This window comes from uncultured Bradyrhizobium sp. (genome assembly GCF_936928535.1).
Taxonomy (GTDB): Bacteria; Pseudomonadota; Alphaproteobacteria; order Rhizobiales; family Xanthobacteraceae; genus Bradyrhizobium.
In genome coordinates this window covers 1-57671 of sequence record NZ_CAKZHY010000061.1, presented here as the reverse complement: position 1 = coordinate 57671, position 57671 = coordinate 1, and the positions used below count along the sequence as shown (strand labels likewise).

49 protein-coding genes are annotated in these 57671 nt (G+C 62.5%); 24 read left to right on the top strand and 25 right to left on the bottom strand.

What is annotated here, in order from left to right; all coding sequences use genetic code 11:
- Nucleotides 1–20: 20 nt before the first annotated feature.
- The 4 genes from Q0687_RS09995 to Q0687_RS09980 all read right to left on the bottom strand — a co-directional run bounded on the left by Q0687_RS09995 (nt 21) and on the right by Q0687_RS09980 (nt 4806).
- On the bottom strand, nt 21–1172 hold the full coding sequence (locus Q0687_RS09995) for a DegT/DnrJ/EryC1/StrS family aminotransferase (protein ID WP_298875422.1): 1152 nt from the start codon (nt 1170–1172) through the stop codon (nt 21–23).
- Between the two features lie 39 nt (nt 1173–1211).
- A complete protein-coding gene (locus Q0687_RS09990; protein WP_298875365.1) occupies nt 1212–2216 on the bottom strand; it encodes a Gfo/Idh/MocA family oxidoreductase in 1005 nt (334 codons plus the stop codon).
- Between the two features lie 180 nt (nt 2217–2396).
- Nucleotides 2397–3809, bottom strand: a complete 1413-nt coding sequence (locus tag Q0687_RS09985) for a mannose-1-phosphate guanylyltransferase/mannose-6-phosphate isomerase (protein ID WP_298875363.1) — start codon at nt 3807–3809, stop codon at nt 2397–2399.
- A gap of 7 nt (nt 3810–3816) precedes the next feature.
- Nucleotides 3817–4806 (bottom strand): SDR family NAD(P)-dependent oxidoreductase, encoded by a 990-nt coding sequence (locus tag Q0687_RS09980; protein WP_298875361.1) that lies wholly within the window; start codon nt 4804–4806, stop codon nt 3817–3819.
- Nucleotides 4807–5081: 275 nt separating this feature from the next.
- On the opposite strand from Q0687_RS09980, the gene Q0687_RS09975 reads away from it, so the two are divergent.
- Nucleotides 5082–6041 (top strand): lysylphosphatidylglycerol synthase transmembrane domain-containing protein, encoded by a 960-nt coding sequence (locus Q0687_RS09975; RefSeq protein WP_298875359.1) that lies wholly within the window; start codon nt 5082–5084, stop codon nt 6039–6041.
- Nucleotides 6038–7045 (top strand): glycosyltransferase family 4 protein, encoded by a 1008-nt coding sequence (locus tag Q0687_RS09970; protein WP_298875356.1) that lies wholly within the window; start codon nt 6038–6040, stop codon nt 7043–7045. Before Q0687_RS09975 ends, Q0687_RS09970 begins: the two co-directional genes overlap by 4 nt.
- A gap of 527 nt (nt 7046–7572) precedes the next feature.
- Here Q0687_RS09970 and Q0687_RS09965 read toward each other — a convergent pair.
- From Q0687_RS09965 to rfaD, 3 genes are all read right to left on the bottom strand, one after another.
- Nucleotides 7573–9486: an SDR family NAD(P)-dependent oxidoreductase gene (locus tag Q0687_RS09965; RefSeq protein WP_298875354.1), complete on the bottom strand. Its 1914-nt coding sequence runs from the start codon at nt 9484–9486 to the stop codon at nt 7573–7575.
- 296 nt (nt 9487–9782) lie between these two features.
- On the bottom strand, nt 9783–11264 hold the full coding sequence (gene rfaE1, locus Q0687_RS09960; RefSeq protein ID WP_298875351.1) for a D-glycero-beta-D-manno-heptose-7-phosphate kinase: 1482 nt from the start codon (nt 11262–11264) through the stop codon (nt 9783–9785).
- Nucleotides 11265–11276: 12 nt separating this feature from the next.
- Entirely contained in the window at nt 11277–12257 is a 981-nt protein-coding gene (gene rfaD / locus Q0687_RS09955; RefSeq protein ID WP_298875348.1) for an ADP-glyceromanno-heptose 6-epimerase, read from the bottom strand.
- A gap of 171 nt (nt 12258–12428) precedes the next feature.
- Here rfaD and waaF point away from each other — a divergent pair, with 171 nt between their 5' ends.
- The 4 genes from waaF to Q0687_RS09935 all read left to right on the top strand — a co-directional run bounded on the left by waaF (nt 12429) and on the right by Q0687_RS09935 (nt 14620).
- Nucleotides 12429–13499, top strand: a complete 1071-nt coding sequence (gene waaF, locus Q0687_RS09950) for a lipopolysaccharide heptosyltransferase II (protein WP_298875345.1) — start codon at nt 12429–12431, stop codon at nt 13497–13499.
- The gene (locus tag Q0687_RS09945) at nt 13492–14037 is read left to right on the top strand and encodes an HAD family hydrolase (RefSeq protein WP_298875342.1); all 546 of its coding nucleotides are present in this window, start codon (nt 13492–13494) and stop codon (nt 14035–14037) included. The genes waaF and Q0687_RS09945 overlap by 8 nt, the downstream gene beginning before the upstream one ends.
- Before the next feature lie 89 nt (nt 14038–14126).
- The gene (locus tag Q0687_RS09940) at nt 14127–14309 is read left to right on the top strand and encodes a hypothetical protein (RefSeq protein WP_298875338.1); all 183 of its coding nucleotides are present in this window, start codon (nt 14127–14129) and stop codon (nt 14307–14309) included.
- A 2-nt stretch (nt 14310–14311) separates the two neighbouring features.
- On the top strand, nt 14312–14620 hold the full coding sequence (locus tag Q0687_RS09935; RefSeq protein ID WP_298875335.1) for a PilZ domain-containing protein: 309 nt from the start codon (nt 14312–14314) through the stop codon (nt 14618–14620).
- A 204-nt stretch (nt 14621–14824) separates the two neighbouring features.
- Here the strand turns inward: Q0687_RS09935 and Q0687_RS09930 are convergent, their stop codons facing one another.
- A complete protein-coding gene (locus Q0687_RS09930) occupies nt 14825–15862 on the bottom strand; it encodes a glycosyltransferase family 4 protein (RefSeq protein ID WP_298875333.1) in 1038 nt (345 codons plus the stop codon).
- 126 nt (nt 15863–15988) lie between these two features.
- On the opposite strand from Q0687_RS09930, the gene galE reads away from it, so the two are divergent.
- The 3 genes from galE to Q0687_RS09915 all read left to right on the top strand — a co-directional run bounded on the left by galE (nt 15989) and on the right by Q0687_RS09915 (nt 19660).
- Nucleotides 15989–17002: a UDP-glucose 4-epimerase GalE gene (galE, locus tag Q0687_RS09925; RefSeq protein ID WP_298875331.1), complete on the top strand. Its 1014-nt coding sequence runs from the start codon at nt 15989–15991 to the stop codon at nt 17000–17002.
- 118 nt (nt 17003–17120) lie between these two features.
- Nucleotides 17121–18923, top strand: coding sequence for an ABC transporter ATP-binding protein (locus tag Q0687_RS09920; RefSeq protein ID WP_298875328.1), 1803 nt, complete (start codon nt 17121–17123; stop codon nt 18921–18923).
- 35 nt (nt 18924–18958) lie between these two features.
- Entirely contained in the window at nt 18959–19660 is a 702-nt protein-coding gene (locus Q0687_RS09915) for a fumarylacetoacetate hydrolase family protein (protein WP_298875325.1), read from the top strand.
- Nucleotides 19661–19726: 66 nt separating this feature from the next.
- On the opposite strand, the gene Q0687_RS09910 is transcribed toward Q0687_RS09915, so the two are convergent.
- The 4 genes from Q0687_RS09910 to Q0687_RS09895 form a co-directional block, all read right to left on the bottom strand.
- Nucleotides 19727–20185: a nuclear transport factor 2 family protein gene (locus Q0687_RS09910; RefSeq protein ID WP_298875323.1), complete on the bottom strand. Its 459-nt coding sequence runs from the start codon at nt 20183–20185 to the stop codon at nt 19727–19729.
- 41 nt (nt 20186–20226) lie between these two features.
- Entirely contained in the window at nt 20227–21156 is a 930-nt protein-coding gene (locus tag Q0687_RS09905; protein WP_298875320.1) for an aspartyl/asparaginyl beta-hydroxylase domain-containing protein, read from the bottom strand.
- 143 nt (nt 21157–21299) lie between these two features.
- Nucleotides 21300–21455, bottom strand: a complete 156-nt coding sequence (locus tag Q0687_RS09900) for a hypothetical protein (RefSeq protein ID WP_014493894.1) — start codon at nt 21453–21455, stop codon at nt 21300–21302.
- 152 nt (nt 21456–21607) lie between these two features.
- Nucleotides 21608–22531, bottom strand: a complete 924-nt coding sequence (locus Q0687_RS09895; RefSeq protein WP_298875285.1) for a LysR family transcriptional regulator — start codon at nt 22529–22531, stop codon at nt 21608–21610.
- Between the two features lie 204 nt (nt 22532–22735).
- Here Q0687_RS09895 and Q0687_RS09890 point away from each other — a divergent pair, with 204 nt between their 5' ends.
- Both Q0687_RS09890 and Q0687_RS09885 read left to right on the top strand, forming a co-directional pair.
- Complete coding sequence (locus tag Q0687_RS09890; protein WP_298875282.1) at nt 22736–23446, top strand: SDR family oxidoreductase; 711 nt, start codon at nt 22736–22738, stop codon at nt 23444–23446.
- Between the two features lie 34 nt (nt 23447–23480).
- Nucleotides 23481–24710 carry an MFS transporter gene (locus tag Q0687_RS09885; RefSeq protein ID WP_298875277.1) on the top strand — a complete coding sequence of 410 codons (1230 nt, stop codon included), beginning with the start codon at nt 23481–23483 and terminating at the stop codon, nt 24708–24710.
- A 20-nt stretch (nt 24711–24730) separates the two neighbouring features.
- Here the strand turns inward: Q0687_RS09885 and Q0687_RS09880 are convergent, their stop codons facing one another.
- The 4 genes from Q0687_RS09880 to Q0687_RS09865 form a co-directional block, all read right to left on the bottom strand.
- On the bottom strand, nt 24731–26191 hold the full coding sequence (locus Q0687_RS09880; RefSeq protein ID WP_298875275.1) for an NAD(P)/FAD-dependent oxidoreductase: 1461 nt from the start codon (nt 26189–26191) through the stop codon (nt 24731–24733).
- A 160-nt stretch (nt 26192–26351) separates the two neighbouring features.
- A complete protein-coding gene (gene ahcY, locus Q0687_RS09875; RefSeq protein ID WP_298875272.1) occupies nt 26352–27773 on the bottom strand; it encodes an adenosylhomocysteinase in 1422 nt (473 codons plus the stop codon).
- A gap of 122 nt (nt 27774–27895) precedes the next feature.
- The gene (gene metK / locus Q0687_RS09870; RefSeq protein ID WP_298875269.1) at nt 27896–29092 is read right to left on the bottom strand and encodes a methionine adenosyltransferase; all 1197 of its coding nucleotides are present in this window, start codon (nt 29090–29092) and stop codon (nt 27896–27898) included.
- A gap of 61 nt (nt 29093–29153) precedes the next feature.
- Complete coding sequence (locus Q0687_RS09865; RefSeq protein ID WP_298875266.1) at nt 29154–30509, bottom strand: hypothetical protein; 1356 nt, start codon at nt 30507–30509, stop codon at nt 29154–29156.
- Nucleotides 30510–30673: 164 nt separating this feature from the next.
- Between Q0687_RS09865 and Q0687_RS09860 the strand changes: the two genes are divergently transcribed.
- The gene (locus tag Q0687_RS09860; protein WP_298875263.1) at nt 30674–32392 is read left to right on the top strand and encodes a caspase family protein; all 1719 of its coding nucleotides are present in this window, start codon (nt 30674–30676) and stop codon (nt 32390–32392) included.
- 104 nt (nt 32393–32496) lie between these two features.
- Here Q0687_RS09860 and Q0687_RS09855 read toward each other — a convergent pair whose 3' ends face one another.
- From Q0687_RS09855 to Q0687_RS09830, 6 genes are all read right to left on the bottom strand, one after another.
- On the bottom strand, nt 32497–33615 hold the full coding sequence (locus tag Q0687_RS09855) for a cobalamin-independent methionine synthase II family protein (protein ID WP_298875260.1): 1119 nt from the start codon (nt 33613–33615) through the stop codon (nt 32497–32499).
- Between the two features lie 22 nt (nt 33616–33637).
- Nucleotides 33638–34354 (bottom strand): ABC transporter ATP-binding protein, encoded by a 717-nt coding sequence (locus tag Q0687_RS09850; RefSeq protein WP_298875258.1) that lies wholly within the window; start codon nt 34352–34354, stop codon nt 33638–33640.
- Nucleotides 34347–35102, bottom strand: coding sequence for an ABC transporter ATP-binding protein (locus tag Q0687_RS09845; RefSeq protein WP_298875255.1), 756 nt, complete (start codon nt 35100–35102; stop codon nt 34347–34349). Before Q0687_RS09845 ends, Q0687_RS09850 begins: the two co-directional genes overlap by 8 nt.
- A complete protein-coding gene (locus Q0687_RS09840) occupies nt 35099–36127 on the bottom strand; it encodes a branched-chain amino acid ABC transporter permease (protein WP_298875252.1) in 1029 nt (342 codons plus the stop codon). The genes Q0687_RS09845 and Q0687_RS09840 overlap by 4 nt, the downstream gene beginning before the upstream one ends.
- 8 nt (nt 36128–36135) lie before the next feature.
- On the bottom strand, nt 36136–37005 hold the full coding sequence (locus Q0687_RS09835; protein WP_298875249.1) for a branched-chain amino acid ABC transporter permease: 870 nt from the start codon (nt 37003–37005) through the stop codon (nt 36136–36138).
- Between the two features lie 171 nt (nt 37006–37176).
- On the bottom strand, nt 37177–38361 hold the full coding sequence (locus Q0687_RS09830; protein ID WP_298875246.1) for an ABC transporter substrate-binding protein: 1185 nt from the start codon (nt 38359–38361) through the stop codon (nt 37177–37179).
- A 512-nt stretch (nt 38362–38873) separates the two neighbouring features.
- Between Q0687_RS09830 and Q0687_RS09825 the strand changes: the two genes are divergently transcribed.
- Complete coding sequence (locus Q0687_RS09825) at nt 38874–39146, top strand: hypothetical protein (RefSeq protein WP_298875419.1); 273 nt, start codon at nt 38874–38876, stop codon at nt 39144–39146.
- A 72-nt stretch (nt 39147–39218) separates the two neighbouring features.
- On the opposite strand, the gene purU is transcribed toward Q0687_RS09825, so the two are convergent.
- A complete protein-coding gene (gene purU / locus Q0687_RS09820; protein WP_298875243.1) occupies nt 39219–40082 on the bottom strand; it encodes a formyltetrahydrofolate deformylase in 864 nt (287 codons plus the stop codon).
- A gap of 160 nt (nt 40083–40242) precedes the next feature.
- Here purU and Q0687_RS09815 point away from each other — a divergent pair, with 160 nt between their 5' ends.
- Nucleotides 40243–41085: a uroporphyrinogen-III synthase gene (locus Q0687_RS09815; RefSeq protein WP_298875240.1), complete on the top strand. Its 843-nt coding sequence runs from the start codon at nt 40243–40245 to the stop codon at nt 41083–41085.
- Between the two features lie 123 nt (nt 41086–41208).
- The gene (locus Q0687_RS09810) at nt 41209–42465 is read left to right on the top strand and encodes an MFS transporter (protein WP_298875237.1); all 1257 of its coding nucleotides are present in this window, start codon (nt 41209–41211) and stop codon (nt 42463–42465) included.
- A gap of 42 nt (nt 42466–42507) precedes the next feature.
- On the opposite strand, the gene Q0687_RS09805 is transcribed toward Q0687_RS09810, so the two are convergent.
- Nucleotides 42508–43182, bottom strand: coding sequence for a Crp/Fnr family transcriptional regulator (locus Q0687_RS09805; protein WP_298875234.1), 675 nt, complete (start codon nt 43180–43182; stop codon nt 42508–42510).
- A gap of 326 nt (nt 43183–43508) precedes the next feature.
- Between Q0687_RS09805 and Q0687_RS09800 the strand changes: the two genes are divergently transcribed.
- From Q0687_RS09800 to Q0687_RS09775, 6 genes are all read left to right on the top strand, one after another.
- Complete coding sequence (locus tag Q0687_RS09800; RefSeq protein ID WP_298875231.1) at nt 43509–44330, top strand: ABC transporter ATP-binding protein; 822 nt, start codon at nt 43509–43511, stop codon at nt 44328–44330.
- Nucleotides 44327–46258, top strand: coding sequence for a long-chain fatty acid--CoA ligase (locus tag Q0687_RS09795; RefSeq protein ID WP_298875229.1), 1932 nt, complete (start codon nt 44327–44329; stop codon nt 46256–46258). Before Q0687_RS09800 ends, Q0687_RS09795 begins: the two co-directional genes overlap by 4 nt.
- 179 nt (nt 46259–46437) lie before the next feature.
- A complete protein-coding gene (locus Q0687_RS09790) occupies nt 46438–47331 on the top strand; it encodes a branched-chain amino acid ABC transporter permease (protein WP_298875226.1) in 894 nt (297 codons plus the stop codon).
- 3 nt (nt 47332–47334) lie between these two features.
- Nucleotides 47335–48408 carry a branched-chain amino acid ABC transporter permease gene (locus Q0687_RS09785; RefSeq protein ID WP_298875224.1) on the top strand — a complete coding sequence of 358 codons (1074 nt, stop codon included), beginning with the start codon at nt 47335–47337 and terminating at the stop codon, nt 48406–48408.
- A gap of 42 nt (nt 48409–48450) precedes the next feature.
- Complete coding sequence (locus Q0687_RS09780; protein ID WP_298875221.1) at nt 48451–49734, top strand: ABC transporter substrate-binding protein; 1284 nt, start codon at nt 48451–48453, stop codon at nt 49732–49734.
- A gap of 142 nt (nt 49735–49876) precedes the next feature.
- Complete coding sequence (locus tag Q0687_RS09775) at nt 49877–50716, top strand: ABC transporter ATP-binding protein (RefSeq protein WP_298875218.1); 840 nt, start codon at nt 49877–49879, stop codon at nt 50714–50716.
- A gap of 61 nt (nt 50717–50777) precedes the next feature.
- Here the strand turns inward: Q0687_RS09775 and Q0687_RS09770 are convergent, their stop codons facing one another.
- Nucleotides 50778–51929 (bottom strand): AGE family epimerase/isomerase, encoded by a 1152-nt coding sequence (locus Q0687_RS09770; RefSeq protein ID WP_298875215.1) that lies wholly within the window; start codon nt 51927–51929, stop codon nt 50778–50780.
- An 86-nt stretch (nt 51930–52015) separates the two neighbouring features.
- Between Q0687_RS09770 and Q0687_RS09765 the strand changes: the two genes are divergently transcribed.
- The 3 genes from Q0687_RS09765 (at nt 52016) to Q0687_RS09755 (ending at nt 56904) form a co-directional block, all read left to right on the top strand.
- Nucleotides 52016–53239 (top strand): AMP-binding protein, encoded by a 1224-nt coding sequence (locus Q0687_RS09765; RefSeq protein ID WP_298875212.1) that lies wholly within the window; start codon nt 52016–52018, stop codon nt 53237–53239.
- Between the two features lie 236 nt (nt 53240–53475).
- On the top strand, nt 53476–54642 hold the full coding sequence (locus Q0687_RS09760; protein WP_298875209.1) for a glycosyltransferase family 1 protein: 1167 nt from the start codon (nt 53476–53478) through the stop codon (nt 54640–54642).
- Nucleotides 54643–54921: 279 nt separating this feature from the next.
- The gene (locus Q0687_RS09755) at nt 54922–56904 is read left to right on the top strand and encodes a DUF4214 domain-containing protein (RefSeq protein WP_298875206.1); all 1983 of its coding nucleotides are present in this window, start codon (nt 54922–54924) and stop codon (nt 56902–56904) included.
- The last annotated feature ends 767 nt before the right edge of the window (nt 56905–57671 follow it).

Here is a 57671-nt window from a genome sequence, read left to right as displayed (position 1 = left end):
CGGGGATGCAAACGGCGGAATCAGGCCGAAAGCGCCCCATGCACGGCGGCGATAACCCGCTCCTGATCGGCTTCGGTCAAATAGGCGTGCATCGGCAGGCTGATGACGACCTGCGACAGGCTCTCACATCCGGGCAAGCCGCCCTCGGCGACAGGATATTGCCGGTAGGCCGACTGCTGATGCATCGACTTGCCGTAATAGACCGCGGTCGGCACGCCCTGTGCCTTCAGCGCGGCAGCGAAGCCGTCGCGGTCGGTACCTTTGGGCAGGCGAACCGTGTACTGCGCCCAGACCGAGGTATTGCCGGGCGCGAGGCGCGGCACGGTCACGACGTTGGACAGGCCCCGCGCGTAGCGCTCGGCGACCTTGTTGCGCGCGGCGATCTCGTCGTCGAAGATTTTCAGCTTCTCGATCAGGATCGCGGCCTGCATGGTGTCGAGCCGGCCGGTCAGGCCGAGGCGGACGTTGTCGTATTTGTCGGTGCCCTGCCCGTGCACGCGGATGCTGCGCAGGGTCGCGGCAAGCTCGTCGTCGTCGGTGAGGATGGCACCGCCGTCGCCGAAGCAGCCGAGCGGCTTGGCCGGGAAAAAGCTGGTCGTGGTGGCGAGCCCGAAGGTGCCGAGCTTGCGGCCCTTGTAGCTGGCGCCAAAACCTTGCGCGGCGTCATCGATGATGAACAGGCCTTCGGCCGCGGCGATCTCGGCAATGGCATCGTGGTCGGCGGGCTGGCCGAACAGATCGACCGGAATGACGGCGACCGGCCTCAAGCCGGCCTTGCGCGCGGCCGCAACGCCGCGCTTGAGCGATTCCGGGCTCATGTTGAAGGTCGTCTCGTCGACGTCGACATAGACCGGCGTCGCGCCAGTCCGTGCCGCCGGCGACGCGGTCGCGATGAAGGTGAAGGACGGACACAGCACGGCATCACCGGGCCCGACATTCTTCGCCATCAGCACCATCAGCAGCGCATCGGTGCCGTTGGAGCAGCCGATGACATGCTTGGCGCCGCAATAGAACGCAAGTTGCTTCTCGAACTCGAAGACCTCGGGGCCGTTGACGAACTGGCAATGGTCCATCACGCGCTTGACGGCGGCATCGAGCGACGCACCGAGCCGGACGCGCTGAGAGGCGACATCGATGAAGGGAATGGGTTCGGAACGCAGATGCTGGTTCATGGCGCCTTGCGGGTTTTGAGCGTTCGACATGGAAAGGGTTTAGCCGGCGACGCGGCGCGGGCCCTTGAGGGCGGGCGACGTCGCTGCAGGCCGTGACGGCGTCTCCAGGCACTGCGTCGCGATCTCGAGGCTGGCGACGCCTTCGTCACCGGTGACCGCAGGGGTCTCGCCGTTGCGCACTGCCTTGAGGAAGGCGATCAGTTCGGCGCGGAGCGGCTCGTCATGGCCGACGGGCAGATGCCGCATCGAATAGCTGCCGTCGGGCCTGAAGCCGAAGCATTCGGTGACCTGGCGCGTCAAGAGATCGCCCATCACGTATTTGCCGCGGGTCGCCACCGTGACGCTGCGCGCCTTGAACGGCGTCAGCCAATTGGTGTTGATATGCGCGAGCACGCCATTGGCGGTGCGGAACTGCAAGAGCGCGATGTCCTCGCGCTCGGCGACCGCGCTCGACAGCTGCGGCTGGACCTCGACGATGTCTGACTCGGTGAACCAGCGGATCAGGTCGATGTCGTGCACGGCAAGATCAATGACGACGCCGACATTGGACATGCGCGGCGGGAACGGGCCGACGCGCGTGATCGCGATGGAGAGAATATCCTCGCCCGCGATCGCCTGCTTGACCGCGGCCACGGCCGGATTGAAGCGCTCGACATGGCCGATCATCAGCGTGACGCTGGCCTTTTGCGCAGCAGTGACGATCTCGCGGCCCTCTTTCACCGTCGAGGCGATCGGCTTCTCGACCAGCACGTGGATGTTTTTGGCAATGCAGGCGAGCGCGACCTCGTGGTGCAGATGGGTTGGCGCCGCGATGGTGACGGCGTCGACGCCCTCGGCGAGCAGTTGGTCGAGCGTCTCGAAGCTGTTGCATCCGGCAAGCTCGGTCGCGCGCGTCCGATGCGCCGGCGAAGGATCAACCACGCCGACCAGGCTGACGCCGGGCAGACCGGCGAGCACGCGCGCGTGGTTGCTGCCCATCACGCCCGCGCCGACGACGCCGACGCGCAGGCCGGCCTTTGCCGGTTGTGACCCCATGGAACTCATCTGAGCAAACCCCGATTCAACGCAAATCCCCGGGCCGCTTCTAGCACGGGTGCCATAGACGTGGCGAATGCCCGCCAAATTGGCCGGACACGATTTGATTCAAAAAGTTACACGTTCTCCGGGCCTTAGCTGCAGAAAGCGGGCATTTCGGCCCGGAGCGCGTGATTCGGAGTTCGCTGGTTACGACCTTTGATAATCGTCTTCAATCCGGATGATGTCGTCTTCCCCGAGATAGGAGCCGGTCTGGACCTCGATCAGTTCCAGCATGATCTTGCCGGGGTTCTCCATCCGGTGCACCGCGCCCATCGGGATGTAGATGGATTCGTTCTCGTGCACCGTCTTCACCGTCTCGTTGACGGTGACGCGGGCCGCACCGCGGACGACAATCCAGTGCTCGGCGCGATGATGATGCTTCTGCAATGACAGCCGCCCGCCCGGCTTCACCACGATGCGCTTGACCTGGTGGCGCTCGCCATTGTCGACCGACTGATAGCTGCCCCAGGGGCGGTGCACCTTGAGATGCTCCTCGGTGACCTTGGGCGCGACCGCCTTCAGCTTGGTGACGAGGCGCTTCAGCCCGTTGGCATCCTTCTGCCGCGAGACCAGCACCGCATCGGCAGTTGCGACCACGACGAGATCGTCGACGCCTTCGAGCGCGACCAGCGCATGATCGGTCGTGACGTTGCAGTTGTGCGACTCCTCAAACACGACGGTGCCGTGCGCCGCATTGCCTTGCGCATCCTTGTCGGACAATTCCCACACCGCACGCCAGGAGCCGACGTCGGACCAGCCGCACGATACCGGCACCACAGCTGCACGCGCGGTCTTTTCCATCACCGCATAGTCGATCGAGATCGCTTTCGCCGCGCCAAAGGCCTGCGGCTCCAGCGTCACGAAGCCGAGATCGCGACCGGCATTGGCGACCGCATTGGACACTGCATCGACGCTTGCCGCATCGACCTTTCGGTATTCGTCGAGCAGCAGGCTTGCGGGAAACATGAAGTTGCCGCTGTTCCAGAGATAGCCCGAATTGACATAGTCGGCGGCCTTCACCGCATCCGGCTTCTCGACGAAGCGCGCGACCGCATGCACCTCGCCTGAAATCACCTCACCCGGGCTGATATAGCCGTATTCGGTCGCCGGCCGCTCCGGCTTGACGCCGAAGGTGACGATGCGTCCCGTGCTCGCGGCGGCAAGGCCCTCGCGGCACGCCGCAACGAAGGCGGCATTGTCCTGCACGACGTGATCGGCGGCGAGCGCCAGCACGATCGCTTCATTGGTGCGTGCTTGCGCGAACGCAGCGCCCGCGGCGATCGCGGGACCGGAGTCGCGGCGCATCGGTTCGAGGATCACGTCGGCCTCGATGCCGATCTCGGCGAGCTGCTCCAGCACCATGAAGCGGTAGGCCGCATTGGTGATGACGACAGGGCGATCGAACAGCGACGGATCGGAGACGCGCAACAACGTGTCCTGGAAGGTCGAGCGCGCGCCAAACAGCGGCAGGAACTGCTTTGGCCGCACCTCGCGCGAAGCCGGCCACAGCCGCGTGCCGGCACCACCGCACATGATCAGGGGGATAATGCGTTTGTCCATCGTCGTTTCAAACCTTGTAGTGGTCGCGATACCAGGTGACAAAATTGTGGACCCCGCGCTCGATCGGCGTTGACGGTGCAAAGCCGGTGTCGCGCATCAGATCCTCGACATCCGCGAACGTTTCCACCACATCTCCCGGCTGCATCGGCAGCAATTCTTTGATCGCCGTCCGACCCAGCTCCCGCTCTAGAAGTTCGACGACATGCATCAGCTCTTCGGGGCGGTGATTTCCGACATTGTAGACTTTAGACGGCGCATTTGCGGCAGCCGGATTGTCCGCAGGCACAAGATCGATCAGTTTGGATACGACACGGGTCACATCGTCAATATAGGTGAAGTCGCGGCGCATCCTACCATGGTTGAAGAGCCGGATCGGCTTGTCAGCCAGGATGGCGTTTACGAACATAAACATGGCCATATCAGGCCGGCCCCACGGGCCGTAGATGGTGAAAAACCGCAAGGCCGTGACCGGCAGCCTGTACAGATGGCTGTAGGATTGCGCCATCACCTCGTTCGCCTTCTTGGTCGCAGCGTAGAAGCTCACCGGATGATCGGTCCGGTCCTGCACGGAAAACGGCAGTTTCGTGTTCGCGCCGTAAACGGACGATGACGAGGCGTAGGCAAGATGACGACATCCGTTGTTCCGGCAGCCCTCCAGTACGTTGAGAAAGCCCTGGAGATTGGAATCGACATATCTGTGGGGCTGGTCGATCGAGTGGCGGACGCCGGCCTGGGCCGCCAGATGCACGACTTTGGCAAATCGATGTCGCGCAAACAGTGCCGCCATCGCCTCGCGATCGGCAAGGTCGACCTGCACGAAGGAGAAACCGGATTCACAGCGCAGCAGCGCTAGTCGCGCCTGCTTTAGCGCCGGATCATAATAGGTGTTGAGATTGTCCAGCCCGACGACAGGCCGGCCCTCGGCCAGCAATTGCCCGGATACGTGAAAGCCGATGAAACCAGCAGCCCCCGTGACCAAAATCGCCTGATCTGTCATCCTGTTCCCAAGCAATTCGCAAGGCGCATCCCAAGGCAAATCCCGGAACATGCGTCGCCACATCGGCAATATCAGCCTTTTTAGACGTCGCCCCGAGGGGACCGCAATAGCTAGCAACTTTGACTGTAAAGAGCCCCCACAAGGGTCTGGAGACAGAGAGAGCTCTCGCAACAGGGCTATTGCAAGATCGGCGCCAAAACCATACCAAAGCGGCCGAATTCGGCGCCTGGCGTCGGGTAACCTCAACCTACGCCAACCCTGTTCATGCGGGCAAGATGCGCCGAATCCTGCTGTCTACAGCCAAAATCCTGATCTCCGCGGCGCTGCTTTATCTGGCATTGCGCAAGGTCGATCTGACCGAGCTATTCTCGCGCTTCACGGTGTCCAGCCTGCTCTGGATCGGCATTGCAATCGCGGTGACGTTCCTGCAGATCTTCATCGGCATGCTACGCTGGTGCGACGTCAGCGCTGCGTGCGGTGCGCCGCTCGAGTTCGCCCGTGCCATGCGCTACAACGTGATCGGCTCCTTCTTCAACCAGACCCTGCCGTCCGCAATCGGCGGCGACGCGGTGCGGCTGTGGCTGGTCGCGCGCGCCGGCGCCGGTTGGCGCGCAGCGACCTATTCGATTTTCGTTGATCGTGCCATTGGCCTGATCGCGCTGGCGATTCTCATCGTCGCGAGCCTGCCGTGGAGCTATCAGTTGATTACCGACCCGCATGGTCGCTCGGCTCTATTGCTGGTCGACCTTGCGGCGCTCGCGGGCGGCCTCGGCTTTCTGGTTTTCGGCGCGCTGCAATGGTCGTGGCTGAAGACCTGGTGGGCGACGCATCACCTCCACGCTTGTGCCGTGATCGCCAATCGCGTCATCTTCAATGCGGTGCGCGGGCCGAGGGTGGCGATCCTGTCCCTGCTCGTTCACGTGCTAACCGCCGTCATCGCCTGGTGCGTGGTGCAGTCGATCGCAGCCCCCGTTAGCTTCGCTCAGGTTTTCCTGCTCGTGCCGCCGGTTATTTTGATCACCCTGATGCCGATCTCGATCGCCGGCTGGGGTGTGCGCGAGGCCACCATGGGGCTGGCCTTCGGTTTCGCCGGACTTGCCGCGAATGAAGGCGTCAACGTCTCGCTGCTGTTCGGCGCGGTGTTCTTCATCGTCGGCGCCGTCGGCGGCTTGGTCTGGATTCTCAGCGCGGAGAAAGCCGCGCAGGGCTCGGCGCAGCTCGGGGTTCCCGAGTGAACGCGCTCACCATCGTGCCGTTGCTGCTCGCCATTGCGATCGCCGCGCTGATCTCGGCACTCATCACCTGGACCAGCCGTCCCCTACTGCAGCGCTACGCGCTGGCGCGGCCCAACGCGCGCTCCTCGCACCGCATTCCGACCCCGCAGGGCGCCGGCATCGCGGTGATCGCAGCGACCTTGCTCGTCGCATCCGCGTGGGCTGCGTGGGCGGGCGTGGCGATCCCTCAGGCGCTGGTGATTGCAACCATCGTGATCGCGCTGGTCGGCTTCGCTGATGACATCGTATCGCTGCCGGTGCTGGTGCGGCTCGTGCTGCAAGCCGCCTGTGTCGGAGCCGTGGTGTTCAACGCACCCGAGGCCGCGCGCATCGCGCCGGCGCTGCCACTCGCTTTGGAGCGCGGGCTCATCCTGCTCGCGGGCGTCTGGTTCGTGAACCTCGTCAACTTCATGGACGGGCTTGATTTGATGACGGTGGCGGAAGTGGTGCCGGTCAGCGCTGCGCTGCTGCTGCTCGGCCTGCTCGGCGACTTATCCTGGCCGGCGGTGTCGATTGCCACCGCGCTGTGCGGTGCCATGCTCGGCTTTGCGCCATTCAACAAGCCGGCTGCGAAGGTGTTCCTGGGCGATGTCGGCAGTCTTCCGATCGGCCTTCTGCTCGGCTGGTGCCTGCTTGAGCTCGCCTGGCGCGGGCAGGCATCCGCAGCGCTGCTGCTGCCATCCTATTACCTTACCGATTCCACCATCACACTCTTCCGCCGGATCGCAAGACGCGAGCAGTTTTGGTCGGCGCATCGCTCGCATTTCTACCAACGTGCCACCGACAACGGCTTCACCGTTTCCCAAATCATCGGCGAAGTGTTCGTACTCAACCTCGTCCTAGCGGCGCTGGCCATCCTTACCATTTACGCCGATTCAGAGACGGTCACGCTGCTCGCCATGCTGGGAGGCGCGATCGCCCTCGCAGTCGTACTGCGGCGGTTCACACGCACTCACGCAGCCTGAGCACGACGCTGGCCGCAAGCCTTGAAAGCGCCTCCCGGCGTGACATTCGGCCGCTGCCGCCTGGGGCACCAAAATCGGTGCCAGCGCGTCAGATTTTTCACGCGTACCGGCTGAGTACAATAAGCGGAGATTCCAACACTTTCTACGAAATCCCGAATAGAGTTGGGCTCTTGCGGGGCGCGTTAGCTAGACGAGAATAAACGTGAGCATCGCGACCCGCTCTCTCGAACCACGTAGTATCAATCACGCGTAAGGCACATAACAAATGCTGGGCTGCTAATTTAGTACGAAGTTGCCGACGCAGTTGCAGGAGCGGCGCATTAAAAGCGTAGCGCAACAGCAACACGGACACGCTCCCATCCGAGTCTTGAAGCGATAACGCGCGCGACCGGGCCGGCGACGGGCGCCCCAGGCAAGCGGGCAGCAAAAGATCGCTCCAAGTGAGCAGGCAGTCTCGGCCAAGACCGCCGGGAATTCGGCGGATCGCTAACTAGCTCGCAACCGTAGCCCTGCTTTGACGCTGTTTTTCACGCTGCAGTCGACCCAAATTCAGGTACCGCGTCCTTGAGAATAGTCCTGATCGTCGACCGGTCATCCCGAGCGATCGCCTGGTCGAGCGCCGTGATCCATTTGCGCAGTGTCTGCAAGGGCGTCTCAATCGGCTGCGCGGCCATAATTCCGACGATGCCGATCTCACGGGTTGGCTCTTCCGAAGCAAACAGGATTTCATTCAGGCGCTCGCCCGGCCGCATGCCTGTGAATACAATCTCGATGTCGTAGCCCGGCTGCAGTCCTGACAGACGGATCATGCGCTCGGCGAGGTCGACGATTCTCACTGGCTGCCCCATGTTGAGGACATAAACCGAGACATCGGAGCGTTGGGTACCGAGCGCATGTGTCGCTGCCGTTATGACTAGATCGCAGGCTTCGCGTATCGTCATGAAGTAGCGGATCATTTCGGGATGCGTCACCGTCACCGGGCCGCCTGCCTCGATCTGCGCTTTGAATTTCGGCACCACTGAGCCGTTCGAGGCCAGTACATTGCCGAACCGAACCGAGATCAGCCGGGTCAACGGCTTGGCGCCAGCGGCGGCTGCAGCAATATCATGGTCGAGCGCCTGGCAATACATTTCAGCGAATCGTTTGGTGAGACCCAGCATCGACACCGGCTCAATAGCCTTGTCGGTCGATATCATCACCATGGCTTCGGCTCCGGCGGCAAGCGCCGCGTCGGCTACGTTGATCGAGCCGAAGATATTAGTCTTGACACCCTCGCTCCAATCGCGCTCGAGAATAGGCACGTGCTTGAGGGCCGCTGCATGGAACACAATATCAGGCTTGAACTCAGCCATCAGGCGCATGACTCGCTCGCGGTCGCGGATATCTGCGATCCGCCCATCGATGACGACATCCGCGCCGTGCGCGGCAAGCGACTCGGTAACCGCGTAAAGTGCGGGCTCGGAATTCTCTAGGATTAGGATGCGCGCGGCGCCGAAAGCGACGACGCGCTCGCAGATCTCCGAACCTATCGAACCGCCACCACCGGTGACGATCACCGCCTTGCCCCTAATCAGGGCTTCAAGGCGAGCATAGTCGATTTTCTCGCTCGGCCGCAGCAGAAGATCTTCGACTGCGACAGTTGTCAACCGCGGCGTGTCGCCGCTCTCTAGCGAGGGCATGCGGTTGACTATTATTCCCAGCTTTCGCGCTCGCATCAGGACTGATTCCGGATGGGCCTCTGGCTCGAATGCAGATGGGGTCATCACCATGCGCGTGATCGGCTTATTGCGCTTAGCGAAGTCGGCGACGACGTCCCCAATGTCGTCGATACCACCCAGAACCGGCACATTGCGGATTAGCTGTCCCCAATCCGAGTTCGACGGCGACAAGACACCGACCGGCCAGATCCGCTTTATCGCCCCGCTCTCGATACCCCGCAAAAGCACTTCTGCATCTGCCGCGCGACCGATCAGCAGCGTCGGCGCGGCATCCTCAGTGCGTGCGTGGCGCCGTACCCGCGTGTAGCGAAAATAGCGATAAGCCATGCGCAGCGCGCTAAGAAAACTGATCTCGAGGAACCAGTAGAGTACGATCGTCACCTTGCCGAGGAAGAAGGCGCCGCGAACGTTCGGAGAAACGAAGATGTAGTCAAGCGCCAGCAGTGCAACCGTTAGCACGGTCGCGACGCGGATGATGTTCATTGCATCCGGGAGTGAAATGAAGCGCCATTTTGTTGTGGTCAAGTTGAATATGAAGAACACGACCACGCTAAAGGCGAGGAAATACGGCAGGATCCGCAGCAAAAGCGGCAGCCGGTCGTAGAAGTCGTTGCCACCTTCGAAACGCAAATAGAATGCCGCGAACAACGCCGCTGTCGTCGCCAGCAGGTCGTGGAGGGCGATCATAAAATTGCGCAAGGTTAGGTGAGAAAGTCGCGTCATCCGCCGACCTGATGAATTTCCTACTAGGTACAACTTGACCGCGCTGATAGCCTATCTCAATAGGACTTACCAGCAACGCGGCCGTTCAAAACCGCTTCCCCACCTTCGCTTCGGCTTGTCGGACCCGAGCCAACATGCCGCCGGTAAATATCTAAGCCGAGAGATCGCCGTGAGCGATGTCAACCACGGCAGCGAGACCACAGTAGGAATCGCGAACAGATCGGCCTTCTCGCGCCAAACCACCGGAGAGCGAAAACGCCGCAGAATCTGAAGAGTCGCCTCGCACGCAAGTCCGGTCACGTCGCCCCCCCGCGCGCGCGATGGACGAGCGCCGTCGTGCTGAAGCCCTGGAGGATGTCAACCAGCACGACCGTTCCACCGGCGGCCTCGACCACCTCGTGGCCAACCACCTGTTCGCGTGTATAATCGCCACCTTTGACCAGAACACTCGGCGCGATCCGGGTGATCAGATCGATTGGCGTGTCTTCCTCGAAAATAACGACGAGGTCGACGGCCTCGAGCGCAGCAAGCACTTCAGCACGAGCCCGCTGGTCTTGAACCGGGCGGTCAGCGCCCTTAAGCCGCCGCACTGACGCGTCGCTATTGAGACCGACGACCAGGCGATCGCAGGCGGCACGCGCCGCAGTCAATACCTTGACGTGGCCGGGATGTAGGATGTCGAAGCAGCCATTGGTGAAGCCGACGCGCAGCTTTTGCCTTTTCCATTCAGCCAGCTGGTAATCGAATGCAGCAGCGCTTACGACCTTCTCCTCGGCCGCGAGTGTCGCATGCGGCAGAATCTTTCGGCGCACCTCGTCGACGCTGACGCTGGCAGTGCCCTGCTTGCCGACTGCCACCGCGGCAGCGGCACTTGCCATGCGCAGCGCCGTGTCCCAATCAGCTCCTGCCGCGATCGAGACCGCAAGCGTGGCAGCGACGGTGTCGCCCGCGCCGGAGACGTCGCGCACCTCCGCCGGGAAAGCTGGAACATGGACGACTTCGCCATGACGCGGCACCAACGTCATGCCGTGCTCGCCTTGGGTAATTAGGATCGCCTCACAATCGGCAAGCCGCATCACGTCCTCGCTGGCATCGACGACGCTCTGCGGCGTGTCGGCGCGGCTACGGGTCGCTTCGGCAAATTCTTTGCGGTTGGGCGTCAGCAACGTGGCGCCGCGATAGATCGCCCAGTTCAGGCTCTTGGGATCGACGATCACGGGCTTGCCGAGTTGTCGCGCGGCATCGATGGTGTGACGGATCACGCGCGCAGTCAGCAGGCCCTTCGCATAGTCGGACAGCAGCACAATATCGGCGCGCGCGATTTGCGGTAGGATCGCCTTGATCAATTCCGTCTCGACCTCGTCGGAGGCGGGCAGCGCTTGCTCCCAATCCGCGCGCAGCATATGTGTCGAAAAATGTTCGGAGACAAAGCGGACTTTTCGAGTTGTCGGCCGTGATGGGTCGCACACCAGCGCGCTTTCAATGCCGGCGTATCCTGCTAGCGCGGAGCCGAGGCGCGCGCCCGCATCGTCCTCGCCGACGAGACCGACGAAGACACAGTGCGCACCGAGGGACACTACATTGCGCGCAACATTGCCGGCGCCTCCGACATGGATCTCGCTGCGCTGGGCGGCGAGAACTGGTGTCGGCGCTTCCGGTGATATTCGCGACACCTCGCCATAAACGAACTCGTCCAGCATAATGTCGCCGATGCAGAGCACCGTGCGCTGAGAGATCGCTTGTGCCAGAGCATCGAAATCGAGAATGGGCGTCGGCATGATGAATAGGCCTCAACGGAAGCGATCTGGCCGGTCGAGAAAGTTCCCGACATAGGCCTTCACCGCGTCATCGAGCGTCGTAAAGCCACCGTTATATCCGGCACGGTATAGACGATCGACCTTGCTCTCCGTGTAATATTGGTAGCTGCCGCGGATCTGCTCGGGCATGTCGACGTAATCGATATTGGGTTTGGTGCCGAGCGCTGCATACGCAGCCAGCATCAATTCCCGGAAACTGCGCGCCTTGCCGGTGCCGACATTGAACAGCCCCGACACCGAGGGCGTCGCCAGCAGCCATAGAATGACGCGCACGACGTCGTCGACATAGATAAAATCGCGGCGCTGGTCGCCATCGGCGATGCCATCTCGGTAAGACTTGAATAGTTGAACAACACGGCCTGCCTTGACGTCGTCGAAGCGGCGCGCCAGCACGCTCATCATCGTACCCTTGTGGTATTCGTTCGGGCCGAACACGTTGAAAAATTTCAGCCCTGCCCATTGAGGTGGCAGCGGATCGCCCTTCATGACGCGCCCGGCGACCGCAAGATCGAAGAGATGCTTACTCCAACCGTAAAGATTCATCGGCCGCAGCTTTTTCAGCTCCGGCAGCGAGGCATCGTCGTCAAAACCCTCCGCGCCGTCTCCGTACGTCGCGGCGGAAGAGGCGTAGATCAGCGGCACCGTGTTCACCGTGCACCAGTCGAGCAGGCGCGTCGAGAACCGGAAATTGGTTTCGATTACGAGATCGCCGTCGGTCGCGGTGGTCTCGGAAATTGCCCCAAGATGGATTACGGCGTCCAACTTGCGGCCCTTCAGCCATCCATGGAGCTCGGCGGGGGGGACGATATCCACAAGTTGGCGCTTTGCCAGATTGCGCCATTTGCCCTCGCTGCCCAGCAGATCGCAGATCACGACACCAGGATGCCCGGCCTCGTTGAGCGCAGCAACGACATTCGATCCGATAAAACCGGCTCCGCCAGTCACCAGCAACATTCCAAATACCTGCCTGAACATTTTTTGCGGTCCAAGCCCTGCCGTAGCGCATCATCCACAAAAGTGTAAGCGGTTTGGGTTGACGCTCTTGGACTTGCTTCTGCCGTCTTTACCTGCCGGTCTGAAGCGGATAACCGAAGCGGGCATCAGGGCGTCTTGGTCAATCAAAGAATGAATATTGATTCGCATTTTGACCGGAGTGGGGAACGTAGCGACACGCGACCGATCCTGATCATCCCCTATATGTGGATCGGCGATTTCGTTCGGAATCATACGGTTGTTCGGGTCCTAAAGGAACGCTGGCCGAATCGGCCGGTCGATCTCTTGACGACCACTCTCTGCGCTCCCCTGGTCGACTATATGCCGGGTGTGCGCAGCGGGATCGTATGGGATTTACCGCGCAGCCGCCTAGCGGTTCGCCGCCAGTTCGGCTTGGCAGAGCTCCTGCGCGAGCGGAACTACGGCACGGCCCTCGTGCTGCCCCGTACCTGGAAGGCCGCCATCGCGCCGACGCTGGCCGGTATCCCCGAACGGGTCGGCTGGATTGGCGAATTCCGGTTTGGACTCATCAACCGATGGCGCTGGGGCGAGAGCAAGCTGCCCCGCTTCATCGACGAGAATGCCGCTCTGGCCCAGCCGGATGGCGCGCCGCTTCCCCCCGAATGGCCGGTGCCCCAATTGCGCGTCCCGGCCGACGAGATCGCCCGTTGGCGCCAAGCCAACGGCCTCTCCAGCGGCGCCGCCGTGGCGCTCGCCCCCGGCTCGGTCGGCCCCTCCAAGCGTTGGACCTATTATCCCGAGGCCGCCCGCCTGCTGATCGAGCGCGGGCTGGAGGTCTGGGTGGTGGGCGGCCCTGCCGAAAAGGGCCTCGCCCAGGAGATCGTCGCAGCCGGCAGTCCCGGCGTGCGCGATCTCACCGGCAACGATTTGCGCAATGGCGTACTCGCCATGGCGGCGGCCGGCGTCGCGATTTCCAATGATTCAGGCCTGATGCACATCGCGGCCGCGCTGGGCACGCCCACCATGGGCATCTTTGGCCCGACCAGCCCCTATCTTTGGGCGCCCCTCAATGGCCTCGCCGCAACCGTGGTTCAGCATAAGAGCGTGCTTTCATGCCAACCGTGCCAACTCACGGTTTGCAGGAAGAATGACCATCGCTGCATGCGGGATATCGCGGCGAGTGAGGTGGTAGGGATTGCGAGAGACGTTCTTGCCGGGAGAGAGCGATTCGTAGATGTCTGAGTGCCAAAGGTCTGACAGGCGCGCGGCGAAGCCGGCCGCCTTCCTCGATCGCGATGGCGTCATCAACCACGACGACGCCTATATCGCCACGCGTGACCGCATCCGCTGGATGCCCAATGTCAGCAGGGCCATACGGCGCCTCAACGAAGCCGGCTATTGGGTCTTCGTGTTCACCAACCAGTCCGGCGTCGCGCGAGGTCTTTTCACCGAAGCTGACGTAAAGAAGCTGCACGACTGGATGCGCGACGAGCTTGCCCGCGAAGGTGCGCGGATCGACGACATCCGTTTTTGTCCCTATCATCCGGAAGGAACGGTCGCCGGCTACAACCAAGAGCACGACTGGCGTAAGCCCGCGCCCGGAATGCTGCGCGATCTGATTCAGCACTGGCCGGTGCTGTTCAACGGCAGCTTTGTGATTGGAGATCAGTTGAGAGATCTCGAGGCCGGTAAAGCGCTTGGACTGCCAAGCTTTCTCTTTCCCGGCGGCGACCTCGATGCGTTTGTGACCAACGTGATTGCCCAGTCCAAGCGGGGGTAGAGCGATCCGTCGGATCGCTTCAGCCTAACATATGTTGCTTACACCTTTGGGAAGACTTGGCATCCTTGGCTTTCCGGAGGATACAGTCGATGGACGAAAACTTCATCAAAGTGCGCGCTCAAGAGATCCGCGAGCTCGCGACCAAAGCGGACTCGTTCACCAAAAAGCGTCTGCTCGATCTTGCTGACACTTACGAGCGCAGGCTGCGCCCGGCGCCGCACACAACAACAAGAGTCGCAGGCGCCTATTCGCAGCCGCAGACGAAACGCTAGACATGTCCACAGACAAGGAACGCAAGAGCCATCGCGTCGTCTTCGAGCGGCCGCTGACGGCACAGATGATGGCGGTAGATGGCACCTGGCGCCGCCCCTGCCAGGTTAAGCACGTGTCCGAGACCTCCGCCACGCTCCAGGTCGAGACCTCCATTGAGGGGCTTGTATTGAACGAGTTCTTCCTCGTGCTTTCTTCAACCGGACTTGCCTATCGCAGATGCCAGCTCGATCGCGTCAATGGCGACGCGCTCGAAGTCAGCTTCCTGCGTCAGAAGACCAGGAAGAAGTCGAGCCGCGAGACGTCGGCCTGATCAAGACGTACATGAGGGTCGCCGAATTGCGCGCCCGGCGGCGAAATGCCGTCTGCAGTTTTTGGGATGATGCCGACTACAACTGTTTTGTCCGACGAGGCAAACAAACTTCGGAAATCAGCATTCCGATCGTCCGCGCTGGCGAGCAATTGGCTTGGTTCGCACCGCCACTGTGCATGGGCTTTTTCGCATTGCAAAAGCACTTCAGAGTAGCTGCCGATAGATCTCGCCGATCCGAGCCGCTTCCGCGTTCAGGCTAAACTTGGCGAGTACTCGCTCGCGTGCGCACTTACCCATCACAGTCGCCTTAGCGACATCGCGCATCAGCGGCTCCAGCGCTGCCGCCAGGACCTCAGCATCACCTGGCGCAATCAGCACGCCACTCACGCCATCCTCCACCACAAGTTCGGCCGCACCGGCGCGCGCGGCGACAAGGGCACTGCCCGCCGCCATCGCCTCGATCAGCGTCAAGCCGAAACCTTCATTGCGCGAGGTGAAGGCGTAGATCGTCAATCGTTGATACCAACGCTGCACTTGCTCGATCGGCAGCTCGCCCGTGATGACAATGCGCGATTGCAGGCCGGCAGCCTCGATGCGACTCTTCAGATCATTCGCAAACGGTATCTGCTCGGCTGTGACCTGACCGACGATGACGGCAGTGAAGTCAGGATAGAGCGGCAACAGCCGGCACATCGCATCGACGAAGACATCCGTGCCCTTTTGCGCGCGGACGCGACCGAAGCAGCCGATGGCGTAGCGACCCGGCAAACCGCTTTCTGCGAACGCGGCGGCGCGATCCTTCGGCGGTGCATAGGTGTCGGTGTCGACGCCGTGGGGTACCACCGTCGATTGCACTTTCAGGAACGAGGCGGAGATGCCGGATGTCGCAATGATCGCATCCATCTGACGGATTAGCCAACGCGTGATCCAGCTGTGATGGCGCTGCCCCGCCGAGGTGAACACCAGCTTGAGCGGCCAGCCGAGTGCGCGGAGTAGCACGCCTGCGATCATCTCGTTATTGCGCCGCGCATGCCAGATCACGGGCGACTTGCGGCGCCATAGTTTCAGGACAACACTGAAGCCGAGCCGCGCAATCCCCTCCGGCGCGTCCGAGCCGAACCAGCCCGCGTGAAAGAGCTTTGCCAGCCGCGGCGCCACCATCCGGTTGGTCGCGGTGACCCCTGAATAGCGCCTGTGCAAATTTGGCACGATCACTTCGAGATCGCTGGGGGAATTCGCCACGTCATGCTCCGTTTGGTGCGTCTCCTATACGCAACATTAAGCATAGTGACCAGTTCAAGACCGCCGATACCCCCTCTTCACCACGCAGACGTTAACTTGGCGCGTTGATCGAGGACGGGTGAGATCATGACTGTGCTAGTCACCGGCGGCGCCGGCTATATCGGAAGTCACACGGTCCTGGCGCTGGCGGAAGCCGGCGAGGATGTCGTCGTGATCGACGATCTCTCCACCGGGTTCTCCGCCTATCTGCCCGAGCGCGTGCCGCTGTTCATCGGCGATGCCGGCGACGAGAACCTGCTCGAGGGCGTGATTGCCCAGCATAATGTCGAAAGCATCATCCATTTCGCGGGCTCCGTGGTCGTGCCGGACTCGATGCGCGATCCGCTCGGCTATTATCGCAACAACTTCACCACCGCGCGCAATCTGCTCAACGTCGCAGTCAAGCGCGGCATTGGCCGCTTCATCTTCTCCTCGACCGCCGCCGTCTACGGCAATCCGGACCAGGTGCCCGTGCCCGAGCACGCGCCGACCCGGCCGCTGTCGCCTTACGGCTCGTCGAAGCTGATGACCGAAATCATGCTGCACGACGTCGCCGCCGCCTACGGCATGCAGTACGTCACCTTGCGCTATTTCAACGTCGCCGGCGCCGATCCGCAGGCGCGCATCGGGCTTGCTACCGTCGGCGCCACACATCTGCTCAAGATCGCGGTCGAGGCGGCGACCGGGCAGCGCGCCAAGATCGACGTGTTCGGCACCGACTATCCGACCCCGGACGGCAGCTGCATCCGCGACTTCATCCACGTCACAGACCTGTCGCAGGCGCACCGCTCGGCGCTGGCCTATTTGCGCAATGGCGGCGCCTCGACCACGCTGAATTGCGGCTATGGCCGCGGCTATTCAGTGCTGGAAACCATCGACGCGGTGCGCCGTGTCTCGGGCCGCAGCTTCGCCGTACAATACGCCCCGCGTCGGCCCGGCGACATCATGACCATGGTCGCCGACACCAGCCGCATCCGCGGCCTGCTCGACTGGAAGCCGCAATACGAGGACCTCGAGATCATCGCGGCCCACGCGCTGGCCTGGGAGGACAAGCTGTTCCGGGAGCGCCACGGCGAGCTTCGCCAAGCCGTCTCGGCCTAGAATCGCATCCTGCGCAAGCCTTTAATTGGGCTTGAAAAGCGCAGCTTTAGCGGGCACAGAGGCCATTCGATCCCTGACGCGCGGGCAGGCTTTTCCCAGCGCCGTCAATGGACTACGGATGGCCCAGTTTCCAAAGAAAATCACCGACGATCCCTATGCGGCGATGATCCTCATCCGCCGCCTGGTCATGGAACAGGGGGTCGTCTTCTGGCGGCGCTACCTCGTGGCCTTCACGCTGATGGCGGCTGCCGCGGGTGCGACCGCAGGCGCGACCTACGTGCTCGGCCAAGTCATCAACCAGGCCTATGTCGACAAGAACATCCCGGGCATCGCGATGTTCTCGGGCATCACGGTGATTCTGTTGTTCATCAAGGGCGTGGCGACCTACGGCCACATGGTGATCCTGACCAAGATCAGCAACGCCATCCTCGCCACCAACCAGCGCCAGCTGTTCGCAAAACTGATGCGCGAGAGCGTCGGCTTTTTCTCCGAACGGCATTCGTCCGAATTCCTGGCGCGGCTCACGGCCGGCGCCAAGTCGATCACGGACGTGCTCAACATGCTGGTCAACGCCGTCGGTCGCGACCTCTTGATGCTGGTCGCCATGATCGGCGTGATGGTGTGGCAGGATCCGCTGATGTCGCTCATCGGCCTTGTCGCGGTGCCGCCGGCGATGCTGGTGCTGCGCAAGCTGGTCAAGCGCATCAAGGGCCTCGCCTACAACCAGTTCACCGGCACCGCCGACATCATGGAGACGATGCAGGAATCGTTGCAAGGCATCCGCACGGTGAAGGCGTTCACGCTCGAAGACACCATGCAGAAGCGCATCGAAGAGAACATCGCGATCGTCGAGCGCAACGCCAACAAGATGGCCCGCGTTGCCAACCGCTCCAACCCGCTGATGGAAATGCTCGGCGGCTTCGCAGTCGCCGGCTGCCTGCTCTATGGCGGCTACAGCGTGGTCGCGCTCAACGCCACGCCGGGCGCCTTCTTCTCATTCATGACCGCATTCCTGATGGCGACCGAGCCGGCCAAGCGGCTGGCGCGGCTCAATATCGATTTGAACAGTCAGCTCGTCGGCGCACGGATGCTGCTTGAGATCATCGACAGCCCGGCGAGCGAGCATTCCGACGACGACAAGCCGGCGCTGAAGCTCACCGACGCCCGCATCGACCTGCGCGATGTCAGCTTCTCCTACCGCTCAGGCGAGACCGTCCTCAACCGCATGAGCTTCGTTGCCGAGCCCGGCAAGGTCACGGCGCTGGTCGGCCCGTCCGGCGGCGGCAAGTCGACCGTGCTGGCGCTGCTGCTGCGCTTCTACGAGGTGACGCAAGGCGACATCGTCATCGACGGCCAGTCGATCGGCGCGATCTCGCGAAAATCGCTGCGGGCCCAGACCGCCTATGTCGGCCAGGACGTCTATCTGTTTCGCGACACCATCCGCAACAACATCGCCTTCGGCAAATCGGGCGCGGGTGAGGACGAGATCATCGAGGCCGCGAAGGCCGCTTGCGCGCATGATTTCATCATGAGCTTCCCGCTCGGCTATGACACGCCGGTCGGCGAGCATGGCACGCAGCTCTCCGGCGGCCAGCGCCAGCGCATCGCGGTGGCGCGCGCGCTGATCAAGAACGCGCCGATCATCCTGCTCGATGAAGCAACCGCCGCGCTCGATTCCGAGTCCGAGCGGCAGGTGCAGGAGGCGATCGAGCACCTCTGCCAGAACCGCACCACCATCGTGATCGCGCATCGCCTGCACACCATCATGCACGCGGACAGCATCCTCGTGGTCGAGGGCGGCGAGATCGTCGAGCAGGGCCGTCACGACGAACTGCTGCGCCGCTCGGGCCGCTACGCCTCGTTCTTCCGCCTGCAACATCACGACGCCGGCGCTCTGGCGCCGATCAGCGCCACCGCATAGAGTTCTCCCCACCTCAAGAGCAGCGAGACCGCCTCATGAACGCCGCCTCCTACGTGATCCCGCCTCCGCCCCAGGCTTCGCTCCCCGTCGTCGGCGAGGCCGGCCGCTATCCGGTGCGTCGCATCTGGTGCGTCGGCCGCAACTATCTCGAGCACATTCGCGAGATGGGCAATGACGAGCGCGCGCCGCCGTTCTTCTTCGCCAAGCACGCCGACATGCTCGTGCCGGATGGCGCCACCATTCCCTATCCGCCGCTGACCAAGGACCTGCATCACGAGGTCGAGCTGATCGTCGCGCTGAAGAGCGGCGGGCTGAACATCCCCGCCGACAAGGCGCTCGACCATGTCTACGGCTATGCCGTCGGCATCGACCTCACGCGCCGCGACCTTCAGATCGCCTCGCGCAAGAAGGAGCGCCCCTGGGAGATCGGCAAGTCGTTCGACGGCTCGGCGCCCGCCTCCGCCATTCAGCCAGCCTCCAAGATCGGCCATCCCATCAAGGGCAAGATCTGGCTCACGGTCAACGGCAAGGAAGCCCAGACAGGCGATCTCGAACAGATGATCTGGAACGTGCCGGAGACGATCTGGCAGCTCTCGCAGCAGGTGAGGCTCGCCGCCGGTGACATCATCATGACGGGCACGCCGGCCGGCGTGTCGCAGCTCCAGCCTGGCGACAAGCTCGAATGCGGCGTCGACGGCGTCGGCACACTGAAGGTGAGCATCGGCCAGCCGGAATAAGCTGCACGGCACCTAGAAATCAAAAGGCCCCAAACATCGTTCGGGGCCTTTTCATTTCCGCTGGCTCTACCAGGCCTTCACCGGCCGGTCGGCGTGGCTTGTCTGGGGCACACCGCGATTGAGGGACATGTGCGAATGCACGCACAGCCAGCGATCACCATTCCTCGAAAAGATCATGGTGGCGCGGCCAGGGCGCGGAAACGCGCGACCGTCAGGATGGTAGCCCGTGCTCGTCCACGGCGCGATCACCGTCACCATGGAGCTATCGGAAGACGCCAGGATCGAGATCTGGTCGAGCACAAATCGGAAGTCGCTCGTCTTCGGCCAGACGTTGTCCCACTGCGTGGTGACCCACTGATCGAGGCCGGGGATGACATCGTTGTGTGTGCCAAACGCCAGGACTTCAGGATGAAACAGTGGCCGCGCCGAGGCGTAGTCGACCTCGCGGACATACCCTGAGAACGTTTCCAGCCACTCGCGGAAGAACTGCACGGTCGCGGTGTTTGCAAGTGGCAACGAGCCCATTGCCTGCTCCGTTTTGATTCAGGCAACGTGGTGTCCGCCGATCACCTCAGCGCCGAGAATACGATGAGGCCGAGAACCAGCGCCGTCAGCGAATATTTCAGCGAGTAGTAAACGTTGCGGTTCCACTCCTTGACCTTTCGGCTGCCGAGATGGATCTCGTAGAGCTTGCCGAACACCTTGTTAAGCGCGCCGACATGCTCGCCATCGACGTTCTGGGTCGCCGACGCCTTGACGATGTGATGGCTGACCCAGCGATTGATCGCGGTCATGAAGCCGTACTTCATCGGACGCTCGACGTCGCAGAACAGGATGATGCGATTGACGTCGGTCGCATTCTCGGCCCTGTGGATGAAAGTCTCATCGAACATGAAGGCTTCCCCATCGCGCCAGACGCATTCGACGCCATCGACGAGGATTCGGCACTTGTTCGAGTTCGGCGTCACGAGACCGAGATGGTAGCGGAGCGAGCCGGCGAAGGGATCGCGGTGGGCGCCGAGCTTGCCGCCCGGCGGCAGCATCGCGAACATTGCGCCGTGGACGCTCGGAATCGACTTGAGCAGCTCCACCGTCTTCGGACACAGCGTGTTCGCCGAGGGCAGGAAGTCGTCGTACCATTTCAGGTAAAACCGCTTCCAGCCACTCTTGAAGAACGAGTAGAAGCCCCAGTCGTTGTTCTTGGCGGCGGCGCGGATGAAGCCCTCGTCGAACAGGCGTACAGCCTCGTCGCGGATGGTTTCCCAGTTTTCGCTGAGCGGCTTCAACTCGGGAAACTGCTCGACCGAGATCACCGGCTTGTTCGGCACCGCCGAGCCCGCATACATCAGCACATTGTAGGGCGCGAGATAGGTCGAGTGATCGCCGAGCTGGCGCGCGAAGCGCAGCCGCTGCTTGCCGCGGAAGTGAACGTAAATCGTCGATGCCACAAGCACATACAAAATGACAAGTTGCGGCGCAAAAAGCTGTTTCAGCATTTCCCCAATCCCGAGTGACCCAGCCGGATTGTCGTGTAACCCGACCCCGCCCAAGCGGCAAGATATTCACCAAGGGGTTGCAATCACAGTCAGGAGCGCCCGGGGAGCGGAATCTGGAGTCAAAATCGGCCGAAGCGGCCGGATTACGCCCTGGACAGCGCCTGGAGACCCTTGAAGGTCAGGCGCTTCGGGTCGGTGACCCCGGCGAGATAAAGCCGGCGGATGAATGCAATGACGGCGTCGCGGTCACAATCGGTCAGCGCGACGACGGCATCGACCGCGATCTTCTGGGCTTCCATTGGGCTCACCTCGGCCTCGCGAGTAACCCCGGCCGAGACAGGCTAGGACTCATCCGTTAAATCGGCGTTAACCGTTTGGAACCTTCACCGATTCAGGCTGGCGGTCGTATACGCAAAACAACGCATTGGCAGTCGCGGAGCGGCCGCAATGTTTAGCGCGCACCAATGCTCTTTTTAAGTAGCGCGAACTGCTTCTTGAGGCGGGGGACTGCGAAGTCGGTGAAAGCGCGCACCTTCGGCACCGAGAGCCGACCCTGCGGGCAGATCAGGTGAACCGGCATCTCCGGGTCCTCGTCACCGGCAAGCACGATCTCGAGTTCGCCGCGCGCGACCTGCTCGGCGACCTGATACGAGTACATTCGCGCAACGCCGCGCCCGGCGACGGCGGAAGCCACGGCGGCATAGGTGCTGCTGACGGTGAGACGCGGGGTGAACTGGACGGTGCGGGGCGCTGACGAGTTTTTCGGCGGTTTGAACGTCCATGAATTGGGAAGATGGGCCATCGCGACGACCTGATGCTTGGCGAGATCGCTTGGCTCCGCGATCTGCGGGTGTTGCTTGAGATAGCGAGGAGCGGCCACGACGACACGGCGGACCTCACCGATCCGCGTCGCCACCATCGCAGAGTCCGCGAGCGGACCGATGCGAAGCGCGATATCCACGCCTTCATCGATGAGATTGACCGCGCGGTCGAACAGGAGGAGCTTCGCCGATACCGTCGGATAGGCGTCGAGAAACGCATCCAGGATCGGCCGCAGCACCATCTCGCCCGACACCACCGGAGCCGTGATCGTGAGCAGGCCGCGCGGCGCGGTGCGCGGGCCAGCGGCAATATCGTCGGCTTCCTCCAGCTCGATCAGCACGCGGCGGCAGACCGCCACGTAGCGCTCGCCCTCTTCGCTCAGCTTGATTGACCGCGTGGTCCGATGCAGCAGCTCGGCGCCGACCCGCTCTTCCAGGAAGGCGATGGCGCGGCTGACCGCCGCCGGCGAACGACCAAGCTTTCGTCCCGCGGCGGCAAGGCTGCCTTCATCTACCGCAAGGACGAACACCTTCATTGCATCGAGACGATCCATGCCTTCCCGCGGCCCTGTGAGCTTCCACCGCCAAGCTAGGCGTTCGCCCCCACCGCGACAACTCCCGCCTGGCGCCGGTCCGGCATTCGTGCGCGCCGCGAAAGAGTGTCTGCCGGACGGCGCGTCTTCGCAGCCGGGCCGCCGCGGCCTACGTCAGACCCCAGGCCGGCGAGCGCTGGCACGGATCAACATCAGGAGCCCGTCATGGGTATCGAGCAGAAGGTTGCCATCATCACCGGTGCATCGCAGGGCATCGGCGCCGCCCTCGTTCAGGGTTTTCGCGATCGCAATTATCGCGTGGCCGCCACGGCAAGGTCGATCAAGCCGTCGGGCGATGACGACGTTCTCGCCGTTGCCGGCGACATCGCCGACCGAAAAACGGCCGAGCGCGTAGTCGCACAGGCGATCGCCCGCTTCGGCCGCGTCGACACGCTGGTCAACAACGCCGGCATCTTCGTCGCAAAGCCGTTCACGCAATATACCGCAGAGGACTATGCGGCTGTGATGGGCACCAACGTCGCAGGCTTCTTCAACATCACTCAGCTCGCCATCGCCGAGATGGAGAAGCAGGGATCTGGCCACGTCGTCCAGATCACCACGACACTGGTCGATCAGGCCAACTCTAAGGTGCCCTCGGTGCTGGCCTCGCTGAGCAAGGGCGGGCTGAACGCGGCAACCAGGTCGCTCGCGATCGAATATGCCAAGCGCGGCATCCGCGTGAATGCGGTTGCGCCCGGGGTCATCAAGTCGCCGATGCACCCGGCCTCGACGCACGCCCAGCTCGGCGCGATGCACCCGGTCGGCCGCATGGGCGAGATGTCCGACATCGTCGATGCCGTGCTCTACCTGGAGAGCGCGTCTTTCGTCACTGGCGAGATCCTGCATGTCGACGGCGGCCAGAGCGCCGGCCATTAGGCGCATCCGCGCGCCCTCGCGCGAGGACAATGACATGACCAACGTAGACACGAAGCAATATGTCGAGGCTTGGTCGCATAGGCGGCCGGGTACGACCTTACGACAAACGTGGCGCTATGCAGTGGCGGGACTGTCCGCCTCGCTGGTCGGGCTTGGCCTCGCCCGCTTTTCTTACACGCCGCTGATACCGGCGCTGATTGCGGCAAAATGGTTCAACGCCTCCGATGTTGTCTATCTCGGCGCAGCAAATCTCGCCGGCTATCTTGCCGGCGCGCTCGCGGCGCGGGCTGTCGCTGCACGCATCGGCGCCGTGCGCGCGCTGCGCGCAATGATGCTGCTGGCGACCCTCTCCTTCTTTGCCAGCTCGGCCCCTCTATCGTTCACCTGGTTCTTCGCCTGGCGCTTTCTCTCCGGCCTCACCGGCGGAATCATCATGGTGCTGGCAGCGTCCGTCATTCTGCCGCACACCTCGCCGGCGCGCCGCGGCATCGTCGGTGGCGTGATCTTTGCGGGCGTTGGCCTCGGCGTTGCGGCATCGGGCACGCTGGTGCCATTGTTGCTGCAGCAGGGCTTGCGGCAGAGCTGGGTTGGCCTCGGCGTGCTCTCGGCCGTGCTGACATTCGCGAGCTGGTGGAACTGGCCTGCGGAAACCAAGGCTGATGCGGCGTCCCCGCATCATGCCAAGCAACGACATGCCTCTCCTGCCATCCGCGCACTACTGATCCAGTACGGACTCAACGCGGTGGCGCTTGTGCCGTACATGGTCTTCATCGTCGATTTCGTGGCACGAGGCCTTGGCCAGGGCATTGCCGCCGGATCGCGCTATTGGGTGCTGTACGGCCTAGGCGCGATCGTCGGCCCGCTGGTCACCGGCCATCTCGGCGACCGCTCCGGATTCGGCCCGGCCTTGCGCGCAGCCTTTCTGATCGAAGCAGCCGCCGTGCTGCTGCCCACCGTCAGCACCGCACCTCTTTCGTTGATCGTGTCGAGCGTCGTGGTTGGCGGCTTCACGCCGGGCATCGTCCCCCTGGTACTCGGACGCATCCATGAACTTGTTCCGCACTCCAGCGAGCAGCAGCGTGCGACATGGAGCCAGGCCACGACCAGCTTTGCGCTGTTCCAGGCGGCCGCCGCTTACGGCTTCTCGTGGATCTATGCGAACACCGGCGGCGACTATCTCGTCCTGTTCGCCCTCGGCGGCGGCGCCGTCGTGCTGGCGCTCGCGATCGACCTCGGCCTCGCGCTCACCACGCGCAAGACCTAGACGCGACGGTGGCGGCGTGATCAGGAATATCGCATCACGCCGTCATCGATCTTGCCAAAGCGCAAGGAGACGATGTCGAGAGCGTAGTTCTGGTACAGCCGCCATGGCCGCTTCGAGCCCTGCTTTGGCATCTTTGCGACGGAGCGCTGCACATAGCCCGAGGTGAAATCCAGCGACGGTTGCGCGGTGATCTCAGGGTCCTCGTTGTGCGGCATGGCTTGCCGGAAATTATGCCGGTCCATGTAGTTGATAAGCCGGCAGACGTATTCACAGGTAAGATCGCATTTCAGCGTCCAGGACGCATTGGTGTAGCCGAAGGCCGACGCCATGTTGGGCACGTCGGCATACATCATGCCCTTGTAGGTGAGCGTCTTGGCGAAATCGACGGTACGGCCGTCGACGCTGACCTCGAGGCCGCCGACGACCTGGAGCACCAGGCCCGTCGCAGTCACGATGATGTCGGCGGGAAGCTCGCTGCCGTCCTTGAGGCGGATGCCGTCGTGGGTGAAACTGTCGATCTCGTTGGTAACCACGGCGGCGCGCTTTTCGCGGATTGCCTTGAAAAGATCGCCGTCCGGCACGAGGCAGAGCCGCTGGTCCCAGGGGTTGTAGCGCGGCGTGAAATGGGTCGCGATGTCGTAGTCCGGCCCGAGCGCCATACGGACGCCACCGAGGATCAGGTTCTTCACCTTGTCCGGCCGCCGCCGGCTGAGCTGGAAAAAGAACATGCCCCACATCACGTTGCGCCAGCGGATCAGATGATAGGCCAACCGCGCCGGCAGGTTGCGTCGCAGTTTGTTGGCGACAGGGTCCTGCGCCGGACGCGACACCACATAGGTCGGCGAGCGCTGCAGCATGGTGACCTGCGCCGCTGTCTTGGCGAGCTCCGGCACCAGCGTCACCGCCGTTGCGCCCGAACCGATCACGACGACGCGCTTGCCGGCGTAGTCGATATCCTCGGTCCACTTCTGCGGATGCACGATGCGGCCGGCAAAATCAGAGACGCCATTGAATTCCGGCGTATAGCCCGCCTCGTATTTGTAGTAGCCCGCGCACATGAACAGGAAATTGCAGGTGAAGCGCACGAGCTCGGTGGCGCCCTCACCTGCCGTGCGCTCGACCTCGACGGTCCAGCGCGCCTCCGGCGTCGACCACGCCGCGCGCTTGATGCGATGGCGGAAGCGAATGTGCTTGTCGATACCGTTCTCGGCTGCGGTCTCGCGCACGTAGTTCAGGATCTGTGGCCCGTCGGCGATCGCCTTCGGATCGGTCCACGGCTTGAAGGAATAGCCGAGCGTGAACATATCGCTGTCCGAGCGGATGCCGGGATAGCGAAACAGGTCCCAGGTGCCGCCCATGCAGTCGCGTCCCTCGAGAATGACGTAGTTCTTGCCCGGGCACTTGGTCTGCAGATGGTAGCCCGCGCCGACGCCCGATAGCCCGGCACCGACGATCAGCACGTCGAAATGTTCTTGCTGCATGGTTTCCTCCGCCGGGGAGGATTGTCAGCCCGTCTCTCCTGGCGGTCAATCGGCAATCGACCGTCAGACAGCCGCAAAGCGAGGTGAATTCCACGCCCCGAAACAACAAAGCCCCGGATCGCTCCGGGGCTTCGCGTCGATGGTCGATGTGATCAGCCGGTCAGTAGCGGTAATGGTCCGACTTGTACGGGCCTTCCTGCTTGACGCCGATATAGTCGGCTTGGTCCTTGCGCAGCTCGGTGAGCTTGACGCCGATCTTCGCGAGGTGGAGGCGCGCGACCTTCTCATCGAGCGTCTTCGGCAGCACGTAGACTTCCTTCTTGTACTTGCCGTCCTTGTTGTTGGCGAACAGCTCGATCTGCGCCAGCGTCTGGTTGGTGAAAGACGCCGACATCACGAAGGACGGATGGCCCATCGCGTTGCCGAGGTTCACGAGGCGGCCTTCCGACAGCATGATGATGCGGTGCTTGTCGGGGAATTCGATCTCGTCAACCTGCGGCTTGATGTTGGTCCACTTCAGATTGCGCAGACCCGCGATCTGGATCTCGTTGTCGAAGTGGCCGATGTTGCAGACGATGGCGCGATCCTTCATCGCGCGCATGTGCTCGATCGTGATAATGTCCTTGTTGCCGGTCGCGGTGACGAAGATGTCGGCGCGCGGGGCGGCGTCTTCCATCGTCGTGACCTCGTAGCCTTCCATCGCCGCCTGCAGCGCGCAGATCGGATCGACTTCCGACACCATCACGCGGCAGCCAGCCTGGCGCAGCGAGGCGGCCGAGCCCTTGCCGACGTCGCCGAAGCCCGCGACCATCGCGACCTTGCCCGACATCATCACGTCGGTGCCCCGGCGGATGCCGTCGACCAGCGATTCACGGCAGCCGTAGAGGTTATCGAACTTCGACTTGGTGACGCTGTCGTTGACGTTGATGGCAGGCCACAGCAACGTGCCGGCCTTCTGCATGTCATAGAGACGGTGCACGCCCGTGGTGGTCTCTTCGGAGACGCCCTTGATGCTTTTGGCGATCTCGTCGAAGTAGCCCTTCGGCTTCTCCTTGAGCTGCTTCTTCAGAAGCGCGAAGAACACTTCCTCTTCTTCCGAGCCCGGCTTGTCCAGGAATGCAGTATCGCCGTTCTCGGCGCGCAGTCCGAGATGGACGTACATGGTGGCGTCGCCGCCGTCATCGAGGATCATGTTCGGATGACCACCGCCGTGCCAGTCGAACAGCTTTGCGGTGTAGTCCCAGTAGTCCTTGAGCGTCTCACCCTTGACGGCGAAGACGGGAATGCCGGCGGCGGCGATCGCCGCGGCGGCGTGGTCCTGCGTCGAATAGATGTTGCAGGAGACCCAGCGGATGTCGGCGCCGAGCGCTGCCAGCGTCTCGATCAGCACGCCGGTCTGGATCGTCATGTGCAGGGAGCCGGCGATGCGCGCGCCCTTCAGCGGCTGCTTCGGGCCGAACTCCTCGCGGGTGGCCATAAGGCCGGGCATCTCGGTCTCGGCCAGCGAGAGTTCCTTGCGGCCGAAATCGGCGAGCGAAATGTCCTTGACGATGTAATCGGTGAAGCCGGGCTTCGCGTTCATGGGGGTTCCTGTTTGTTTGGCCGGTCATTCCGGGGCGCTCGTGAAACGAGCGAACCCGGAATCCGGAGGATCGAGATTCCGGGTCCGCCGCTATCGGGGCGTCCCGGAATGACGCAAGTGACTCAAACCGCGCGCTTGAGCGCTTCGACGAGATCGGTCTTCTCCCAGGAGAAGCCGCCCTCGTTGTCAGGCGTCCGGCCGAAATGGCCGTAGGCCGAGGTGCGCGCGTAGATCGGACGGTTGAGATCGAGATGGGTGCGGATGCCGCGCGGGGTCAGGTCCATCGCCTTGGCGGCGGCCTTCTCGAGCTGATCCTCCGGCACCTTACCGGTGCCGTGGGTGTCGATGTAGATCGACAGCGGGCGCGCCACGCCGATGGCGTAGGCGAGCTGCAGCGTGCAGCGGTCGGCAAGACCGGCAGCCACGATGTTCTTGGCGACGTAGCGGGCGGCATAAGCGGCCGAACGGTCAACCTTGGTCGGATCCTTCCCCGAGAACGCGCCGCCGCCGTGCGGGGCCGCGCCGCCGTAAGTGTCGACGATGATCTTGCGGCCGGTCAGGCCGGCGTCACCATCGGGGCCACCGATGAAGAACTTGCCGGTCGGATTGATGTGCCAGATGGTCTTTGGCGTGATCCAGTCCTTCGGCAGCGCCTCGCGCACATAGGGCTCGACGATGTCGCGAATCTGCTTGGAGGTGAGGTCCTCGACCAGATGCTGGTGCGACACCACGATCTCGCGCACGCCGACCGGCTTGCCGTTCTCGTACTGCACGGTGACCTGGCTCTTGGAATCGGGACCGAGCACCTTCTCCTTGCCGGAGTGGCGGGCTTCCGAGATCATGCGGAGGATCTTGTGGGCATAGAAGATCGGCGCGGGCATCAGGTCGGGCGTCTCGTTGGTGGCGTAACCGAACATGATGCCCTGGTCGCCCGCGCCTTCTTCCTTGACCTCGCCCGGCTGCAGCGCGTCAACGCCCTGGGCGATGTCGGCCGACTGCGGATGCAGCAGGATCTCGATGTCGGCCCTCTGCCAGTGGAAGCCTTCCTGCTCGTAGCCGATGTCCTTGATCGCCTCGCGCACGACGCTCTCAATCTGCTCGTTGGTGACCGACTTCGGACCGCGGGTCTCACCGGCAATCACCACCTTGTTGGTGGTCGCCAGCGTCTCGCAGGCGGCACGGATCTGCCACGGATCGATGCCGGCTTTCGGCCCTTCGCGGTAGAACAGGTCGACGATTTCATCGGAGATCCGGTCACAGACCTTGTCCGGATGGCCTTCGGACACCGACTCGCTGGTGAAGAGATAGGACGCGCGCATCAAGAAACCCCTTGTTCCACCGCGACCGGCGGACGTTTGCGATATTTACAGTTGGATGATGTCAATCACGCCGGCGCGAGATGACGTAGGATTCGTCGAGAAACCAGAGCCCGTTGTACTTCCGCAGCACATCCCTGGCGGCATCCAGAGTGCGGCCGTTTTGAGTCATATCTGTCAACCGGTCGTCCTCAATCTGAGCGACATACACCGCCGCATTCCACGCTGCAAAGGCTGTCGAGGTTCCGATCGTACCCGTCACCTCGTTGGGCAGCGCTTCCATATCATACCTGAAGATCGAACGGTTATCCGCATAAGCATTAAAATTCAGGTCGCGGCCCAACGATCCGAGCTCGTACTTAACGGCGCGCAATAGCTCATGACGGCTCACCGAGAAAGGGTTTTCTCCGGGCCAGATCGCCTGGATCATTTCCATGCCGGGATCGTGCCCATGGGAGTGGATTCCGATCAGGCGGCCGCCCGGCCGCAACGCCCGCGCCAGCGGTGCAATGATCCGCTTGGCCCGGAAATTGACCGACGACAGGGCCCGGTATGGCTGGGATGCGATCACGAGATCAAAATTGGCCTCGGTCTGCCCGGGCCGCGGAATGGTCGAATCGAGCAGGAATCGATGGTCGTCGCGGTAGAGCACGAGCACGACCGGCCGCTCGTAGAGCGGCATCGCCGTCCGCGGGCTGATCGCGGCACGCCAATTCTGCTCCAGGAACGGCCGTAACTCGGCGATTTGCTGCTCGAACTCGCCCGATGAGGCGCCCCGCAGCGGGACCTCGTGCCACACGGTGGCGGCAGCTGCGGCGGGCGAGGCCGGGGTCAGCCAGGGCGCCTCGGAATAGAACATGTTGGTGAAGACGAAAACCGACGCTGGGTGCTCGAAAATGCGATCCGGCACCTTCTCCAGCGTCAGGCGCAGATCCTCGAGGCTGAGCTCCTTGCCAGCCACGTAGAACGGCATGTGCGGGTAGCGCTGATGCGTGGCGCGCAGCACCCGCGCCAGCACCGTGCCGTCGCCGACACCGGCATCGAAAATGCGCAGCGCCGGCGGCCGCGGATGGATGGTGGAAAGCTCCAGCGCCACCCGGTCGGCGATCACCCGCTTTTCGCTGCAGGTGTGGACGAACAGCAGATATTTCTGCCGGTTCTCGAAAAAGCGGAAATTGCCGCGCGGATCGCGTTTTTCCGGCGGCACCTGAAGCCCCCGAGGCTGCGGCAGGCCGCCGGTCGTGGATGCCGCGATATAGGCCTGGATCCGCTCCAGCGTGTCGATGGTGATGCGCTTGCCCTCGCGCAGGCGCTGCACGAGCTTCCCATCGTTCACCGCACGCCGGCCAAACGTCGATTCCGCCATGTCCGCCTTGCGGCAGAACTCCGTGATTTGGCTCAGGATTTCGTCGTTCTTCATGGATGGGAGGGTGGTGGGCAGAAAAGTTGGGATCTGCGTCGTACCAAATTCTGCCCACTGATGGAATAGCGTCGATTGATTTACCCAACGTCCAATGACGCGTGCGCGAACCCCGAGGGGCCGCCGGGCAACAAACAGGCACTTCTCCTGATGGGATCAACATCATGCGCCGCCTGTTCGTTGCGCTCTGCCTGCTCATCCCGGCGCTGTGGTCGGCGCCCTGCTCCGCCCAATCGCGCAGCCAGCTGGGGCCGCTTTGCACGACCGAGACTACGCCGGCGGACCAGATGGTCGACGCCTGCACCAAGATCATTGCCCTGAAGGTTTTCAAGGGCGAGCAGCTCGCGACCGTCTATTTCTGGCGCGCGGTCGGCTGGAACAAGAAGGGCGACTACGCAAAGGTCATCGCCGACACGACTGAAGCGATCCGGCTGCAGCCAAGCCAGCCGGTCTACAATCTCAGGGGATCGGCCTATTACGACAAGGGCGACTACGACATCGCCATCGCCGATTTCGACGATGCGCTCAAGCTCGGGCCGCCCAGCGCCAGCATCTTCCATAATCGCGGCAATGCCTGGCGCGGCAAGCGCGACTACGCCAAGGCGATTGCCGATTACGACGCCGCCATCAAGGCCGATCCGAAATCGGCGTTCTCGTTGCTGAACCGCGGCATCTCGAAAGAGGCGCTCGGCGATCTCGACGCCGCGCTCGCCGACATCAACCAGGCGATCCGGCTCGACCCGACGCTGCCGCAGCCGCTGATCAGCCGCACCGCGATCTGGCGCGCCAGGGGCGATTTCGATCGCGCCATTGCCGATGGCAGCGAGGCAATCCGGCTCGCCAAGGAGAAATCGCCCGCCAACATCATGACGCCGCCGAACAGCGTGCTGATCTCCGGCTACACTCATCGCGCGCTGGCCTATGAGGCGAAAGGCGACTACGCGCACGCCCGCGAGGACTACAACGCGACACTGGCGATCATGGCTTCCGATGCGGTCAGCAAGGCCAATCAGGCCACCGCAAAGGTGCGGCTGTCGCTGGTGACGGTCGCAGCCGTGCCGATCCCGCGCGATGCACCATCGCCAACGCAGCAGCCGGCACCGGCGCCAGCCCCGCAGCACGCGGGCGCAGCACCGCAGCTCTCCCCTGCACCATCTGTTCGCGGCGCTCGCATGGCATTGGTCATCGGCAACGGCGCCTATGCGCATGTGAAGGCGCTGCCCAATCCGCCGAACGACGCACGTGCCGTTGCGAAGAGCCTGCGCGACATCGGCTTCATCGTGTCGGAGGGCGTCGACCTCGACCGCGCCACGATGCAGAAGATGACGCGCGACTTCTTGCGCGAGGCGGCGCGGGCGCAGGTGGCCCTGGTCTATTACGCCGGCCATGGCGTGCAGATCGACGGCCGCAACTATCTCATTCCCGTCGATGTCGAGCTCAAGCCGGGCACTGGCATGACCGAGGCGATGATCGACATGGACACGATCATGGCCGGCCTTGACGACCAGGTTCGCACCAACATCTTGATCTTCGATGCCTGCCGCAACAATCCGATGGCGCAGCAGGTCGCCAACGCCGGCAGCAGCCGCGGCATCGAGGGCGCCTCGGGCCTCGCCGCACCGTCGAGCCTCGGTTCCGGTGCGACGCTGGGGGCCGGCACGCTGATCGCATTCGCGACCGCGCCGGGCCAGGTCGCGCTCGACGGCGAAGGCGCCAATTCGCCCTTCTCCGCCGCGCTGTCCCGCCATCTCGGCACACCGGGTCTCGAAGTGCAGCAGATGCTGACGCGGGTGCGGGCCGAGGTGGTCTCGACCACGAAGAACAAGCAGGTGCCGTGGTCGAATTCCTCGCTGCTGGGCGAGGTCTATCTGGCGGAGAAGTGACGACGCGCTTGCGCGTCGTCATCCCGGGATGGTGCGCAAGCACCAGACCCGGGATCTCGAGATTCCGGGTTCACGCGAAGCGCGCCCCGGAATGACGCCATGCGTTAATTGCCCCACACTTCCTTCGCGATTTCCACCGCAAGGCTCAGCTTCGCCCACTGCTCTTCCTCGGAGAGGATGTTGCCCTCTTCCGTCGAGGCAAAGCCGCACTGCGGCGACAGGGCGAGCTGCTCCAGGGGGACAAACTTGGCGGCCTCTTCGAGACGACGCTTGATGTCGTCCTTTTTCTCGAGCTCGCCAAACTTCGAGGTGATGACGCCGACCACGACGACCTTGTTGCCCTTGGGCAGGAAACGCAGCGGCTCGAAGCCGCCGGCGCGGTCGCTGTCATATTCGAGGAAATAGCCGTCGTAATTGGTGCCGGCGAGCATGGTCTCGGCCACCGGCTCGTAGCCACCCGAAGAAATCCAGGTCGAGCGGAAATTGCCGCGGCAGACATGCGTCGTCACCACCATGTCGGCAGGCTTCTCCGCCAGCGCATAGTTGATGATGCGGGCGTAGATCTGCTGGAGCCCGTCTGGATGGTCGCCGCGCTCACGCGCCTTCTGCAGTTCATCGGGCGAGCAGAGATAGGCCCACACGGTGTCGTCGAACTGCAGATAGCGGCAGCCGGCGTCGTAGAACGCCTTCACGGCCTTGCGGTAGGTTTTGCCGAGATCCTCGTAGAAGGCGTCGAGATCGGGATAGACATCCTTGGAGATCGACTTGCGGCCGCCGCGGAAGTGCAGCACGGCTGGCGAGGGGATCGTCATCTTGGCGGTGACGTGAGCCTGGTCGGCGATCTTCTTCAGGAAGCGGAAGTGGTCGAGCATAGGGTGATCGTCGGAGAAATCGAGCTTGTCGATCACCCGCACCGCGTCGTGACGGGTCTGCACGCCGGCGAACTGGATGCCCGTGTCGGGGTGGAACAGCTCGCAGCCGGTGAGCTTGGCCAGGAAGTCGAAATGCCACCAGGAGCGGCGGAATTCGCCGTCGGTCGCGAGCTTCAAGCCGACCGAGGCCTGCTTGTGCACGACCTTCTCGATCTCCATGTCCTCGATCTTGCGCAGATCGTCGGCCGAGATCTCGCCCTTCTCGAGTTTCGCGCGTGCGTCCTTGATCTTGGCGGGGCGCAGAAGGCTGCCGACCTCGTCGGCGCGGAAGGGGGCTTTGGTTCGCTGCATATCTTAACTCCCAAGATATTTCTTAGTGGGCCGCCGCCCCTGCGACGCCGAGGTGGCGCTCGAGGACCGACGGGTCGGCCTTCAGCGCGGCGCTCGGGGCGTCGTGGACGATCGTTCCGCGCTCCAATATCACAACACGGTCGGCGAGCCCCAGAATCTTTTGCGCGTTCTGCTCGACGATGATCGAGCAGATACCGCCCGCCCGCGTGATAGTCCCGATCGCCTTCAAAAGCTCCTCGACGATGATGGGGGCCAAGCCCTCGGTCGGCTCGTCCAGCAGCAGGACCTTCGGGTTGAGGGTCAGCGCGCGGCCGATCGCCAGCATCTGCTGCTCGCCTCCGGAAAGCTGGTTGCCGAAATTGCTGCGGCGCTCCTTCAGCCGCGGGAACATCTCGTAGACCTTCTCGACCGTCCAGGGACCGGGCTGCGCCACCGCGGTCATATTCTCTTCCACGGTCAGCGAGCGGAAGATGTTGCGCTCCTGCGGCACCCAACCGATGCCGGCACGCGCCCGCTGGTCGGGCCGCAAGCTCGTGACGTCAGTGCCAGCGAGCGTGACCGAGCCCGAGAAGCGACGGGTGACGCCGACGATGGAGTTGATCAGCGTGGTCTTGCCGGTACCGTTACGGCCCAGCAGCGCCAGCACCTGCCCCTCGGCGAGGTTCAGCGTCATCTTCGGCAGCACCACCGCCTCGCCATAGCCGGCGCGAAGCTGATCGATTGCGAGCAGGTCAGACATTGACCGCCTCCTCGCCGAGATAGACCGCCTTCACCTGCGGATCGCGCGCGACCTGGTCGGGCGGGCCTTCGGTCAGCAGCGCACCGGAAACCAGGACCGAAATGCGGTCGGCAAAGGAGAACACGAGGTCCATGTCGTGCTCGATCAGCAGCACCGTGACGTCGCGCGGCAGGCTGCCGACGACCGCGAGAATATCGTGGCGCTCGCTCTCGGGCACGCCGGCGGCAGGCTCGTCCAGCAGCAGCACGCGCGGCTTGGCGGCGATCGCGACGGCAATCTCGAGCAGCCGCTGCTTGCCATAGGGCAGCGTCACGGTCTGCTCGTTCATGACGTCGAGCAGATGGAAGCGCGTCAGGAGATCGGCGATTTCGCCGTTGACGTCGCTACGCGTGCCCATCCGCCGCCACCAGTCGCCGCCATGGCCGAGGCGCTCTGAGACGGCAAGGCCGATGGTCTCCAGCGGAGTGAGATCGGGATAGAGCTGGTTGATCTGGAAGGTGCGCGACAGTCCACGCAACACGCGCTTGTGCACGGGCAGATCGGTGATGTCCTGGCCTTCGAGCAAGATGCGGCCCGAATTCGGCTTGAGCACACCGGTGAGTTGGTTGATGACCGTGGTCTTGCCGGCGCCGTTCGGGCCGATCAGCGCATGGCGGGCGCCCTGCTCGATCCTGAGCGACAGATCGCGCGTCACGCGCAGACCGCCAAAGGTCTTTTCGAGATTTTGGGTTTCGAGAGCGATGGTCATGCCTCGCTCTCCGGCACGGTCACGACCGCCTTGCGCCCTGCAATCTGCTTGATCAGCAGATTGGGCAGGAACAGCACACCATAGTGCAGCCGCTGGCGGCCGACCAGCACGATCACGACCAGCACCAGCCCGATCCAGAACTGCCAATATTGCGGGGTGATGGTCGAGAACACTTCCTGCAGCATGCGGAAGATCACCGCGCCGATCAGGCCGCCATAGAGATAGCCGGTGCCGCCGATGACGAGCACCAGCATCAGATCGGCGGAGCGGTCGAATGCGAACACATCGAGCGAGGCGATCGCGGTGGTCTGGGTGAACAGCGCCCCTGCGATGCCGGCATAGAAGGCCGCAAACGTATAGATCGCGATCAGGCGGCGGTTGACGGGAATGCCGATCGCGGCAGCGCGCAGCGGGTTATTCTTGATCGCGCGCAGCGACAGGCCGAACGGCGAATGCACGATGCGCCGGGCGAGCAGGAACAGCACGAACAGCACGGCCAGCGAATAGAAGAAACCGGCCTTGCCGAACATGTCGAACGGGATCTGGCCGAGGATCGGCTGCATCTCGATACCCTGCAGGCCGTCGGTGCCGCCGGTGATGTTGGAGAAGCGCTCGGCGAGCGCCTCCAGCAGCAAGGCGATGCCCAGCGTCACCATCAGCCGGGTCAGGTCGACGCCGCGGATCACCAGGAAGCTGGTGGCAAATCCCAGCACCGTCGCGGCAAGGCCCGCGGCGATCAGCGCCAGCACCGGCTCGTTGATGACGCCATGAAGCGCCAGAAGCCCCGCTGCATAGGCGCCGACGCCGAAGAAGGCAGCGTGGCCGAGTGAGACGATGCCGGCGTAGCCGAGGATGAGATCGAGCGACATCGCAAACAGCGCCAGCCGCAGGATATCGGTCATGATCAGATAGCGCGACGGAAACAGGAAGCCGCAGGCCAGCACGATAAGCCAGAAGGCCGCTTCGCCATAGTGCCAGCGAGCATGCCGCTGAGCGTGGAAACCGACGTCGGAAGAAGCGCTCATCGGCAAGCTCAGCGCGCAGCCGTGCGGCCGAACAGGCCGTTCGGGCGCCAGATGAGGATCACGATCATCATGGTGTAGATCACGAAGGGTCCCATCTTCGGTACGTAATATTTGCCGGCGACGTCGCCGATGCCGAGCAGAAGAGAGGCCAGAAACGGGCCGGTGATCGAGGAGGAACCGCCGACGGTGACCACGATCAGGAAGTAGATCATGAACTTCAGCGGGAAATACGGATCGAGGCCGAGAATCTCGGCGCTCAGCGCGCCGCCGAGACCTGCGAGACCGCATCCGAATGCAAAGGTGAAGGCGAACACCTGCGGCACGTTGATGCCAAGACCGCTTGCGGCGCGGGGATCATCGACGGCGGCGCGCAGCCGGCTGCCGAAACGCGTCTTGGCGAGCACCATCTGCAGACCGATCGTGAGCAAGCCGCAGATCACGATGATCATCAGCCGGTAGCGGCCGATACCGACGCCGAACACATCGAACTGGCCCTCCAGCGCAGCCGGCAGATTGATGAAGACACGGGAGGAGCCCTGCATGTAGTCCACCGCCGCGACCGACATGAATGTGAGGCCGATTGTGAACAACACCTGGTCGAGATGGCTGCGCGTATAGAGGTGGCGGTAAAGCGCGCGCTCGAGCACGATGCCGATTACTGCCGACGAGACGAAAGCGAGCGGCAATGCCGCGAAGAACGGCCAGCCGTGCTGGTTCACCAGCAGCATGCAGACATAACCACCGGCCATGGCGAAGGCGCCATGGGCGAGATTGACGAAGTTCATCAGGCCGAGCGTGACCGCGAGCCCGCAAGCCAGCACGAACAGCAGCATGCCGTAGGCTACGCCATCGAACAGGTTGGTGAGGATTGAGGTCATCGTCTCAGCTTGGAGTTACTCGTCTCATCATGGCCGGGCTTGTCCCGGCCATCCACGTTCTTGTTTCGGCTCCCGCGTGGATGCCCGGGTCAAGCCCGGGCACGACGCAGGAAGTGGCTCACGAGATTCCCGATGCCCGCCAAGCGCGCTCGGGGATGACGCGCTTTCGCGTCACTTCTTGGTCTTGCCGAGATCCTTGACGGCCTCGAAGACCTGGAACTCGACATTGTAGAGCTCGCCGTCAGACTTCGACCTTGCGACCCTGCGGATATAGACATTCTGGATGATGTCGCGCGTCTCCGGATCGATCGAGATCGGGCCGCGCGGGCTCTCCCACTTTTGACCCTTCATGGCTTCCACCAACTTGGTGCCGTCGGTGTCGCCGTTGGTCTTCTTCAGGGCTTCGTAGATCAGGTGAATGCCGTCATAGCCGCTCACCGCCATGAAGCCCGGACGATTGCCGAACGCCTTCTTGTAGGCGGCGACGAAGTCCTTGTTCATCTGCGAGGGATGCGCCGCCGAATAGATGTGCGCGGTCACGGTCCCGAGCACGGCGTCGCCCATGTTGTTGAGCAGATCGTCGTCGGTGACGTCGCCCGGTCCGATTACCTTGATGCCGGCCTTGTCGAGCCCACGCTCGGCATATTGCTTCATGAAGTTGCCGCCCTGGCCCGCCGGCACGAACACGAAGATCGCGTCGGGCTTGGCATCCTTCATGCGCTGCAGGAACGGCGCGAAGTCGGGGTTGGCGAGCGGCGTCTTGACTTCCTCGACCACCTCGCCACCGCCGGCAGTGAAGTGCTCCTTGAAGAAGTTGAGCGCATCATTGCCCGGCGCGTAGTCCGAGGTCAGGGTCGCCACCTTCTTGATGCCGTTCTGCACCGCCCAGTCGCCGATGATGGTCGAGGACTGCGCCAGTGTGAAGCTGGTGCGCACGATATAGGGCGAGCGCTCGGTGATGATGGAGGTGCCAGCCGCCATTACCACTTCCGGAATCTTGGCCTGCGTCGCCAGCGGAGCGGCGGCCAGCGCGGCCGGCGTCACGCCGAAGCCGCCGATGAAGCTGACCTTGTCGTTGACGATCAGTTCCTGCGCCGCGGTCTTGGTCTTGTCCGGGATCGCTGCATCGTCCTTGACGATGATCTCGATCTTTTTGCCGGCGACGGTATCGCCGTTCTGCTGCATATAGAGCTTGATCGCGTTCTCGATCTGCTTGCCGGTCGAGGCCTGGCCACCGGTCATGGGCAGGATCAGACCGACCTTGACGGTGTCTTCCGCCTTGACCGGTGCAAGGCCCGCTAGACCCGCGACGGCGGCAATGGCAGCCGCCCGAGAAAACGTCTTGTGTTCGAACATCAGATGTCCCTCCCCTTCATTCCTGACCTTCTTGTGCGGTGGACCGATTGTCTCGGTCCTTGCCTGACTTTAACCCACGCACGAGCGATATCGCGCGCCACATGGCGTCTTTCGCGCCCTCATTGTCAATCGGACGTTTGGCGACCATTCCGCGCAATGTCCGCGCATTGGAGAACGATGTCGCGGTCACGTCGGGTAACCCGAGCCCCGAGTTCGCTCCAGTTCATTTGTACGATTGTACAAATGAACTGGAGCTGTCAACGAAAAAGCCCTCGCGCCGGCCAAGCAGATTGTCGCGAGCCGGCGGCCGCAGTCTAAGAAGGCGTTCGCCACCTGGGATGGAGGATTTCGATTTTCACTTGCAGAATCCGCACATCAGAGAATCGATCTTCAATTTCAAGGTATTTTTATACCTATCTCGAATAAGTCTATTTTACCTTGTTGAAGGCTACCGTTCCGGTCGCGCCGTTCGTCCGGCGTCCGGTCCCTCGTCCCAATTGCAGCAGCCGACTATGTCCAGACATTTCCGTTCCATCGTGTCCCTGCTCGCGCTCGCCGCGGGCCTGTCCGGCTGCGGCACGGTCAACGAAAAACTCTCGGCCGGAGTGGGCGATTACATCCCGCAATGGGCCGGCGGCCTGCCGGCGGATGCCCCGCCCCGGCCGGGTACACCGCAATACGAGGCTTACATGAAGGAGCGCGAGCGCAAGCGGCTGATGCCGGCGGCGCATCAGCAGGCGCAGAAAGGCGCGACCGGGTCGAGTTCGGGCGACGCGATGCGCTGAGGTGACGAATGGCGAATAGGGAGTGGCGAATATGGCCACCTTTTCCATTCGCTACTCGCCACTCACTATTCGCTAGTCGACGAACACCACGGTCTTTCTACCGTTGAGGATGACTCGATCGTCGAGATGATAGCGAATCGCGCGCGCCAGCACGCGGCGCTCGATGTCGCGGCCTTTGCGAACGAGATCCTCAGGCGTGTCGCGATGGCTGATGCGCTCCACATCCTGGTCAATGATCGGACCTTCGTCGAGATCACGCGTGACGTAATGGGCGGTGGCGCCGATCAGCTTCACGCCGCGCTCATGGGCCTGGTGATAGGGCTTTGCGCCCTTGAAGCCCGGCAGGAACGAGTGGTGGATGTTGATGCAGCGGCCGGACAGCTTGGCCGACAAATCATCCGACAGGATCTGCATGTAGCGGGCAAGCACGACGAGATCGGTCCCGGTCTTGGCGACGAGATCGAGGATCTGCGCCTCCTGCTCGCGCTTGGTCTCCTTGGTCACGGGCAGATAGCGGAACGGGATCTCGCCAAAATCGAGCCCGGCATAGACCTCGCGCGGATGATTGGAGACGATCGCAGCGAGCGTCATCGGCAATTCGCCGGTGCGCCAGCGATAGAGAATATCGACCAGGCAGTGGTCGGACTTCGACACCAGCAGCATCACCTTGCGATGCGCGGCGCGGTCCCGCATCTGCCACTCCATGCCGAAGCGCTCTGCGATCGCGGCAAAGCCGGTCTGGAGCGCGGCCAATTCCACGGCAAGATCGGCCGCGGTGAACACCACGCGCATGAAGAACTTCTTGGTCTCTACGTCGTCGAACTGCTGGGCGTCGAGAATGTTCTGTCCGGAGTTCGCCAGGAAGGTCGACACCGCCGAGACGATGCCGGGGCGATCCGGACAGGACAGGGTCAGCACGTATTGATGATCGGGCATGGCGGTTGAAAAGACGGCTCTTGATAACGGTTTGTGCAGGCCTGCGGAACGATCCGCGATTTTGCGTCCTGCTCTAGCACCACCCCGCCCTTGCGCCAATCCCGACGACGGAGTCAGGATGAACGGACGATTGCGATTTTGGACTGACCGGAGCACGCCCATGGCCGACCGCTTGAACGGCACCCGCATCCTGATCCTGGAGACCCGCGAGGAGGCGCAGTTCTCAAAACTCCTGGCCGAGCAAGGCGCCGAGGTCGTGCAGTGTCCGATGTTCACCATCCAGGATGCGCCGGACGCCGCTCCGGTTGAGGCCTGGATCCGCCGCGCCATCGACAAGCCGTTCGACGACCTCGTGCTGATGACCGGCGAGGGCCTGCGGCGGGTCATGAAGCTCGCGGGCGCACGCGGGCTCGACCAGGCTTTTGTCGCGGCGCTGGCCAAATCGCGAAAATTCACCCGTGGGCCGAAACCCGGCAAAGCCCTGCGCGAACTGTCGCTCGAGGCGCAGCAGACCACGGAGAAGCCGACCACCGAGGGCGTGATCGAGATGCTGGGCAAACTCGATTTGAAGGGACATCGCCTCGGCCTCCAACTTTATCCTGACAAGGACCACAGCGCTTTGATCGGTGCGCTGGCCACGCAAGGTGCAGAGGTCGATACGGTGCTGCCCTACGTCTACGACTCCAAAGCTGCTGATACCAATATCGTTGCCGCCATCGACGATATGGCGGCGGGACGAATCGATTCCATCGCGCTGACCAATCTCGGCCAGGTCCGCCGGCTGATCGAGGCCGCCAAGGTGCATGGCTGCGAGGCGAAGCTGCGCGCGGGATTCGACCGGACGCTGATCGCCTCCGTCGGACCTTCAGTCTCCGGCGAACTCGCCGCGCATGGTTTGCGCACCGACGTATCGCCGCCCGATGAAGCCTTCTTCATGCGCCCGTTGATCTCGGCGATGGCCACGGCGCTTTCCGAGCGGAAGCAGGGAGCCGCAGCGAGGTAGGAGCCGAGCGCAGGGGCGGCCCGCGGTGGCTGCGATTGACACGCGCATCGCCGGCGCTAGTTTGCCCTGCACCAAGAAGAAACAACACAGGCAGGGAATCGCCGTGACACGCGTCATCGCGTTGTGAGCGCAGCCACGCGGCGCTCGGCGCTAGCACCATTCCGCATCCGCAATTATCGCTTTCAATGGCCGTCGGACCTGCTCACCTCCTGGGCGTTCGAGATCGAGACGCTGGTGCTCGGCTGGTACATCCTGGTCGAAACCGGCTCGGTGCTGCTACTGACCGTACTCGCCTCGCTGCAATATGTCGGAACGCTGATCGCTCCTGTGCTCGGGATGGTCGGTGACCGCATGGGTCACCGCGAACTTCTTGTCGTGCTGCGTCTCACCTATACCGTGCTCGCCTCGACCATCATGGTGCTGGCGCTATCAGGCCATCTGGCGCCGCTCAAGGTGATGATCATCGTGACGATCATGGGCCTGATCCGCTCGTCGGATCTCGGTCTTCGCAGCGCGCTGCTCGCCGACATCATGCCGTCAGAACTGCTGGTGGGGGCGATCAGCCTGTCACGCACGACCCAGGACAGCGCCCGCATCGCCGGGGCGCTGACGGGAGCCGGATTGTTCGCAACCTTCGGCATTGGCAAGGTCTATGTGGTAATCGCCTGCCTCTATGTCTTGGCCGCCGGTCTGATGTTCTGCCTGACCCGACTGCCGAAATCCGCCGAGCACCGCCTGGTGGAAAGCCATTCCGGCTCGCGGCTGCTGCGCGATCTCAAGGAAGGCCTCGTCTATTCCTGGAATGGGCCGGCGATGTTGGCCGCGCTGTGTGTCGCATTCCTGGCCAATCTCACCGCCTTTCCGCTGACGAATGGGCTGCTGCCCTACATCGCGCGCGATATCTTTCATACCGATCAGACCGGTCTTGGTTACCTTTCGGCAAGCTTCGCCCTGGGCTCGCTGATCGGCTCCATTACCCTCAGCCTGGTCAGTGGCCTGCGCATTGCCCGGCTTCTGATCGGCGCCACACTGGCTTGGTACACGCTGCTGCTGGTGTTCGTCGAAATCAGGACTATACCCGTGGCGATGGCCTGCCTTGTGCTCGCTGGCATCGCCCAGAGCATGTCGATGATATCGGCTGCCGTGATCCTGATGAAGACAGCCAGCGCGCACCTGCGCGGCCGCGTCATGGGCGTGCGGATGATGGTGATCTACGGCCTGCCGATCGGATTGCTCGCCGCCGGCAGCCTGATTGATCTCATCGGCTTCTCGGCGACGGGCTCGCTCTACGCTGCCGCAGGCTTCATCGCGATGCTCGCGATCGCCATCCGTTGGCGCGCCGACCTCTGGCCGGTGCACGCCCCCGCCAATGCGCGCTAGAGTTCTTGACGCGAACCGGTGTCTACTTCGCTTGAAAACGCTCTAATCCCCGTATCCGCGCAGCCGCTCGACATTGAGAATGGTGACGCCGCCATATTCGAGCCGCAGCAGCCCCTCCTTCTCGAGCCGGTTCAGCGCGCGGTTGGCGTTCTGCCTGGACATGCCGGAGAGCGCGCCGATCTCCTCCTGGGTGATCTCCAGATGCGCGGTCGATTCCGGATAGAGGATCGGGTTGAACAGCGAGGCAATGCTGCGGGCAAGCCGCGACGTCGCATCGAGCGTACGGTTGACCTCGAGCATGCCGATGAACTGGCCGAGCCGCTCGTTGAGCTGACGCACCAAGAAGCGGTTGAAGGCGACGCTGTTCTCGAACAGCCACATGAAGGCGCTACGCTCCATCAGCGCAACGCGACTGTCCCGGAGCGCGACCACGTCGTAGCGGCGCAATTCGTTCTTCAGCACGCTGCCCTCGCCGAACCAGGCGCCTGCTGTGAGCCCCGCAAGGCTGGTCTCCTTGCCGTCGCGTGACACGCCACCCATGCGGGCGAGGCCCCTGACCATGCCGGCCCAATAGTCGAACTTGTCGCCGCGCATGAACACGGTCTCGCCGGTGCGGTAGGACCGCTCGGTGATCCCGCCACGCGCGACCTCGATCTCCGCCGGCGTAAGCTCGCGCGACCAGGCTGCGAAGCGCCTCAGTTGATCCTCTGAAATCATGATCGAGAGGCCAGCCGCACCGTTACGTCACTCCATCCTTTTGTTGCATTGCAGCATATTCGTTCAGGCCGCCATCCTTACGAACGCCCTCGCCCGAAAAACTTTGTCGAGAATTGTCAGCCCGGAGACATTTCAAAATAGCGCTTTCCCCTATTGAGGACCACCTCGGGCGATGCGGCTTTTGATCCCAAACGGGACAAAGGCGGCGCGGCTTGCGGTCGGGACCATGTGCTGCATGGCCTCCCCGGCAGCGCCGTACTAGGATCGCCAGGAGGAGCCGACGAAGAGCGCCGCTGAATGCGCCATCACCGGGAGGGATTTATTTGGTGGCTACCAGTCTCGAAGTGCGCAGCGTGTCCTTGCGATTCGGCGGCGTTCGCGCGCTGACCGACGTCAGCTTCGCCATCAACGAGGGTGAGCTATTCTCGATCATCGGGCCCAACGGGGCCGGCAAGACCTCGATCGTGAACTGTATTTCCGGCCGCTACAAGCCAACCGACGGCCAGCTGTTCTATCAGGGCCGCGACATCACCGGCCTGACGCCGAATGCGCGCCCCAAGCTCGGCATCGGCCGCACCTTCCAGAACCTGGCCCTGTTCCACCACATGAGCGTGCTCGACAATATTATGGTCGGCCGCCATCACCTGCTGAAGAACAATTTCCTCACCGGCTCGCTGTACTGGCTCACCGGCGCGCGCAAGGAGGAGCTCGAGCACCGCCGCAAGGTCGAGGAGATCATCGACTTCCTCGATCTCCAGTCGGTACGCAAGGCGACTGCCGGCACCCTCCCCTATGGCTTGCGCAAGCGCGTCGAGCTCGCCCGCGCCATAGCGCTGGAGCCGCGCCTCATCCTCCTCGACGAGCCGATGGCGGGCATGAATTTGGAGGAGAAGGAGGACATGGCCCGTTACATCGTCGATCTTAACGAGGAGTTCGGGATGACGGTGGTGATGATTGAGCACGACATGGGCGTTGTGATGGACATCTCCCACCGCGTCATGGTGCTGGATTTCGGCCGCAAGATCGCCGAGGGCGATCCTACCGCCGTGCTGGCCGATCCCCACGTCAAGCGCGCCTATCTCGGCGAAGAGGACGAGGCGCTGGTCGATCCAGACGACAAGCCGGCCGCCCCGGAGTGCGCCGCATGATGGATTATGCAGGGCGCGTCGCCCAGGCCGACACCTACCCGAAGATGCTCCGGCTCAATGCCAAGGAGCATGGCAACGAGATCGCGCTTCGCGAAAAGGATCTTGGCATCTGGCGTCCCTTTACCTGGAACGATTACCAGAGCCGCGTGCGCGACTTCGCGCTCGGCCTCGTCGAGCTCGGCCTTGGCCGCGGAGATGTCGTCGGCATCGTCGGCGACAACAGGCCAGACTGGGTTGCTGCGGAAGTCGCCACCCATGCGATCGGCGGACTGAGCCTCGGGCTTTATCGTGACGTGCTGGACGAAGAGGCCTCCTATCTTCTCAATTACGGCGAGGCGCAACTTGTCTTCGCCGAGGACGAGGAGCAGGTCGACAAGCTGCTGACGTTGTCCAAGCGCGTGCCTGATCTCAAGCACATCATCTATTCCGACCCCCGCGGCATGCGGAAATATGAAGACCCGCGCCTGATGTCGGCGGAGAAATTCGCCGAACTCGGCCGCGCCCGCGCGAGGCGCGAGCCGGAGCTCTACGACAAGCTGGTCGATGCGACCAAGGGCGAGGACGTCGCCATCCTCTGCACGACGTCAGGCACCACGTCGCATCCGAAGCTCGCGATGCTCGCCGCCGGCCGCATGCTCGGCCATTGCGCCACCTATCTCGCCTTCGATCCGAAGGGTCCCGACGACGAATATGTCTCGGTGCTGCCGCTGCCCTGGATCATGGAGCAGGTCTATGTGCTTGGCAAAGGCCTGCTCTGCCGGATGAAGATCAACTTCGTCGAAGAGCCGGATACGATGATGAACGACCTGCGCGAGATTGCACCGACATTCGTCCTGTTTGCGCCCCGTGTCTGGGAATCGATCGCAGCCGACGTCCGCGCCAAGGTGATGGACGCAACGCCGTTCAAGCAGCGCCTGTTCGATATCGGCATGAAGTCGGGTCTAGCAGCACTCGAACAGGGTCGGCGCTCGGGTTTTGCCGACGCGATCCTGTTCCGCGCGCTGCGCGACCGGCTCGGCTTCACGCAGCTACGGTCGGCTGCCACAGGCGGCGCAGCGCTCGGCCCTGACACCTTCAAGTTCTTCCAGGCCATGGGCGTACCGCTGCGCACGCTCTACGGCCAGACTGAGCTGCTGGGGGCTTATACGCTGCATCCCGAAGGCAAGGTTGACCCCGACACGACCGGCGTGCCGATGGCCGACACTGTCGAAGTCCGCATCGACAATGCCGACGTCCACGGCGTCGGCGAGATCGTGGTGCGGCACCCCAATATGTTCCTCGGCTATTACAAGAACCCGGAAGCCAGCGTCGCCGACATCAGGGATGGCTGGATGCTGTCGGGCGATGCCGGCTATTTCAACGATAACAAGCAGCTCGTCGTCATCGACCGCATCAAGGATCTCGCCGAGACCTCGCGCGGGGAGCGCTTCTCGCCGCAGTTCATCGAGAACAAGCTGAAGTTCTCGCCCTATATCGCGGAGGCCGTGGTGCTGGGCGCCGGCCGCGACGCGCTCGCGGCGATGATCTGTATCCGCTACTCGATCATCTCGAAATGGGCAGAGAAGAACCGGCTCTCCTTCACAACCTATAGCGACCTCGCCTCGCGTCCCGAAGTCTACGCACTGCTTCAGAAGGAAGTCGAGACCGTCAACGCCACGCTGCCGCCGGCGCAGCGCATCTCACGCTTCCTGCTGCTCTACAAGGAGCTCGATGCGGACGACGGCGAGCTCACCCGCACGAGAAAGGTCCGCCGCGGCGTCATCAACGAAAAATACGGCGGGATCATCGACGCGATCTATCGCGGCGACGCCGACGTCCCCGTCGACACCGTGATCCGCTTCCAGGACGGCACCACTCAGCGCGTGCGAACGACGCTGCGCGTGGTGGACCTCGGCGAACGTGGGCACATCGCGGAGGCTGCGGAGTGACACAGATGGTCGTCGCGAACGGTGCTGCCCTTCGCCTCTCCCAGCTTGAGGCAGCGCTATCTGATATGCACTCCGTCACTTCGAGCCCAGAGGAGCAATCCAGACCATCTCCGCGGAAAGATGCTGGTTTACTCCGCTGCGCTCGCAATGACGATATGAGTGCATAAGGGAGACCAGACATGAACACCGCCTTCCTCATCCAGCTCATGGTCAACGGCCTCGTTGTGGGCACGCTCTATGGCGTGGTCGCGATGTCGTTCGTGCTGATCTACAAGGCCACCCAGGTCGTCAATTTCGCGCAAGGTGAATTGCTGCTGGTCGGCGCCTGGGTGTGCTGGGCGCTGCTCGCCAAATACCAGGTGCCGTTCTGGATCGGCATGCCAATGACGCTGGTGTTCATGTTCGTGTTCGGCATCGCGATCCAGGTGCTGATCCTCAGGCCGATGATCGGCGAACCCATCATTTCTGTCATCATGGTCACGATCGGCCTATCCACCGTGCTCCAAGCGACGCTGAAATGGATGTTCGGGGTCAATCCGCAGCCGTTCCCGCGCGTGTTCGAGAGTCAATCCGTCGGACTGTTCGGCCTCCAGATCCAGACTGTCTATGTCATGAGCCTCGTGGTCTCGCTCGCGATGATGATCGGCATGGCCTGGTTCTTCCGCGCCTCAAAGTATGGTCTTGCGATGCGCGCTACCGCGTTCAACCAGCAAGTCGCGCAGTCGCTCGGCATCTCCGTCAAGAGCGTGTTCGCGATGGCCTGGGCGATCTCCGCGACCGTCTCCGCGGTCGCGGGCGTCGTGGTCGCCGTGGTGAACGGTGTATCGTCGGGCCTTGCGGCCTACGGCATCAAAGTATTTCCGGCGGCGATCCTCGGCGGGCTCGATTCCGTCGGCGGCGCGGTGCTCGGCGGCATCATCATCGGCCTGCTCGAGAACGTCGCGCAATATGTCGACAGCCAGTACCTGCACTGGGGCAATCTCTACGAGATCGCGCCATTCTACGTCCTCATCATCGTGCTGATGATCAAGCCCTACGGCCTGTTCGGCACCCACGACATCGAGCGGATTTGACCTATGGCCGGCCCTGCCCTCGTCCCTGCTGGTGATTTCCGCACCTCCTACGCGGCCGACAGCACGATCTTCCCAACCACGACCAGCCGCAACTTTGCGATCATAGGCGTGCTGCTGCTCTGCCTCGTGCCGCAAGTCCTTGGCGGATACTGGCTCAGCATTCTCATCCAGATCGGCATCTTCGCGATCGCCGCGCTCGGCCTCAACATCCTGGTCGGCTTCACCGGCCAGATCTCGATCGGCCACGCCGCCTTCTTCCTGCTCGGCGCCTTCACCTCGGCCTTCATCTCCAACAACGCACCGATCCCGGTGTTCTTCGCGATCCCGCTGGCCGGTTTCGTCACCGCGCTGGTCGGGCTGATCTTCGGCGTTCCCGCGGCGCGGCTGAAGGGTCTCTACCTCGTCATCGCGACGCTCGCAGCGCAATACATCCTGCTCGACTTTTTCTCCCGTGCCGAATGGTTTTCGGGAGGCTCCGTGCCGGCGAGCGCCGAGCCATTCTCGATTCTGGGCTACACCCTGCGCGGCGATAAGCAATATTTCTACGTCGTGCTGGCCTATGTGCTCGCTAGCTACGTCCTTGTCACGAATCTGATGCGCACACGCGACGGCCGGGCGCTGGTGGCGATCCGCGACCATTACCTCTCGGCAGAGATCATGGGCATCAACCTCACCAAATACCGCACGCTGTCGTTTGGCCTGGCCGCCTTCTTCGCCGGCATCGCCGGCGCGCTCTATGCGCATTACCAGCTCGTGGTCTCGCAGGAAGGCTTCGGCATCGAGCGCTCGATCCTGTTTCTCGCCATGATCATCATTGGCGGCACTGGCTCGATCATGGGTACGCTGATGGGCACCGCCTTCATCGTGCTGCTGCCGGAGTCCATGGAATGGGTCAGTCTGCATCTGAAGGGCGGCGCGATCGACCGGGCGCTGTCGCTCAACAACAACCTGACCTTCCTGCGCGAGATCGCAATCGGACTCATCATCATCGTGTTCCTGATGTTCGAGCCTGACGGGCTCGCGCATCGCTGGCGGCAGATCAAAGCCTATTGGAAACTCTACCCGTTCTCGTATTGAGCGCGGCTGTCTCAACAAACCAATAACAGGAGGAAACGACCCATGAAGACAAAAAGCCTTTTGAGCACCGCTTCCCTTGCGCTCGCGATCGCGGCATTCTCGGCCGGCGCGCACGCGCAGATCTCGATCGGCCATCTCGAGGACCGCTCGGGCGGCACTGCCGACGTCGGTACTCCGTTCGGCCAGGCCGTTGCCGACACCTTCGCCTGGGTGAACAAGAACGGCGGCGTCGGCGGCAAGCAGATCAATGTCGACACCAATGACTATGGCTACCAGGTACCGCGCGCAATCGCGCTCTACAAGAAGTGGTCGGCGCCCGACAACAAGGTCGCCGCGATCATGGGTTGGGGCACGGCGGATACAGAAGCGCTGACCGGCTTCCTCGCGCAGGATAAGATCCCTGATATGTCCGGCTCCTACGCCGCGGCGCTATCGGACCCTGAAGGCGCCAGCGGCAAGGCCAAGCCGGCGCCCTACAACTTTTTCTATGGCCCGACTTATTCCGACGCGCTGCGCGCGATGCTGATGTGGGCGGCCGAGGACTGGAAGGCCAAGGGCAAGCCGGGCAAGCCGAAATACGTCCACATGGGCGCCAACCATCCCTACCCGAACGCCCCGAAGGCTGCCGGCGAGGCGTTAGCCACTGAGCTCGGCTTCGAGGTGCTGCCACCACTCGTCTTCGCGCTGAGCCCCGGCGACTACAGCAGCCAGTGCCTCAGTCTGAAGAGTTCGGGCGCCAACTACGCCTATCTCGGCAACACCCCCCAATCCAATGTGTCGGTGCTGAAGGCCTGTAAGGCTGCGAACGTCGACGTTCAATTCCTCGGCAACGTCTGGGGCATGGACGAGGCCGGCGCCAAAGCCGCCGGCGATGCCGCGGACGGCGTGGTGTTTCCGCTGCGCACGGCAGTGAGCTGGGGCGGAGATGCGCCCGGCATGAAGACCGTGATGGAAATCTCCAAGATGTCGGACCCCACCGGCAAGGTCTACCGGCCCGTGCACTACGTCGCGGCCGTCTGCTCGGCGCTCTACATGAAGGAAGCGCTCGATTGGGCCGCCAAGAACGGTGGCACCACCGGAGAAAACGTGGCCAAGGGATTCTACCAGAAGAAGGACTGGGTACCGGCTGGGATGGAGGGCGTTTGCAACCCCTCGACCTGGACCGAGAAGGACCATCGCGGGACTATGAAGGTCGACCTCTATCGCACGAAGGTGTCGGGCGCGACCGATGGTGACATCAACGACCTCATGGGCAAGGGCACGATCAAGCTCGAGAAGGTCAAGTCGGTCGAGCTGCCCCGCAAGCCGGAATGGTTCGGCTGGTAACGCGATCTCGGACGAATGGCCGGGCAAAAGCGCGAAGCGCGTCTTCGCCCAGATGTCCCGGCCATCCGCGTCTAACCGTCAGCACAAGGGATGCCGGGGAGAGCCCGGGCCTGACGAGCGCGGCAAATTGGTGGCACCTATCATGACTGACACACTCGAAGCATCTCACGCTATCCCGACCGTCGTCCCTGCGCCGCCCCTCCTCGCCGTGCGCAACATCGAGGTCGTCTATGATGACGTCATCCTGGTGCTGCGCGGCCTCAGCCTCGACGTGCCCAAGGGCGCGATCGTCGCGCTGCTTGGGGCCAATGGTGCCGGCAAGTCGACGACACTCAAGGCGATCTCCGGGCTGCTCAAGACCGAGGACGGCGAGGTCACGCGCGGCGAGATCCTGTTCGAGGGCGAGCCCATCGCCGGCATCGATCCCGACAAGATCGTCCGCCGCGGCATCTTTCAGGTGATGGAGGGTCGGCGCATCGTCGCCGACATGACATCGCTGGAAAACCTCAGGCTCGGCGCATTCACCCGCCGGGATCGCGAGGTCGATGCCGATCTCGATATGGTCCTCAATTACTTCCCGCGCCTGAAGGAGCGCACGGGCCTCGCCGGCTATCTCTCCGGCGGCGAGCAGCAGATGCTGGCGATCGGCCGCGCGCTGATGGCGCGCCCGAAGATGATCCTGATGGACGAGCCGTCGATGGGCCTGTCACCGCTGCTGGTGAAAGAGGTGTTCTCGATCATCCAGAAGATCAACCGCGACCTCGGCGTCACCATCCTTTTGGTCGAACAGAACGCGCGCGCCGCGCTGTCGGTGGCAAGCCACGGCTACATCATGGAGCAAGGCAAGATCGTGCTCGACGGCACCGCCGACGAATTGCGCGACAACGAGGATGTCAAAGAATTCTACCTCGGCGGCGCCGGCGATCAGCGCAAGAGTTTCAAGAACCTCAAGAGCTTCAAGCGCCGCAAACGATGGCTTTAGCATTTTCGAGCGAAGTGGGAGCCGGTTCACGTGAAGAAAACGCGTCAAAGCAGAAGCGCCTTTAACCCAGCACCTGCTCCGCTTCCGTGACCGCGCAGAGAACATGATAGAACGACGACGCAGGAATGGTGTCGATCAGCGATTTGCCGTCGCTGTCGAACTGGTCGTACCAGCCGCCCCGCACGGGATGGCTGAGATAGTAACGTTCGAGCCGCACAAGCGACGCGCGCGCTTCATCCGCCGCGCCGGCCTCGCCGGACTCGGCCTGTGCGATCCACGCTTTCGCGATCTCGGTCTGCGGCCACAGCCGGCGCGTCGAGCGGCGGACGTTGCCGGCGACGTCGCCCTCGTCAACGAGACAGCCGGTGGCCGCATCGCGGTTGCGCATCGCGGTCGCAAGCAGCTCCGCGCGCCGCTGGCCAGTCGGGCAGCCGGTGATGCGCTCAAACCCTTTCAGCAGCCAGACCCACTCGGCCTGGTGGCCGGCCTCGACGCTGACAGGCTCGATCTTCGACCAATCCTCCTCGAAATATTCCCCGAGCGCGCACGTCCGCTTGTCGTAGAGATTGGCAAGGAACAGCGCGAAGAACTCGCCGGCACGATTCTGGAACGACAGATCGTGGGTCGCGTCGAAACACGCGATCATCGCCTCGAACATATGCATTTGCGGATTCTGCCGGCGCGGCAGCGAGACCGGCAGGCCTTCGTGCACGCCCCCGTGCGGCGAGCGCAGATGGCCGTCGAGGAAACCAAGCAGCGCGTCGACCTCGGCGCGAATTTGAGCGTCATGGTCGAGCGCATAGACGGTTGCCAGCGCAAACAGGATGAAGGCGTGATCGTAGGCATCGCGCCGCGAATCCAGCACCGTGCCTTCGGGCGTCAGCCGATGCACATAGCCGGGCTTGCCGTCGGGGGCCTTGGCCTTCGCCAGGAGGTGCTCGAGACCCTTCAATGCGATGGCGCGGCCTTGCGGATACCAGCCCATCAGGGCCGCCTTGGCGTAACAATAGATCTGCCGCGCCTGCACGAACACGCGCCGCGGCGCAGACACATCCGGCGTACCGTCGCGGTGCAACCGGTCGATGAAACCGCCTGCCTGATGGTCCCAGCCGGCGGTCGACCACAACGGGATCGCGTCCTCGATCATGCGGCGCTTCAGGCGCGCGACGACCTCAGCCGTCTCCTCCACCGGAATAATGCTCCCGTTCGCCATCGCGTCCTCTCCACGCCCAACCCATGGCCGTCTGATACCCATGCGAGCAGCGGCGTGCAACGGATGCCAACCCGGAAAGATCTGCCATGACCGCCCATTACGACATACGCGAGACGCGCGAGCCTGCGGCGCGCGAGGCCGATTTGTTCGCTCGCCTGCCGGACGTGCTGCGCAGCGCAATGGCCGCCCCGGCCTATGCCGCGCGATTCAAGGGCATCGATCCGGCCTCCGTGACCTCCCGGGCGGCGCTGGCGCGCCTGCCCGTGCTGCGCAAGTCGGAACTGCCGGCCTTGCACAAGGCCTCCCGGCCCTTCGGGGGCTTTGTCGCGGCGCCCGCCGGATCATTCGCGCGCCTGTTCACCTCACCGGGCCCGATCTTCGAGCCGGAGGGACGGCAGGCGGACCCCTGGCGCGGCGCGCGAGCGCTGTTTGCCGCCGGGTTCCGGCCAGCGGACATTGTGCTCAATACATTCAGTTACCACCTCACCCCCGGCGGCTTCATCTTCGATTCCTCCGCACGCGCGCTCGGCTGCGCCGTGATTCCCGCCGGTCCGGGTAATGTGGAGCAGCAGTTGGAGCTGATCGAGGCCTATCGACCTATTGGCTACAGCGGCACGCCTGATTTCCTAAAAATTCTGCTCGATGCCGCAGCGACGGCCGGGCGCGACGCCTCCTCGATCAAGCGCGCGCTCGTGTCCGGCGCGGCATTTCCGCCATCCCTCCAGGCCGAGATCAAGGCGCACGGCATCGACGCCTACCAGGCGTTCGGCACCGCCGATCTTGGCCTTATCGCATTCGAGACCGAGGCGCGTGATGGCATGGTCGTGAACGAAGATCTGATCATAGAGCTCGTTCAGCCTGGTACAGGCGATCCTGTAACCCCGGGGGAAGTGGGCGAGATCGTGGTAACTTCGCTCGACCCGCTTCATCCGTGGATACGCCTTGCAATCGGTGACCTTACGGCAGCGCTGCCAGGACCGAGCAAATGCGGCCGTACCAATATGCGCATCAAGGGCTGGATGGGCCGCGCAGACCAGACCACCAAGATCAAGGGCATGTTCGTCCGTCCCGAGCAGATCAAGGAGATTGGCGCCCGTCACCCTGAGCTGGAGCTCCTAAGACTCATCGTCACTCGTGAAGACCAAACCGACGTGATGACGCTCAAAGCCGAGTGCGCGACAACCAGCGCCATACTGACCGATCAAGTCGAGATGAGCTTACGAAATATCACGAAACTGCGCGGCAAGGCCGAGATTGTTCCGCCCGGATCACTTCCGAAGGACGGCAAGATCATATCGGATGAGCGCTGACCTTCGTATGGCGCACAACAGGGTACAAGAGGTTGGAGCGACCGCTTCACCAATCCAAGCGCATTGACAAAGAGCCATAGAGATCACAAGAACGCGCGTATCCCGGGGTTCAGGCGCGCTAACGAGGCACTGCCCGCCCTTTGTTGCCTGGAGTAATTACAGCTCCAAAACGCGCGAATAGATGGTCGGTGCATAAGATGAGAATTGGATTAGAATCCCGTCTGTTAGATGGACCATTGACCGGCGTAGGGAACTACACCTTTCGGATCCTGGATGCCATTCTTCAAGGTCATCCTGAAATCGACTATCGCGGGTTCGGTGTTGGCTCCTGGAGCTCGCTCGATCTGAATTCATTGCGTCGAATAGCAGAAATGGATCGATCATCGAACAATGGTTCTGCTGGTGCCAACAGGCCGCTGACGCAAAAGGCCGGTGCGTTTTTTCGCTCGAAACTCGCTCGGCTCGGCTACGCACAAGCAATATACCGCAAACGGTTTTCTCGCAGCGTCCGCAGTCAATCGCTCGACCTCTTTCACGCCTTCAACTATCTTCCGGCCGCCGATCCTGGCGTTGTTACCCTGCCTGTCGTTTATGATCTTTCTTTTGTGCGATATCCGGACTTCCATCCCGTCGATCGGCTGCGTGCCTTGGAAGGACTGGCATGGGTGATTGAGCGAGCTCCCATGGTCCAAACCATCTCAGAATTCAGCAGAAACGAGATTGCAAGATTTTACGGCTACGACAAGGAAAGGATTTTTGTCGCACCGCCGGCAGCTGCCAGCATTTTTCGTCCTCTCGGACTGCAGGTAACCACATCTGAAATCGCCCGATACGATATTACGGCTGGAAACTATTTGTTGAGCGTTGGCACCTTGGAGCCTCGCAAGAATCTGCGAACGCTCGTTGCCGCTTATTCAAACGTCTCGAAGTCAATTCGTGACCGCTTGCCGCTGATCGTGGTGGGTGGAAAAGGATGGGGAGAACTCGATCTGCCTCAATCAACTGCGGGTCTCGTCCACGAAGGCTCCCTGAGGTTCATCGGATCAATCAGCAACCCCGATCTGCGAAGCCTCTATGAGGGCGCACGTGCCCTGCTCTATCCTTCGGTCTACGAGGGCTTTGGCATGCCTGTGGTCGAGTGCATGGCCTGCGGCACAAGCGTTATTCACAGCTCACGCACGTCCATGGACGAAATAACAGCGGGCCTGGCGCCGACTGTGGACGCGCTGGACGTCGATGCGTGGTCCGAACAGATCACAAAACTCGCTCAATCCTATCCATCCGATCAACGCAGTTATCGAGATCAACTGCTTGGACGAGCGAGCTCGTTTAGCTGGAGCGAGAGCGCAGAAAAAGTGCTGCAAGGTTACAAAGCTATTATGCAACGGGGGGTACAACAATAACTTTCGGGAAACCATGACTCTCTTAACGAACCGCCAGCACGACCAATTCACGCGCATTTAGATCAAATTTCAGCAAATCTTTGGCGCATCAGTCTCCCGCCAGGCTTCGAAGGCATCTCCCTTTGAACGTGCTCTGATGCATAGTTAAGCGATGCTTTCGCAACAGCATAAAACCCCTTCGAGCCTTTGCACTGAATCTCAGAGCCTTATCGATATGACTCCGCTCGAGGATGAGCGTCGCGACGGAAGATCGCACGCCCGTCTCAGGGGAGAGGGTCGATGTGCATTTTGTGCGATTTGCTGGGAATGGGTCTGCATGCCGCCGGTGCGACGGATGGATCGGGGACAGCTGCAGCATCCGGGATCGCAGCTGGAAACGTGGTCACCGCGACGGGAAATCGCGACGTTGACGGATTGCTCTCCGGCTACAAATGGACGAACACGACGGTTAGCTACAGCTTTCCGAGCTCAGCCAGCGTTTACCCCGCCGGATATGGCTGGAGCGAGCCAAGCAACGGCTTTTCCCCACTCTCGGCAACCGAACAAACCCTTGTCAAAGCGATCATGGGTCAGGTTTCGGCGCTTACAAACCTCAATCTTGTGTATGCCGGCACCGGTTCAGGGGACATTCAACTTGCGCATTCTTCGGACGCCAATCCCACCGCCTACACCTATTATCCCGACGGGAGCATCGAGGGCGGCGATATCTGGTTCGGCACATCCTACAACTACACATCACCGCGTACTGGTGACTATTCGACCCTGACGCACATCCACGAAATCGGCCACGCGCTGGGATTGAAGCATAGCTTCGAGGCAGGTGGAGTGGCCAACGTTACGGTGCCATCTGCTCATGACTCGCTCGAATATACTGTCATGAGCTATCGCAGCTACCAGAACGGCCCGATGACGGGATATACTAACGAGCAGTACGGGTATCCTACCAGCTTCATGATGGACGATATTCTTGCGCTGCAGACAATGTACGGCGCTGACTATGGCACGAACAGCGGCAACACTGTTTACACCTGGAGCCCCACCACCGGACAGGAATTTATCAATGGCGTCGCACAGTCGATGCCCGGAGCCAATCGGGTTTTCACAACCGTATGGGATGGCGGCGGCCACGATACTTACGACTTCTCAAGTTACACAACGAGCTTAAGCATCAATCTTAATCCCGGAGCGTACTCCGTTCTCTCGACTGCCCAGCTAGCCTATCTCGGAAATGGAAATTACGCGCACGGCAACGTCTACAACGCCTATCTCTACAACAACGACGCCCGCTCATATATCGACGACGCCATCGGCGGCAGCGGCAACGACATCATCATCGGCAACGCCGCAGACAATGTTTTGAAGGGCGGAGCGGGCAATGACACCTTGCAGGGTGGAGGCGGACACGACACTCTCGTGGGCGGCTCCGGAAACGATAGCTTCGTTTACGGCCTCCATGACGGCATCGATATCATCAGCGATTTCACAGCCGTTACGGGGACAAGCAACAGCGATACGGTTGTTCTTAATGGGATTACAGGCGTCAACACCTTTGCTGACGTATTGTCGCACCTATCTCAGGTCGGCTCTGATGCGGTGCTCGATTTTGGCACAGGCGCGACGCTGACCTTGGCTAACGTGTCGGCTTCCAGTCTTACCGCTGGCGATTTTCAGTTCAAGGCGGCTGCTCCGCCAACCCAAATCACCGATATTGTTTTGAAGAGCGGAATCGTGACCGCCGTTGTCGATGACAGTTATAATAACGCGACCATTCAGGTCACCAGTACCGGGGTGAACATCACGACGACCAATGGCTTCAGCGGCTACACGGACGCGCAACGCGTACAGTTCTCCGACGCGGTGATCGCCTTCGATGTCAACGGGACAGCCGGTTTTGCTTATCGACTCTATCAAGCCGCCTTTGACCGAACGCCGGATCTGGCTGGCCTTAGCGTAAACACTCACATTCTCGATACCGGACTAACATTGACGCAGATGAGCGCAGCATTTGTGGTCAGCACGGAGTTTACCAATCTGTATGGCGCCAGCGTTTCGAACTCGCAATTTCTTACCAATCTTTACGCCAACATCCTGAATCGCACCCCCGACCCGACCGGCTTCGCGGGCTGGCTGCATATCCTCGATACAAACCAGGCAGATCGCGCTCAACTATTGCTTGGTTTTTCCGAGAGCCCCGAGAATCACTCGCTAGTCGATCCAGCGATCGTGACAGGCATTCGTCTTGATCCGCACTACATGATTTAGCTGATAATGCCCTCGCCGAGTGTCGCCGCCGGCAGGCCTATGCGGGCAACGTTTTCCACGGCGATCGATGATTCCCGCTATGCGGAGTTGTGATTCAGCATCTTCCAGGCGAAGGGCGGGGCTTGATGGAAGCTGTCCGCCCGGAGGTGGAGGGGAAGAGGATTGAATCGCGTCTGGCGCGGGCCGCGCGGTGCTCATCGCGTGGACGATCGCCTGTGATCGGCGGAATTCTTCCCATGCCGTGCCCAGGCGGCACGCTGGCAAGACTCTCCGGCGGATTGTGGTTCTTATGCGACAATCTATAACCGCTTCAATCGCTGGAGCCGCCAGGGTGGTTGGAGCGCCGTGACCGGCTCAACCGGACGGGTCGGGACGGTGTCCATCGACGCCTCAGATCAAAGCCACCGCTCGGCGGCAGCGTAAAAATGCGGGGACTTCCGGCAGGCGGTCGGCCGCTCGCGAGGCGGACGCACCGCTAAATCCACTCACGGGATACCACGGGCCTTCGATCCCTTTCGTTGTAGCTCCGGCAACCGCCATTACCCGCGGCGCGCAATCGGGTGCCTGCCGGTTCCTGCTTGATGATTTGCTGACAGAGCCTATGACCAAGCAACCTACGTGAGTGGTCAGCGAGCGCGGAACGGACAGCAATCGCGCAAGTATCCGCAACATCAAAGCTTACCAAGCACGCAGCCTCATCGAGCGCGTCTTTTGGTCGTGTCCCCGGTGGTGGTGTAGCTCGGTAGAGCAAAGCCGCCCGGACGCGC

What these genes read in the sequence shown, in the direction of transcription:
- Q0687_RS09995 (WP_298875422.1), bottom strand. Translation starts at nt 1,172, where the DNA reads ATGAACCAGCATCTGCGTTCCGAACCCATTCCCTTCATCGATGTCGCC.
- Q0687_RS09990 (WP_298875365.1), bottom strand. Translation starts at nt 2,216, where the DNA reads ATGAGTTCCATGGGGTCACAACCGGCAAAGGCCGGCCTGCGCGTCGGC.
- Q0687_RS09985 (WP_298875363.1), bottom strand. Translation starts at nt 3,809, where the DNA reads ATGGACAAACGCATTATCCCCCTGATCATGTGCGGTGGTGCCGGCACG.
- Q0687_RS09980 (WP_298875361.1), bottom strand. Translation starts at nt 4,806, where the DNA reads ATGACAGATCAGGCGATTTTGGTCACGGGGGCTGCTGGTTTCATCGGC.
- Q0687_RS09975 (WP_298875359.1), top strand. Translation starts at nt 5,082, where the DNA reads ATGCGCCGAATCCTGCTGTCTACAGCCAAAATCCTGATCTCCGCGGCG.
- Q0687_RS09965 (WP_298875354.1), bottom strand. Translation starts at nt 9,486, where the DNA reads ATGACGCGACTTTCTCACCTAACCTTGCGCAATTTTATGATCGCCCTC.
- rfaE1 (WP_298875351.1), bottom strand. Translation starts at nt 11,264, where the DNA reads ATGCCGACGCCCATTCTCGATTTCGATGCTCTGGCACAAGCGATCTCT.
- rfaD (WP_298875348.1), bottom strand. Translation starts at nt 12,257, where the DNA reads ATGTTGCTGGTGACTGGCGGAGCCGGTTTTATCGGATCGAATGTCGTT.
- waaF (WP_298875345.1), top strand. Translation starts at nt 12,429, where the DNA reads ATGAATATTGATTCGCATTTTGACCGGAGTGGGGAACGTAGCGACACG.
- Q0687_RS09945 (WP_298875342.1), top strand. Translation starts at nt 13,492, where the DNA reads ATGTCTGAGTGCCAAAGGTCTGACAGGCGCGCGGCGAAGCCGGCCGCC.
- Q0687_RS09940 (WP_298875338.1), top strand. Translation starts at nt 14,127, where the DNA reads ATGGACGAAAACTTCATCAAAGTGCGCGCTCAAGAGATCCGCGAGCTC.
- Q0687_RS09935 (WP_298875335.1), top strand. Translation starts at nt 14,312, where the DNA reads ATGTCCACAGACAAGGAACGCAAGAGCCATCGCGTCGTCTTCGAGCGG.
- galE (WP_298875331.1), top strand. Translation starts at nt 15,989, where the DNA reads ATGACTGTGCTAGTCACCGGCGGCGCCGGCTATATCGGAAGTCACACG.
- Q0687_RS09920 (WP_298875328.1), top strand. Translation starts at nt 17,121, where the DNA reads ATGGCCCAGTTTCCAAAGAAAATCACCGACGATCCCTATGCGGCGATG.
- Q0687_RS09915 (WP_298875325.1), top strand. Translation starts at nt 18,959, where the DNA reads ATGAACGCCGCCTCCTACGTGATCCCGCCTCCGCCCCAGGCTTCGCTC.
- Q0687_RS09910 (WP_298875323.1), bottom strand. Translation starts at nt 20,185, where the DNA reads ATGGGCTCGTTGCCACTTGCAAACACCGCGACCGTGCAGTTCTTCCGC.
- Q0687_RS09905 (WP_298875320.1), bottom strand. Translation starts at nt 21,156, where the DNA reads ATGCTGAAACAGCTTTTTGCGCCGCAACTTGTCATTTTGTATGTGCTT.
- Q0687_RS09900 (WP_014493894.1), bottom strand. Translation starts at nt 21,455, where the DNA reads ATGGAAGCCCAGAAGATCGCGGTCGATGCCGTCGTCGCGCTGACCGAT.
- Q0687_RS09895 (WP_298875285.1), bottom strand. Translation starts at nt 22,531, where the DNA reads ATGGATCGTCTCGATGCAATGAAGGTGTTCGTCCTTGCGGTAGATGAA.
- Q0687_RS09890 (WP_298875282.1), top strand. Translation starts at nt 22,736, where the DNA reads ATGGGTATCGAGCAGAAGGTTGCCATCATCACCGGTGCATCGCAGGGC.
- Q0687_RS09885 (WP_298875277.1), top strand. Translation starts at nt 23,481, where the DNA reads ATGACCAACGTAGACACGAAGCAATATGTCGAGGCTTGGTCGCATAGG.
- Q0687_RS09880 (WP_298875275.1), bottom strand. Translation starts at nt 26,191, where the DNA reads ATGCAGCAAGAACATTTCGACGTGCTGATCGTCGGTGCCGGGCTATCG.
- ahcY (WP_298875272.1), bottom strand. Translation starts at nt 27,773, where the DNA reads ATGAACGCGAAGCCCGGCTTCACCGATTACATCGTCAAGGACATTTCG.
- metK (WP_298875269.1), bottom strand. Translation starts at nt 29,092, where the DNA reads ATGCGCGCGTCCTATCTCTTCACCAGCGAGTCGGTGTCCGAAGGCCAT.
- Q0687_RS09865 (WP_298875266.1), bottom strand. Translation starts at nt 30,509, where the DNA reads ATGAAGAACGACGAAATCCTGAGCCAAATCACGGAGTTCTGCCGCAAG.
- Q0687_RS09860 (WP_298875263.1), top strand. Translation starts at nt 30,674, where the DNA reads ATGCGCCGCCTGTTCGTTGCGCTCTGCCTGCTCATCCCGGCGCTGTGG.
- Q0687_RS09855 (WP_298875260.1), bottom strand. Translation starts at nt 33,615, where the DNA reads ATGCAGCGAACCAAAGCCCCCTTCCGCGCCGACGAGGTCGGCAGCCTT.
- Q0687_RS09850 (WP_298875258.1), bottom strand. Translation starts at nt 34,354, where the DNA reads ATGTCTGACCTGCTCGCAATCGATCAGCTTCGCGCCGGCTATGGCGAG.
- Q0687_RS09845 (WP_298875255.1), bottom strand. Translation starts at nt 35,102, where the DNA reads ATGACCATCGCTCTCGAAACCCAAAATCTCGAAAAGACCTTTGGCGGT.
- Q0687_RS09840 (WP_298875252.1), bottom strand. Translation starts at nt 36,127, where the DNA reads ATGAGCGCTTCTTCCGACGTCGGTTTCCACGCTCAGCGGCATGCTCGC.
- Q0687_RS09835 (WP_298875249.1), bottom strand. Translation starts at nt 37,005, where the DNA reads ATGACCTCAATCCTCACCAACCTGTTCGATGGCGTAGCCTACGGCATG.
- Q0687_RS09830 (WP_298875246.1), bottom strand. Translation starts at nt 38,361, where the DNA reads ATGTTCGAACACAAGACGTTTTCTCGGGCGGCTGCCATTGCCGCCGTC.
- Q0687_RS09825 (WP_298875419.1), top strand. Translation starts at nt 38,874, where the DNA reads ATGTCCAGACATTTCCGTTCCATCGTGTCCCTGCTCGCGCTCGCCGCG.
- purU (WP_298875243.1), bottom strand. Translation starts at nt 40,082, where the DNA reads ATGCCCGATCATCAATACGTGCTGACCCTGTCCTGTCCGGATCGCCCC.
- Q0687_RS09815 (WP_298875240.1), top strand. Translation starts at nt 40,243, where the DNA reads ATGGCCGACCGCTTGAACGGCACCCGCATCCTGATCCTGGAGACCCGC.
- Q0687_RS09805 (WP_298875234.1), bottom strand. Translation starts at nt 43,182, where the DNA reads ATGATTTCAGAGGATCAACTGAGGCGCTTCGCAGCCTGGTCGCGCGAG.
- Q0687_RS09795 (WP_298875229.1), top strand. Translation starts at nt 44,327, where the DNA reads ATGATGGATTATGCAGGGCGCGTCGCCCAGGCCGACACCTACCCGAAG.
- Q0687_RS09790 (WP_298875226.1), top strand. Translation starts at nt 46,438, where the DNA reads ATGAACACCGCCTTCCTCATCCAGCTCATGGTCAACGGCCTCGTTGTG.
- Q0687_RS09785 (WP_298875224.1), top strand. Translation starts at nt 47,335, where the DNA reads ATGGCCGGCCCTGCCCTCGTCCCTGCTGGTGATTTCCGCACCTCCTAC.
- Q0687_RS09780 (WP_298875221.1), top strand. Translation starts at nt 48,451, where the DNA reads ATGAAGACAAAAAGCCTTTTGAGCACCGCTTCCCTTGCGCTCGCGATC.
- Q0687_RS09775 (WP_298875218.1), top strand. Translation starts at nt 49,877, where the DNA reads ATGACTGACACACTCGAAGCATCTCACGCTATCCCGACCGTCGTCCCT.
- Q0687_RS09770 (WP_298875215.1), bottom strand. Translation starts at nt 51,929, where the DNA reads ATGGCGAACGGGAGCATTATTCCGGTGGAGGAGACGGCTGAGGTCGTC.
- Q0687_RS09765 (WP_298875212.1), top strand. Translation starts at nt 52,016, where the DNA reads ATGACCGCCCATTACGACATACGCGAGACGCGCGAGCCTGCGGCGCGC.
- Q0687_RS09755 (WP_298875206.1), top strand. Translation starts at nt 54,922, where the DNA reads ATGTGCATTTTGTGCGATTTGCTGGGAATGGGTCTGCATGCCGCCGGT.